This window comes from Magnetococcales bacterium (genome assembly GCA_015231755.1).
GTDB lineage: Bacteria > Pseudomonadota > Magnetococcia > Magnetococcales > Magnetaquicoccaceae > Magnetaquiglobus.
On the sequence record JADGAZ010000025.1, the window covers coordinates 1 to 57,671 of the forward strand.

Genomic DNA, 57,671 nt, shown 5'->3' on the forward strand with positions numbered 1-57,671 from the left:
TGCTCTTCGGTGATGCCAAGAAGATGCTGGACGAAGTGCTCAACCATTTGCGTGCCTCTGCTTAAGTGTTGCATACTCCCCCGCAAGGGGGAGTCCCGCCTTTCAGTCCCCCGGACTCTCTTTGGTTGCAACGCATTGAAAAAAAAGAGAGGGTCTGGGGGATTCCTCCCCCAGGGTTTTGCTTTTTTTATTTCTTTTTCAATTTCAATTACGATTGTCGAGATCCATGATGCGCGTTCCCAATCGGGAAAGGCGCTTTGAGGGATTCATTTGACGAGGAGAATCAAGGTGGATGAGCAGGTAGCGGACATGGTGTTGAAAGCCCTTGCGCGGGGTCTGGAGGCCGATCGACTGGCGGCCAGTGGTCAATTCGACGAGGCGTTGCGGATTCATCGGGAGGAGGCGATTCCGGTCTTCGAGCAGGCTGGCGATTGGCGCTCCAAGGCGGTCACCCAGGGCAAGATCGCGGACCTGCTGGCTTCCCAGGGGCAATTGGAGGAGGCGTTGTTGCTGCTGCGGGAGGAGGCGTTGCCGGCTTTCGACAGACTGGGTGATTTGCGGGATTGCGCCATCGTGTTTGACCGGATCGCGTTTATTCACGAAATCCGGGGGGAGTGGGCCGAGTCATTGGGAGTCCGTCAGGCAAAGGAGTTGCCGATTTATGAGGCGCTCAAGGATCAGGCCGCTTGTGAGGTGACTTTGCAGCAGATTGAGCAACTGCGCGTGGAGTTGGAACCTCATGCCGCGAAGGTGAAAAGCAAGAAGAAAAAGAAGAAATGAATGGTTTTGGTGGGTGATTGAAAAGAGTTAAGGTCGTGGGGCGCTGCCCCACACCCTGCCAGGGTGGTAACCACCCTGGACCCGTGATGATGGGGAATTGCTTGGGCTTGGAATTACATGCGGAGTTGATCCAATTCTTTTTGAATGCGTTCTTGCATGGCGGCGTGGGTGGGAACGGGCTTGACGTTCTCGTTGGCCCGTTTGCGCCATTGCCGCATGGCAAGCCATAAGGCCAGACCCCCGATTCCCAATCCGATGAACGGGGCGCTCCACAACAGAGTGTTCATGCCCTGTGTGGTGGGTTCCAGGTAGATGTAATCCCCGTAGCGTTGAAAGAAATAGTCCCGGATGGCCGTTTCCTGTTCTCCGGCGGCGACCTTGGCGCGGATCACGTTCAGCATGTCCTTGGCCAGATCGGAGTTGGACTCATAGACCGACTGGTTCTGACACACCGCGCAACGCAGATCCTTGGCGATGTGACGCACCATGGCTTCGGTGGGGTCTTCCCCCCGGAGTTCGGCCAGCGCCGGGCCGGGCATCGCCAGCAGCCAAGCCAGCAACAGCAAGGGAGGAAAATGTCTCATTTGACCTCTCCTTGCATCAGGGGCAGGGCGCGTTGTTCGAACCAGCCGGGAAACAAGGGACCGGTGTGCTTCATGCGGATGGTGCCCTTGGGGTCCACGAGATAGGATTCCGGCGCGCCGTACACCCCCCAGTCGATGGCGATTTTTTGTGTCGGATCCTGGGCGTGGGGATAACCCGGATTGCCGTGGCGGGCCAGGAACGTGCGGGCGGAATCCGGATTGTCGCGGAAGTCCACACCCAGCATCACGAAGTCGGAGCGATTTTTGGTTTGTTTCGCCAGTTCGATCAGATAGGGATGCTCGGCCACACAACTGACGCACCACGACCCCCAGAAATTGACCAGTACCCATTTGCCCCGATGGGCCGACAATTGGACCGGCTGATCCCCCTCCAGAGCCGGGGCGGTGAAGTCGTTCGCCGGGCGGTTGACCAGCGGGGAGGGGATCTCCCGGGGATCGTTTTTCAGTCCCAGGGCGAACAGGAGCAGAATGGCCATCACCGCCCCCAGCAAGACGATTTTCCACAGTCCATTCATGCCTTGTTCTCCTCGTGATCCGCTGGCCTTGCCGTGAATGGGATTTTATTGATCCGGAGTGCCGGTTGAGGCTCAATCCGCACGTCGTTGCAGCCGTCGTCCCTGCAACATGGCCCAGAAGACCCCCACCACCATGATCCCGGAACCGATCCAGATCCACGACACCAGGGGCGTGCGATAGATGCGGAACGCCCACACCCCATCCTTGACCCCATCCCCCAGCACCACATACAGATCCTCCCGCCAACTGCTGTGGATGGCCGCTTCGGTGGTGGGCTGGGAGTGTTCGCTGTAGACCCGTTTTTGTGGTCTGAGCATCAAGGTGGCCTCACCGGGGCGTTCGGCGCGGATGACCGCCTCGTCGGCTTGCCAGTTGCGGCGGGCGGTTTTGTCCATGGATTCCAGGGTCAGGCTCCATGAGCCGATGCGCATGGAATCTCCCTTGGCCAAGAACAGGTCCCGTTCCTCCTGAAAGAGTCCGGAGCCGACAAAGCCGGCCACCATCACCAGGGTGCCGAGGTGCACCAGCATGCCGCCGTAACGCCGTTTGTTGCGGGTGACGAGGCGCAGAAAGGCACCGGGAGCGGAGAGGGATTCCCGGCTCATGCGGGTTTTGATGTTGCGGAGCAGGTCTTTGAGATGGGTGGCCCCGACAAAAAGAATCAGCCCTGTGGCGATGGCGCCGGAAGGGTGGGTGACGCCGACCAACGGGGCGACCAGCATGCCGATGAGGCCGATGATCCCGGCGGGCAGGAACTCCTGACGCAGTTTGGCCAGCGATGCCCGTTGCCAAGGGATGAGGGGTCCCAGGCCCATCAGGGCGAGCATGCCGAGCATGATGGGGATGAACACCTTGTTGTAATAGGGGGCACCCACCGAGACCTTGGCGGTGGAAAGGGTTTCGACGGCCAGGGGATACAGGGTGCCCAGCAGCACGGTACAGGCTCCGGCCACCAGGAACAGGTTATTGATCAGGAATGAAAACTCTTTGGACCAGGGGCTTTCCAGTTTCGGGGTTTCCCGGAGTTGGTCGGATTTGGCGGTGAGCAGTCCGAAGGAGAACAGCAGCAGCGCGGACATGAACATCAGGATATAGACCCCCCGTCCCGGATCCGTGGCAAAGGCGTGGACCGAAGAGAGCACCCCGGAGCGCACCAGAAAGGTGCCCAGCAGGGAGAGGGCGAAGGTGGTGATGATCAAAAAGAGGTTCCAGGTTTTGAACATGCGGCGTCGTTCCTGGACCATGACCGAGTGCAGAAAGGCCAGACCGGTGAGCCAGGGCATGAAGGAGGCGTTTTCCACCGGATCCCAGGCCCAGTATCCCCCCCAGCCCAGTTCATAGTAGGCCCAATAGGCGCCGAAGACGATGCCGATGGTGAGCATGGCCCAGGAGAACAGGGTCCAGCGGCGGGTGGCCAGGATCCATTCGCTGTCGCCTTGTGAGGTGATCAGGGCGGCCATGGCGAAGGCATAGGGGATGGCGAAGCCCACATAGCCCATATAGAGGAACGGGGGATGGAATACCATGCCCGGATCTTGCAACAAGGGGTTGAGATCCCGGCCATCCGGGGGGGGTGAGAGCAGCCGTTCAAAGGGGCTGGACAAGAACACCACCAGCAGCAAAAACCCCAGCAGCAGTCCGCCATTGATGGAGAGCACCCAGGGCATGGAGACCGGATGGGTGTTCCAGTGTTTCCAGGCGGCGATGGCGACGAACAAAGAGAGCATCCAGGCCCACAGCAGCAGGGATCCTTCGTGTCCGCCCCACATGGCTGTGGCCAGATAGAACACCGGCAGCTTGAGTGAAGCGTGTTCGGCCACGTATTGCACCGAGAAGTCGTGTTTCAGAAAAGAGGCGATCAGCCCGGCGGAGGCCAGGGTGAGCAGGGCGCAGATCATGAAGGCGGCCTGTCGGGCCACCCGGATCCAGACCATCCGTTGCCAGCGCAGTCCGATCCATGGGGCGATCAGCATCAGCCCGGCCAGCATCAGGGCGATCAGGGTGGAAAAGTGGGCGATTTCGATCCACATGGTGTTTTCGGGGAGGCTCTTGGCAAGTCTGAAGTGAATGGATTATTTCAGGGATTTCATCAGCGATTCTTTGGATTTTGCGATGCCCTGCTCGCTCATTTCCACCGGCACATAGTCTTCGCTGTGTTTGGCGAGGATGGTATCGGCGCTGAAATCCTGTCCAGATTTCCAGGTGCCTTCCACCACCACGCCCTGACCTTCCCGGAACAGGTCGGGGACCATGCCATCGTAGCGCACCGGGATTTGGGCCTTGCCGTCGGTGACCAGGAAGCGGATCTTCAGGGTGCCGGCCTCCCGCACCAAGGATCCGGCTTGGACCATGCCGCCGACGCGAATTTTCTTGCCGTCGAGTTCCCGTTGTTTGGCGACCGCTTCGGCGGGGGTGTGGAAATAGACCAGGGCGCCGGTGAAGGATGAAAACACCAGAGCCGCCAGTGATCCCCCCACCACGAGTACGGTGAGAATGAGAAAAAGGCGTTTGTTGGCGAGGGGTTTCATGGGGTTCCGGAGTCGTGTTGATCGAGTTGTTTCTGGAGCCGTTTCCAGGACAGGTGCCAGTGCAGGGTGTAGCCGCCATAGACGGCCAGGGCCAGCAGATAGACGGCGGCGATGTAGGGGGTATAGTCATTCATCGGGGTGCATCCTTGCGGATTCCAGGGCGTCCAGATGGCGACGGGCTTCGATCTGGCGGGCTTTGACCGTCACCATGAACAGTCCCATGAGGATAAACGCGCCGGAGAGGATCAGCAATGGGGGAAGCAGCGGTCCGGAGATGTGAACTCCGGAATTGCCCGACGCGGCCATGGAGGGGGGTTGATGCAGGGTGCGCCACCACACCACGGAGTAGTGAATGATGGGCAGGTCCACGGCGCCGATGATGGCCAGGATGGCGGTGGCCCGGGCGCCCTTGATGGGATCGTCCAGGGAGTTGCGCAGCACCATCAACCCTTTGAACAGGATCAGCAGCACCAGCATGGAGGTGAGGCGTGCATCCCAGGCCCACCAAGTGCCCCACATGGGTTTGCCCCAGATGGAGCCGGAGGCCAGGGTGATGGCGGTGAAGGCCGCGCCCACGGAGGTGGCGGCCTCGGCGAGGATGTCGGCGGTTTCGGAGCGTTTCCAAAGATAAAGCACCGAGGCCACGGTGACGAACAGATAGCTCAACAGGGCCATTTTGGCGGAAGGCACATGGATGTACAAAATGCGCACCGCGCCGCCTTGTTGGAAATCCTCGGGGGCGCCGTAGACGAACCACAGCCCCACGGCCAGCATCGCAAGGGTGGCTATGCCCGTGAGGGTTTGAATTTTTTTAAGGATTTTCATGGTGTTGTCGGTTCACTCCTCCACCAGCCAGCCGAAGGCCCAGGGGGCCATGGCGAGATAGACCAAATCGAAAATGATCAACAGCTTGAGCCATGGGATCACCTCGCCATCCTGGAGCAGCACCCCCGCGATGGCCTGGACTCCGGCAATCAGCATCGGAGCGGTCAAGGGGAGCAGCAGCAGGGCCAGCAGGGTTTCCCGGGAGCGGGCGCCCCGGGTCATGGCGGCCAGAAGGGTTCCCAGACCGGTCAATCCCAGGGTGCCCAGGGTGAGGATGCCGAGGATCGCCGGCACATGGCCCCAGGCATCGACGTTGAACAGCACCAGGGTCAGGGGGAGTATCAGGAATTCCACCAGCAGGGTCAACAGGAGATTGCCGAGCCACTTGCCAAAAAAGATCACGCCACGGGGTACCGAGGCGAGCAGCAATCCCTCGAAGGCGCCATCCTCCTCTTCGGCCTGGAAGACCCGCCCCAGTCCCACCAGCGTGGTGAACAAGGTGGTGGCCCACAACAGACCCGGCAGCAGACGCAAGGCCTCTTTGCGGTCCGGTTCAAAGGCGGCCTGAAACACCACCAGCACCGAAATGGCGAAAAAGAGCATGGACGACAGGGTGGCGCGACGACGCAGGTCTCCGGCCACATCCTTCCAGGCGATGCGATAGACGGCCTTCAGCACGGGAGCGGCTCCGGAGCGGAGGCGTGAATGGGGGTGAGTACGCCCCGCGCCAGTTGATGGGGGCGATGGGGCAGGGCGGCCACCCGTTCCGGGTCGTGACTGGCCATCACCAGGGCGCCACCGTGGCGCAGGTAGTCCGTCAGGATGGCGTTGAGCCACTGGACCCCTTGGGTATCCAGGGCGGAGTAGGGTTCGTCGAGGAGCAGCAGCCGGGGATGGGCCAGGAGCATACGGGCCAGGGCCAGCCGTTTGCGCATGCCGGCGGAAAACCATTGCACAGGCTTGTCCGCGGCTTTGGCCAGACCCACGGTTTCGATGGCTTGGCGCAGCCGGGATTCCGGGAGGTTCAGGCCCCGCAGATCACGGAAGAACAAGAGATTTTCCACCGGGGTGAGATGGCCGTAGAGATGGGTCTGATGGCCCACGAACAGCAATTTGTCCCGGGCTTCGTTGCCGTATCGGGTCACATCCAGGCCATCCAGCAGATAACGCCCCTGACGGACGGTCAAGAGGGTGGCCAGCAACGCCAGCAGGGTGGATTTGCCGCAGCCGTTGGTCCCGTACAAGGCCACGCACTCTCCCTGCCGCACGTTCAGATCGATGCCCTGGAGCACCCGATGGCGACCGAAGCGGTGATGCACCCCCTCCAGTTGGATCACCAACGGAGTGGATCCAGGGTCGGAGGGGGGAGCGGGGAAGGAATCGGTGGAAGAGTGGGTCATGCCATTGGGGCTACTGGTTCGGTCCGAGGACCGTCCCCTTGGCGCCGGCCTTGGCGTTGGCCAGATTGGCGGCCTGCTGGGCCCGGGCCTGGGTGGGGAAGGGACCGAGACGGACCCGGAACACATTCTTTTTCCCGGCCTTTTGAGTGTTTTGATAGACGGGCATGCGTTTGCCGTCGAACATCAGGTTGGACAGCTTGTTGGCCAGGGCGGTGGCGTGTTCGGTATCGTTGAACGAGGCGACCTGGACCGAAAACCCGCTGGGCGGTGGGGTGGCGGGTTTCTGGAGTGGTTTGTCGTTGGTGTCGGCGGCATCCTCGGAGTCGTCGGCCTGATTTTTCTGGGCATTTTTGGCCTGTTGACGTTTCGGGGGCGAGCCGAGGGCGGAGTTGGGATCGTTGCTGTGGTCGGAGCGATCCTGATCCTGGGCCGAGGGCTGGGGGGGATGGGCGGGTTCGCGCTGGGGCGCCGGAGGCGCGGTGCGGGATCCGGAACCATCCGCCGCCATGCGGGGCATGGGGGGAGGAGCCGCATGGGAGTCGCCGGGGGTGTTCTTGGCCGGGGTCAGACCGCCGTCCCGGGAGAGGGGGCGGGACTCCAGACGGGCCGACTCCAGGGCGGAAGCCTCTTTGGGGTTCCAGGCTTCCTGGGGTTTGGAGGCATCCGGTTTGCCGCTGTTGTTGTCGGGAGCGGTCAGATCCTTGGCGTCGATTTCGACCTTGGATTCGGATTTGTTTTGGGCTCCTTCCGGATTGAAAATCGGGGCCGGAGCCACCTGGGTGAGCCAAGCGGATTTGTTGCTGTCTGCGGTGCGGTCCCCGACTTTGACCTTGGGGGTGGGTTGCGTCTCTTTTTCGGCGATGAGATCTCCGGGGGTGCGGACCATGTTGAAGACCACCACCATGAGGATCAGAACAAGAATGATGCCGCCGGTCACCAGAAACAGGAACTGTTCGCGATTGGGTGATGCTTTCATAAGAGCCTTATCGGATGTCGTGTTTGGTTCGTGTTTGAGAAGACGGTCCGCGACCGGTCTACGCGCCCTGCGGATTGAGTCCGGTTTATTTTGCAATAAATGAGCCATTCCAATCCTTGACGCCTCTCTTTTTGGAGCATCCGTTTCAATTATGGTAAGCCAAAGCCGGGGGTTCTTCAAGCGTTCGGGCCGGGATCGGCCTTATATCGGGGAAAAAAGAAAAACGGGGTGGGGGAAGGTTGGGCGATGCCTTCCATCACAGCGGCGTCATCGCCGTGTGGGAGGGGTCTGCGAGGCATGGATGTTTTTGGCCTTGCGACCCAAAAGGCTTCTTGGAACAGCAGGTTCCTTCAGGCGATGCCATGGAGTCCGGAAGGGGACTCAGGGCGAGAGATGTTCTTGTAAACATTCGATCAGTTCGGTGGAGATGCCGGTGATGGTGGGATCGTTTTCAAAGTGGTGGCGGGTGATGAACTGAAAGACCGTGTTGGTGTGGCCGGTCTTGGCCGCCAGGACGCAGCTGACCACCAACAAGGTGACGCCACGGGAGATGTGTTCGTATTTGGCGGTGGCCGGGTCGCCGAACAGAATCCGGGCAAAGGGCTTGATCAATTTTTCGTTGTGGCGGATCAACTCTCCGGCTTCCATCACATTGGGGATGTCCAGATGGCAGCAGACTTCGGTGAGGGTGATGATGCTCTGGGTCTTGAAAATCAACCGGGTGTCGTAGTGGTCGGCGATTTTGCGGTCATAGGCGTTGATCAAACGGTTGTCCAGCACAAAGCGCTCCATATCCTCCTGACGGATCAGGCAGGCTGTGGGCGGTTTTTCCAGCAGGCCCGGCTTGGGGGTCTGGGGCGGGGCGTTTTTTGGGGGGGGTGGCGCGATATTTCTGGCCTCGTCTCCCAGGGGAATGGGCTCGAAGGGCAGATCCGGCAGGGGAGGCAGGGTGTCACTCGCCTCGAATCCCGCATCCACATGACGGGTCGCCTTTTTGGCGTGATGGGCGAAGGGCTTGATCTGGTTGAGTTCCAGATCCGCCAGCTCGAACAGGGAGGTGACCCGGGCATACTCCCGTTGTTTGTGGGGCGGGCAGTGTTCCCGGGTCTGAAAGCCCAGGTGCTTGTTGATCTCCAGCCAGGCGTGCTGCAACACCGAACGGATTTGCAACTCCACCAAGAAACCCCGGAAACGACGGTATTCGATCAGCTCCAAGCGGTTGTCCAGTAGTCCCACCTGGAGGTTGGTGGAGGTGTAACCGAACCGGTTGGGATCGCTGGTTTGGGATTTGGGCTGTTCCGGAGAGGCGAACACATTGAACTCCCGCCGGATGATCTCCGAGATGACCTGCACCTCCTCCTCGAAATAGGTGATGATGCGAATGCCCGCGATATCCGGCACGTCGTTGAGGGTGGCATAGGGTTCTTTCGGACTCTGGAGCTTGTCGACCAGACTCTCCTTTTCCTTGATGCGACCGACAATCGAATGGATCTTCGGACCATCGGGCACGATGAACTCCTTGATCAGCGTCAGGGTCCGATCCAGGAAATCCTGATAGGTTTTCTTTTGCTGGTCGTATTGCAGGAGGATCTTGTCGATCAACACCGAGTCGAGTGGCTTCATCATGCTGCTCCAGGGAGTGGTTCCCAATCATTCATTTTTTGATTGTATCAGTCCAACCCCAGTGTTTTCAACTTCCGGTGCAGCGCGGAGCGCTCCATGCCGATCACCTCGGCGGTGCGGGAGATGTTGCCATTGTGGCGCGCCAGCTGGGTCTTGAGGAAAATCCGTTCAAAGGCCACCCGGGCGTCCCGAAGATTTTCGTTTTCCAACAGGGTATCCCAGGGGGTATTGGTGGGGGTGGCGCCGGGTTTTTGATGGATGAAGGCGGGCAGATCCTCCGGATCGATCACCGTGCCCGGGGCCATGATCAGCAGCCGTTCCACCAGATTTTTCAACTCCCGCACATTGCCGGGCCAGTGGTACTGGGCCAGACAGGCCATGGCCGCCGCGGAAAAAGAGCGCGGTTGTGGCAGAGCGGCCTGATTGATCTTGAGAAAATAGTCCACCAGAGGTTTCAGATCCTCCAGTCGTTCCCGCAAGGGCGGAATGGCGATGGGGATGACATTCAGCCGGTAGAACAGATCCAGCCGGAAGCGGCCCTGATCGATTTCGGTTTGCAGATCCTTGTTGGTGGCCGCGATCACCCGCACATCCACCTGGATCGAACGCCGTCCCCCCACCCGCTCGAAGCGGCGCTCCTGGAGGGCGCGCAGAATCTTGGCCTGGGTCTTGAGGGACATGTCGCCGATGGAGTCCAGAAACAAGGTACCTTTGTTGCTTTGTTCAAAGCGGCCCGCCTGGGTGATCTTTTGGCCGGTGGGACCGGTGGTTTCCAGGCCGAACAGTTCGATTTCGATGGACTCTTCCGGAATGGCCGCCGAATTGACCGCGATGAACGGTCCCGCCGCCCGGTTGGACAGGGCGTGCAGCCGTCGGGCCGCCACCTCCTTGCCGGTACCGTTATCGCCGGAGATCAACACCCAGCCTTCGGTGGGAGCCACCCGCAACAGTTTTTCTTCCAGGACGCGCATGGCCGGGGAGTCCCCGATCATCGGCGGCACCGAGTCCATTTGGGCCTTGAGTTCCCGGTTTTCCCGCGCCAGATCGTAGGTGCGGATCGCCCGGTCCAGCAGCAACAACACCCGATCCAAAGAGAGGGGTTTTTCCAGGAAGTCATACGCACCTTCCTTGGTGGCGGAGACGGCGGTTTCGATGGTGCCGTGTCCCGACATCATGATCACCGGAATTTCCGTTTCCCGTGCGCGGTTTTTTTCCTGATTTTTGATGCGTCGCAGGGTTTCGATGCCGTCGATGCCGGTCATCCAGATGTCGAGGAGAATGGCCGCCACCTCGTATTGTTCCAAAACAGCCAGCCCCTCTTCCCCGGAGGCGGCCTCGATGACCGCGTACTCCTCGTCTTCCAGGATGCCCCGCAGGCTGGTGCGGATCGCCTCTTCGTCGTCGATGATCAGAATGGTTGGGTTCATGGCAGTGGGATGTGCTCCTGATCCGCAGCGTGGGACAGAACCGGGGCCGGAGTCGCCACCCCTTGAATCGGCAGGCGGATTTCGATCAGCGCGCCATTCCATTGGGATTGGCGGATCCGGATGGTGCCACCGTGATCCTCGATGATTTTCTTGACGATGGCCATGCCCAATCCGACTCCCGTGGCCTTGGTGGTGAAGTAGGGTTCAAAAATGCGGTCCCGGTCGCCGGGGGGGATGCCGGAACCCGAGTCGGCGATCTGAATGCGCACCCAGTCGCCATTGTCCGTAACCTCGGTGGAAATGGCAAGAAAACTCGATTCGTTGCGTTCGCGAATGGCCGCCATGGCGTTGGAGACCAGATTGGTGAACACCTGTTTGATTTGTCCCCGGTCGTGGGAAAACAGGGGCAGATCCGGGGTGAACTCCGTGGTGACGGTGATTTTTTCCAATTCGGCCCGGTGCAGCAGCAACACCTCCCGAATGCCGGTGTGCAGGTCATTGGGGGTGAGTTCGGGTCTGGGCAGACGGGCAAAGGTGGAAAATTCGTTGACCAGTACCCGCAACTCCTCCACCTGATTGATGATGGCATTGGTGCCGTCGTCCAGCACCTGCCAATCCGGGCAGGTGTCGGTTTGATGTTTCATGTATTTGCGGCGCAGACGCTGGGCCCATAACTGGATCGGGGTGAGGGGGTTTTTGATTTCATGGGCGATGCGGCGGGCCACTTCGCTCCAGGCCCGGCTGCGTTGCGCCAAGAGAATGTCGGAGATGTCGTCGAAGGTGGCGATGAAGCCGTGACTGACCCCGGCGCCGTCATCCAGGGGGGTGACCCGGGCCATCAGGGTACGGGTACGGTCCGCGCCTTGGATTTGCATCTGGAACTGGGTGGCGTTTTCTTCGGAGCCGTTCGGATTGGTTTGGGAGGCCCGTCGGGAATTGCTTTGGGCCAGGGGGGTGAGCATGGATTCCGGGAGCAGGGCGCGGTAGTGGTGACCGATGGCCTGTTGACTGTCGATGCCCAGCAGCATGCCGGCGGCGGGGTTCATGAGGGTGATCTCCCCCCCCCGGTTGACGCTGATCACCCCGGCGGAGATGTGCTGCACGATGGCGGCCATGAAATGGCGTCGTTCTTCCAGCAAGGCGTTGGTGGCTTGGAGTTCGTCGTGGTTTTCCTGGAGCTTGCGGGTCATGGCGTTGAAGGCGGCCATGAGGGTGGCCAGTTCGTCGTTGCCGGTGACCGACAAGGTGACGGTCAGATCTCCGATGGCCACCTTGCGGGCACCGACGATCAATTCGGCGATGGGATCGGTCAGGTCGTCGGCCAGGCGGAATCCCGACCAGATGGCCGCCAGAATCAGCAGCAGGGCGATCAGAGCCAAAGTGACGGTATGGTTGGCCTTGAGCAGTCCGTGGGAGGCGCGCAGATTGCGGTAGTCCACGTAGACCGCTTCGGTGGTCTCCAACTGGCCAAGGATTTGACGGTCGATCCAATGGCCGGTGGAAAGCACATAATTGTCGTCCAGGGGGACAAAGGCCCGCACCCGGTCTCCGGCATCGCTGGTGACCACCAACGCCTTGGAGGCTCCTTCCATGAGGGCGTCCAGGTCGGGGAGGGGATCGAAGGGCAGTTCTCCGGCCCGGGCGATGCGGGTGCCGTCCGGACGCAGAATGGCCACCTCGTCCAGACCCCGGGCGGTGCGTTCCACCTCCAGGACCGCGGAGAGGGCCTCATCGTCATCCAGGGTCAAAGAGGAGGCCACGGCCCGGTTGCGCACGATGCCTTCGGCGTCGTGGCGCACATTGCGTTGGCTCTCCCGGTAGTAGGAGCGGGAGACATCCAGGGCCGTGTCCATGGCCCGGGAGATCCGGTCGGAAAACCAGGAGTCCACCCCCCGGTTGAGAAAGTTGACCGACAGGATGGCGATGATCAGGGTGGGCAGCAGGGAGAGGGCCACGAACATCAGGGCCATGCGGGTCCGGAGCATGGAGCCGGTGCGTCGTTGTCTGCGGTCGAGCCAGAGCCGGAAGATGTGGCGCAGCACCAGAAAGCCCAGCGCCAGCGCCAGAAACAGGTTGACGTAGAGCAGAATCAGGAACGCCACCCCATAGTCGCCACTGCCCACAGCGGCGGCGCCCCGCAATCCCTGGGCCGTCAAGAAGGTGATGGTGGCCACCACCACCAGCACCAGCACCAGATACCACAGACGAAACGGTTGAAAGAACGGTTTCATGGCAGTTCCGACAGATGGGTGAAATCCATGGATTGGTTCAGAGTCAGCCAGCGATCCAGGAGCCGGAACATGCGGGACATTCCTTCCTGGGTGATCGAGACCCGGGTTTGCAGTTGGTAATGGACGCCCGGAAGCGGTTTGAAGCGGGAGTGCAGCAGAATGAAGCGGGGATTGGCGAAAAAGCTCATGGCTTCGTCTTCGTCGCTGGTATAGTGAACCAGACTGCTGTTTTCCTCCCGCAGTTCGTAGCGTTCGGTGATCAGGCGCATACGGATGTGACGCTGGATCTCTTTGTCCAGGATGCGGACATTCGGCAGCCACTCATGCAGGCGCATCACGGTGAAACGATAGGTGGCCAACAGGGGGTCGCCCTGTTTGAGTTGCAGTTCGATTTTGTCCTGGAACGTCGGGTTCAAGGAGACCTGGGCGAAGAGCTTATCGCTTTGGAAGACCGGGCTGGCCTCTTGGATGACGGGTGTGTTCTCGGGGAGAGGATCCCTCCCGCACCCGGAAAGCAGGATCGCCAGCAGGGCGATCCAGGCTGTCACGGGGCGGGAGGGGATCAAAAAGGGCGGAGCCTGCTCACATGGAGAAGGCGACGGCGGCCTGGCGCACCCGGGGCACGGCGGTCGGGACATATTCCGCGAAAGAGGCATGTTCGGTGGACTCCACCAACTCCCAGGCATCGGTGCGGGCCAGGAGTTTGCGCAAAAGAAGGTTGTTCATGGCGTGGCCGGAGCGGACACCCTTGAAGTGGCCGAGAATCGGACGGCCCAGCAGATAGAGGTCTCCGATGGCGTCGATGATCTTGTGACGCACGAACTCTTTTTCGTAGCGCAAGCCCCCTTCGTTGAGGATTCGGAAGTCGCCGATGACGATGGCGTTATCCAGGGAGCCTCCCCGGGCCAGACCGTTGGCCCGCAGGGTTTCCAGATCCTTGAGGAATCCGAAGGTCCGGGCCCGGCTGATGTCCTTGATGAAGGTGGTTTCGGTGATGTCGATTTCCACGCCCTGCTCGGCGAGCAAAGGGTGATCGAAATCGATGTGGAAGCTCAAGCGGAACTGGTCGCAGGGGTGGAACGAGGCCCGTTTGTTTTCGTGGGAAACCGAAATGGATTTCTTGATGCGCAACCACTTTTTGGCGACCCGTTGTTCCACGATGCCGGCACACTGGATCAAAAAGACGAACGGAGCGGCGCTGCCATCCATGATCGGCACTTCCGGGCTGTCCAGGTCCACGTAGGCGTTGTCCACACCCAGGCCCGCGAACGCGGCCAGGAGGTGTTCCACGGTGGAGACTTTGGCCCCATCGGCGTTGGCGATGGTGGAGCACAGTTGGGTATCCACCACATTTTCCACCCGGGCCGGGATCAGCGCCCCCCCCAGGTCGATGCGGTGGAAGACGATGCCGGTGTTTTCCGGCGCCGGTCGCAAGGAGAGATAGACCTTGTTGCCTCCATGGAGGCCGATCCCGGTGCAACGGATGGTGTTCTTGAGTGTGCGTTGAAAAACCATGTCAGTAGGTTCCGTTAAATATGATCCATTGTTGGGACCCATTTTTTTCGGGCATTCATGGGAGATTTAGAGTTCTTGAGTCGCGCTGGTGTCAATTTGACGGCGGCTGAGAGGCTCTGGCAACTCCCAATGTTTCGGTTATGCTGGTTAAAGCAAGTATAGTGCCAACACACAAACATGAACGCTCAACTGTAATCAAAAATTTCAATATACCGGAGATTGCGACTCTGGAGAAGGAAAAAAGCAGCGGGCAGGGGCGGTGATGCCCAAAGTCAAGGGTGGTTTTTGCTGGAGGAGGGATAAAAAAAGGCGGTCTCTTTGGATGTCGAGAGACCGCCTTGAAAAATTCCGGTATCGGGATGTTGTCCACCGCGTTTGATGGCGAACGCCCTGGTGTTTGGGCTGTCGGGTGGTTGTCAGTCCATCTGGCGACGCAAGAAGGTGGGGATGTCGAAGGTGTCTTCGTTGTTGGATTGTTCGATGCCGCCGTTGTAGTCATCCATGTTTTTGCTGGCGCGGCGGAAGGGACGGACCACCGTGGATTTTTTGGGATCCGTGGTGTCGTTCAGACCGATGTCCTTGCCTGGGGGGGTGACGGCTTTGTAACCGGGACGGGGGGCGGGTTGTTTGTTGGTGGTTTGATTCTTGGGGGAGGAGAGGTTTTCCTTGGTGGGGAAGGCGACCTGTTCCGCGCCGCCGATGCCGGTAGCCACGACCGTGACCCGGACCGAATCCTCCATGGATTCGTCGAGGACGGCCCCGACCACGATGATGGCGTCGTCGTGGACCATGTCCTTGACCACCGTAACCGCCTCATCCACCTCCTGGAGGGCCAGATTGTAGCCGCCGGTGATGTTGATGAGCACGCCCCGGGCACCATGAATGGAGATTTCATCCAGCAACGGGCTGGAGATGGCCTGGGTGGCGGCATCCAGGGCGCGGGTATCGCCGGTGGCCTCTCCGGCGCCCATCAGGGCGTGACCCATTTCGTTCATGACCGTGCGCACGTCGGCGAAGTCCACGTTGACCAGACCGGTGATGGTGATCAGGTCGGTGATGCCCCGGACCGCCTGCAACAGCACGTCGTCGGCCTTGCGGAAGGCTTCGAGGATGGTGGTGTTCTTGCCGACGATGCTCAGGAGTTTCTGGTTGGGGATGGTGATGACCGTATCCACGTGATCCCGCAGTTGTTTAAGTCCCTCTTCGGCGTACTGGAGGCGACGGCGACCCTCGAAGCCGAAAGGCTTGGTGACCACGGCCACGGTCAGGATGCCCATCTCCTTGGCCAACTGGGCGATTACCGGAGCGGCGCCGGTTCCGGTGCCGCCGCCCATGCCGGCGGTGATGAAGACCATGTCCGCCCCTTCCAGGGACTCCTTGATGCTTTCGCGGCTCTCCTCGGCGGAGCGCATGCCCACTTCGGGCTTGGCGCCGGCCCCGAGTCCACGGGTGATGTTGACGCCGATCTGCAGACGGGTCGGCGCCAGATTACGGGCCAACGCCTGGGCATCGGTGTTGGCCACGATGAATTCCACCCCTTCGAGTTGGGCCTGAATCATGTTGTTGATGGCATTGCCACCGCCACCGCCGACGCCGATAACCTTGATGATCTGCAACGGTTCCGCTGTCGTCTCGAATTCAATGGCCATGAGAACCCCCTTCCAGGATAGTGACGCGCAAGTTCATTAAAAAATTTCTCCAAACCATTCTCGCATGCGTTGGAACACGTTTTTGATGGGGATTCCACCGGGTTCCGGCTGCATGCGACGACCAATTTCCCGTTCGTTGCGACTGGCCCACTGCACCAGACCCACGGCGGTGGCGAAGACCGGACTGGAAACCACATCCGTCAATCCCCCCACGCCTTGGGGGAATCCCCGTCGCACCGGTTTGTTGAACACCTCTTCGGCCAGTTCCACCATGCCATCGGTAATCGAGGAGCCTCCGGTAAGCACCACTCCGGCGGCGATATGCTCTTCAAAGCCCGAACGGGCGATCTCCCGGTTGACCAGGGTGAACAGTTCTTCGACACGGGGTTCGATGATTTCCGCCAGGATGTGGCGGGCCAGGGAGCGGGCCTTGCGGTCGCCGATGCTGGGCACTTCGATGGTTTCGTCGGTGTTGATCATGGCGGCCAGGGCGCAGCCGTATTTGCGTTTGAGCTGTTCGGCTTCCCGGGTGGGGGTGCGCAGGCCCACGGCGATGTCGTTGGTGAGGTGATCCCCGCCAATGGCCAGTACCGCCGTATGTTTGATGTGACCTTCCGAAAAGATGGCGATATCCGTGGTGCCGCCGCCGATATCCAGCAGACAGACGCCCAGTTCTTTTTCGTCTGCGGTCAGCACGGATTCCGAGGAGGCCAGTTGTTCCAGAATGATGTCACCCACGTCCAGGCCGCAGCGGTTGACACATTTGATGATGTTTTGCGCCGAGGCCACGGCTCCGGTGACGATGTGGACCCGGGCTTCCAGGCGTACCCCGTGCATGCCCAGGGGTTCCTTGATGCCGTCCTGGCCGTCGAGAATGTACTCCTGGGGAATGACATGCAGGATTTCTCTGTCCATGGGGATGCTTTGCGCCCGGGCTGCATCCAGCACCCGGCTCACGTCGCTTTGGGTCACCTCCCCGTCCCGGGTGGCCACCACGCCGTTGGAGTTCCCACTCTTGATGTGTCCCCCCGCGATTCCGGCGAAGACCATGTTGATTTCCACCCCGGCCATCATTTCCGCCTCTTCCACGGCCATGCGGATGCTTTCCACCGTGGAGTCGATGTCGATGACCACCCCTTTGCGGAGTCCTCGCGATGGGTGGGTGCCGATGCCGATGATGTCCAATCGTCCATCCGGTTGTGTATCCGCCACCACACAACAAATCTTGGTGGTGCCGATATCCAGACCGACGATCAGGTTTTGGTCCTGTTTGGGCATAATCAACCCGAAAATGTTTGTTGAACCGGGCCCCTGCGGGCATCCTCTGTTTGAAAAAACATGTTCAATCTACGTCATGCGCGATCATTTGCGTTTTTTCTTTGGATCTCGGTCTTCTAAGTGGCCGGCGGCTGACGTCGCGGGTCGAACTTTTCCGGCAGGGGCGGTTCCAGATGGGGCTCCGGTCGCACCGATATGCGATTGGCGATGCGCAACTCAACCTGACGAATGCGAAGATCCAATATCTTGTAACGTTTCTGTAACCTATGCAAGAGACTAAGTTCCTGTTCCGCTCGATTCGACAACAACAACTTGACACCCTTGCGGGTATACAGGATCCAGCCTCCGCCCGGTTGTCCCACCGCTTCGGAGATTTGATCCTTGATCCAGGCCTGTTTGTCCAGCAGATTCAAGATCCACACGACCTGGGCCGCCTGGTTGGGTCCGGGTGTCGGCGTGACCACGGGCAAAAGCAGCGGATCGGTTTTTTCATACGGCTTGATGGGCATGCCGTATTCGTCCAGTACCATCAACCGGTCATCTTTTCTTCCCAGCCCCACGGCGCTTTTTTCCGACAGCACCACCGTCAATGTCGAAGGAAAAAGACGTTTTACCCGCACCGAGTGGATCCAGGGAAGGGATAATAAACGAGAGCGTATATTTTCCGGGTCGATGGTCAGCAGATTGGTTCCCTTGGGGGTATCCATGATCTGCATCGCCACCTGGTTGGGAATATTCACCAACCCCCGGATATGAATGGTTTCCAGCGGAAACCAGTTGGTCCGCTTGATCGCCTCCCATCCCTGATGGCCCAGCAGGCCACCCACCATCAGGAGCAGAATCGTCAGAAGTCCGCGGGACATGTTTCCAACCCGGCGCTGACCAGAATCCGTTCCGCCAGATCATCGAAGGACCACCCGATGGCGCCCGCCGCCTTGGGTGCCAGACTGGTGGCGGTCATGCCGGGCAGGGTGTTGATTTCCAGCACCCAGGGGGTTTGTTCCGCGTCGATGATCATGTCCACCCGATACAGGCCGCGACATCCGGTCACCTGTCCGGCGGCCACTCCCGCCTCCGTGGCCCGTGCCATGGCCTGCTCCGACAGCCCTTCCGGTGGAATCAGATAGCGGGTCGTTCCCCCCGAGGCGTATTTGGCCTGATAGTCGTAAAAACCCGGTCCGGGGCGGATTTCGATCAAGGGCAGAGGGGTGTCGTCGAATACCGCCAGGGTCACTTCGGTGCCCCGGATTTCTTGTTCCACCAGCACCCGGACCTCATCCGTGCCGTCGGCCTGCGCCGCCAGCAGCAGTCCCGCCCGCAGGCTGTCCGAATCTTGCGCCCGGCTGATGCCCACGCTGGATCCGGTGCTCATGGGTTTGACGAAACACGGCAGGGGCAAGGTGAGTTGGGCCATGCCGGCTTCCGGGTTGTCCCCGGGAAAACGCAACTCCTCCCAGGGAGGGGTCGGAATGCCCGCGTCGCGAAACAGCCGTTTGCTCAACAGTTTGTTCATGCACAAAGCCGACGCGCCCACAAACGAACCGGTGTAAGGAATGCCCAAAATCTCCAGCATGCCCTGAATGGTGCCATCTTCCCCGCCGGCTCCGTGCAGGGCCAGCACCGCCACCGCCACCCGGTTTTCGAGGAGGGTGGCGGCCAACGCCCGCCCATCCGCCGGATCGATGGCTATCGGGTTCCAGCCCCGGCGCTCCAGGGCCGCCAACAGGGCCGCGCCGCTTTTCAAGCTCACTTCCCGTTCCGGCGAGGAGCCTCCCATCAGGACCGCCACCCGTTTTCCCGCAGCCAGGGCTTGTTTGAGCCGTTCGATCATGGTGATCCGTCACTCCCATCCCACCAGTTTGACTTCCGGTTCCAACAGGATGCCGGAGTGCTGTTCCACCTGCGTTTGCGTCTTGTGGATCAAGGCCCGCATGTCCGTTGCCCTGGCCCCGCCCAGATTGACGAAAAAATTGCAGTGTTTGGTCGAAACCTGGGCATTGCCCACCCGTGCGCCCCGCAATCCCGCCTGCTCAATCAGCGCCCAGGCCTTTTCACCCGTGGGCGGATTTTTGAACACACTGCCCGCGCTGGGTTTGTCCAGAGGCTGGGAGAGGCGTCGCCGCTGGTTGAAGGCCCGCATCCGCTCCCGCACCCGTTGGGGATCGTCCAACAAAAAAACAAAACGGGCGCTGGTGAAAATCCAGTCACCCGGACATTCGCACTGTCGATACCCCAGGCCCAACCCAACCGGATCCAACACCCGACGGCTACCGGAAGAGTCCAGCACCTCGGCTTCCAGCAGAAGATCCTTGATCTCCCCGCCATAGGCTCCGGCGTTCATGCGCAACGCCCCGCCTACGCTGCCCGGAATCCCGGCCAGAAATTCCGCGCCGGTCAATCCCAGACGTCGGGCGAAATGGGCCAGACTCTGTGTGGTCGCTCCCGCGTCGGCATGGATCACCCAGGGGGCGTCGGGGGAATGCTTCAAGGATTCGGTAACAGTATAAATCCGATTCAGTCCCCGGGTCAAATCCAGAACCGCACCGTCGAACCCTTTATCGGCAATCAGCAGATTGCTGCCCCCCCCCAGAGTCTGACGGGGCACCCCCACGGGCCAGCGGGCCAGCAGGTCGGACAGTTCGGCCACCGACGACGGGGTGATCAGCCAGCGGGCCGGACCCCCCATGCGCCAGGTGGTCCGTTCCGCCAAAGGCGCGTCTGCCACAACGGGGGTGGCCAGGGAAAGATGGGCAAAGGGATTCATGGCAGGTCAGGAGGCCGCGAAATCCCTGGCCCGATGGCTGATGCTGCCGGCTCCCAGAAATAGGGCCACATCTCCGGGTCTGAGCAGGGATTCCAGGGCTTCGCGCCAGTGTTCGCCACCGGGGAGCGGTTGGGTGTCGATGCCGCTGACTTCCCGGATTCCCTGCACCAGGGGGGCTTGACCGCCTCCCGCCAGGGGGCCCGGCAACGGAGTCTCTCCCGCCGGATAGATCTGATCCACCAGGGCAACGTCGGCGTCGGTGAAACAGCCGAGAAATTCCTGAAACAGATCCTGCACCCGGCTGTAACGGTGGGGCTGGAAGATGGCCACCAGCCGTCGGTCTCCGTAGGCCTCCCGGGCCGCCGCCAGGGTGGCGCGGATTTCCGAGGGGTGATGGGCGTAGTCGTCGATGATGGTGCGCTGGGGGGTGTCCAGCAGAATGTCGAAGCGGCGTCTCACCCCCCGGTAACGCTCCAGTCCGTTGAGGATCGACTCCCAGGGGATTTCCAACTCCCGGGCCACGGCGATGGCCGCCAGGGCGTTTTGCACATTGTGGCGACCCGGCACCGGAATGGCCGCCTCCCCCAGAACCGTGGGTTGTCCGCCGTCTTCGGGATTATGGAACACCACCTCGAACCGGGTCCGGCCCCGTTCCCAGCGGATGGCGCGGGCTTGCAGATCGGCGCCGCTTTCCAGGCCGTAGGTGACGACGCGTTTTTCTTCCAGGCGCAAGGCCAGTTCGGCCACCTGGGGGTGGTCGTGGCACAACACCGCCAGACCGTAGAAAGGAATCTTTTCCAGGAAATTAAAATAAGCCTGCCGTACCGCCTCGAAGTTTTTGTAAAACTCCATGTGCTCCGGGTCCATGTTGGTGACCACCGCGATGGTGGGAAAAAGCTTGAGAAAGGTCCCATCGCTTTCGTCCGCCTCGGTGACCAGAAAATCCCCCCCTCCGAGCCGGGCATTGCTGCCGAAGGCCTTGACCACCCCGCCGTTGACCACGGTGGGATCCATGCCGGCTTCACCCAGCAGGGTGGCGGTCATGGAGGTGGTGGTGGTTTTGCCATGGGTTCCGGCGATGGCGATGCCGTATTTCATGCGCATCAGTTCCGCGAGGATTTCGGCCCGGCGGGCCACGGGAATCCCCAGACGGCGGGCTTCCTGGATCTCCGGGTTGGCCAGGGTAATGGCGGAGGAGCGCACCACCACATGGGCGTCGCGCACGTGTTCCGGGGCGTGGCCCACGCGAATGGTGGCCCCCAGATCCTTGAGCCGTTGCACCGAGGCGTTCGCCGCCATGTCGGAGCCGGAAATCTGATAGCCCAGATTGAGCAACACTTCGGCAATGCCGCTCATGCCGATGCCGCCAATGCCCACGAAATGAAATTTGCGGATTTTATCATACATGGGAGTGGGTTCCTTGGGGCGCCAGAAGTTGCAGTATTGCGGTGATCATGTCGGCTGCGGCCCGGGGACGGGCCAGGGTCCGGGCCAAGTCCCCCGCCTGGATCAGGCCATCGGGATCCTGGAGACGGTCGGCCAGAAAGTTGGTCAACCAGGATACGTTAAACTCTTTTTGCTCCCGGGTCCAGGCTCCACCCGCCGCCGTGAGGGGACGGGCGTTGGCGGTTTGGTGGTCGTCGGCGGCGAAGGGGTAGGGAACCAGCAAAGCCGGGCGTCCGGTGGCGGCCAACTCCGCGATGGAAGAGGCTCCGGCCCGGGCGATCACCAGATGGGCCTCTTGATAGGCGCTGACCATGTTTTGAAAGAACGGCTCGGTTTGCGCCGGAATCCCCGCCTGGGCGTAACGGGTCCGCACGGTTTCCAGATCCTCCGGTCGGGCCTGCTGGCGTACCGTGATGCGCAGACCGGTCTGACGATGCAGCCGGATGATGGCCTCGGGCACCACTTCGGTAAAGACGTGGGCACCCTGGCTGCCGCCGAAAATCAGCAGCCGGAACGGCTCTCCGGGGGCCGGGGGTACCAGGGGGGGAAAGGGGTGGACAAAGGTGCCGCCCACCGGATTGCCGGTTTCCAGGGCGTGGCCGGGGGGAAAAAAGGTGGTGGCCTGGGCAAATCCGGTCAAAACCCGGTTGGCGAGGCGTCCCAACAGCCGATTGGTCAGACCCGGAATGGCGTTTTGTTCGTGGAGTACCGTGGGAACGCCCATCAAGCGGGCGGCGGTCACCGCCGGAGCCGAGGCGTATCCTCCCATGCCCAGGACCCCGTGGGGGGCGAACTCCCGCACCACCCGTCGGGCTGCCGCCACCGCCAGGGGCAGTCCCGCCAGGGTGCGGAGCCGGTCCAAAGGCCCGCTGCCTTTGAGACGACCGATTTCCAGCGTAATCAGCCGCTTGCCCCGGGCCGGAATCAACTGGCACTCCATGCCCCCCTGGGCGCCGACGAACAGGGTTTCTCCCCCTGCGGCTTCCCAGGCGTCGGCTACCGCCAGGGCGGGAAACAGATGTCCTCCGGTGCCACCCCCGGCGAGCAGCAACCGTTTGCCGGCGGGATTCATGAGGACTCCCGCGCGGTGGCGCCACCTCCTCCCCTGGCCGCGGCGGGGGGGACGGTGCGCGAAAAGGCCAGCAACAGCCCGATGGACGACAAGGTGATCACCATGGACGATCCCCCATAGCTGACCAGGGGCAGGGTCAAGCCCTTGGGGGGGAGCAGTCCCATCACCACCGCCATGTTGGCGATGGCCTGGGAGGCGACGAGCATGGTCAGACCCACGGTACTCAAGCGCACGAAGTGATCCTGGGTATGGCGGGCAATGAGCATGGCCCGCCATACCAGCAGCATGAACAGGCCGATGATGGTCAAGGTCCAGAACAGTCCCAGTTCCTCGCCGATGACCGCGAAGATGAAATCGGTATGGGATTCTGGTAGATAGAACTGTTTTTGCTGTCCTTCCCCCAGTCCGGCCCCCATGACTCCACCGCTGCCGAAGGACAGCAGGGATTGCACCAGTTGGAAGTCGCTGTTCAGGGGGTCGTCCCAGGGATCCAGGAAGGAGGTGACCCGTCGGAAGCGGTAGGGGGCCATGATCACCCCGGCTGCGGCCAGGGGAATGGCGGCTGCGGCCACGGCGGCGATCCAGGAGAGGGGCATGCCGGCGATGAAGATCACCGACATCACCACCACGCCACAGATCAGGGTGGCCCCGAAGTCCGGTTCGGCCATCAGCAGGGCCGCCCCCAGACCGAACAGTCCCAGCAACGGCAGCAACCCCTCTCGGAAGTAGCGTACCCGTTGGGGTTCCAGGGCGAGCAGATGGGAGATGTAGAGGGTCAGCACCACCTTGAACGGCTCCGAGGGCTGCAAGGTGAAGACCCGCAGATTGATCCAGCGTCGCGCCCCGCCGCCTTCCATGCCGATGCCGGGAATGAAGACCAGAAACAACAGAAAAATGATCACCCAGAAAGCGGTGCGGCTCAAGGTGCGGATGGTGGGAATGGGCAGGCGGCTCAATCCGGCCATGGCGATCAGGCCCGTGAGGGCGAAGATCGCGTTGCGCAGCGCGTAGTGGGTGGGATCGTCGTATTTGCGCAAGGCGATGGGGGATGAGGCGGAATAGACCATCACCAGCCCGATCAACAGCAGCGTGAAGGCGCTTCCGGCCAGCCACAGATCGATGGAACCCGTGCCCGGATTCTTGTCGTCGTCGATCCAGGGATTGCGGGTGGAGGAGGAGGGTTTAGAGCTCATGGACAGCCTCGCGGAATCGATCGCCGCGCTCCTCGAAGTTTTTGAACATGTCGAAGGAGGCGCAGGCCGGAGAGAGCAGCACGGATTGTCCGGGGGTCGCCAGCGTGCGGGCCAGACGCACCGCCTGGGTCAGGTCCGCCACCCGGTGAATCCGGGGACCGTTGTTTTGCAGGGCCTGGGCGATGTCGTTGGCGGACTCCCCCAGCAAGATGGCGTGGGTGACCACCTGGGCCGCCACCGGAGCCAAGTCGGAGAACGCCCCTTTTTTGTCCCGTCCCCCGGCGATCAGCACCACCCCGCCTCCCGACTCCCCGGGGGGCGCGAAGGAGCGCAGGGACATGAGGGTCGCCCCCACGTTGGTGCCCTTGGAGTCGTTGAAGTAGTCCACCCCGTCGAGATGACGCACCAGTTCCATGCGGTGGGGCAGGCCGGGAAAGGTGGTCAGCACCGCGATCACGGTGGCGATGGAAGCACCGGCTTCCAGGGCCGCCGCTGCTGCTGCCGCCGCGTTGGCCTGATTGTGGGCGCCCCGGATGCGGATTTGCTTCAGGGGCAGGATCGGTACGGGCGTGGAGAGACGGTGATCGATCAGTTGGCCGTCTTGGGTGTACAGGCCGCCGGGCATGGCCCGTTCGGTGGAAAACGGGATCACCGTCACCTGGCGTTGGGCGAGTTCCTCCCGGTCTGCGTCCAGCAACGGATCGTCGGCGTTGAGGATCACCCGATCACCGGGCCGGGAATTCGCGAATAGGCGTCGTTTGGCTTGGCGATAGCCTTCTAGGTCCGGGTAGCGGTCCAGGTGGTCCGGGGTGAGGTTGAGGTGGACCGCCACTTCCGCGTGGAAGGCGTCGATGCTCTCCAACTGAAACGACGACAGTTCCAGCACATAGGCGCGGATTTCAGGATGCCACAACTCCAGAGCCGGCATGCCCAGATTGCCGCCTGTCGCCGTGGCGATGCCCTGATGACGCAACATCTCTCCGATCAGGGTGGTGACCGTGGATTTGCCGTTGGAGCCGGTGATGCCGACAAAGTGGGCATGGGGGCTTTCCTGGCGGACGTGGCGGTGCAGCCACTCCACGTCGTTGAGAATCGGGATGCCCGCCGCCAGCAGCGGAGCCAGTTCCGGCAGCGCCCGGGGCACCCCCGGAGAGAGCAGTATGGTCCGGCAGGCGGCGAAGGCCTCGGTGGGCAGGGGATTGCCGCTGCGCATGACCATATGGGGCAGGTCGGCCAGGGGCCGGGTCGCTTCAGGACGGGCGTCCCAGACCAGGGTGGGCACGCCACGGGCGCTCAGAAAGCGGGCGGCGGCGCACCCGGAACGGCCCAGGCCGAGAATGCCGATGGGTGCCGGGGAAAGAGTCATCTTAGCGTATCTTGAGGGTTGAGAGTCCGATCAGGGCCAGGATGATGGAGACGATCCAGAACCGGACGATGATTTTGGGTTCCGCCCACCCTTTGAGTTCAAAGTGGTGATGGATCGGCGCCATGCGGAAAACCCGTTTGCCGATGAGCTTGAACGAGGCGACCTGGATGATCACCGAAAAAGTCTCCAGCACGAAGATGCCGCCGATGATGGCCAGCACGATCTCATGGCGGGTGGCCATGGCGATGGTGCCCAGGGCCGCCCCCAGGGACAAGGATCCCACATCCCCCATGAATACCTGGGCCGGATAGGTGTTGAACCACAAAAATCCCAACGCCGCCCCCACCATGGCGCCGCAGAAGATGGTCAGCTCCCCGGCTCCCGGCACATGGGGAATGCCCAGATAGTTGGCGAACTTGGCGTGTCCGGTGAGATAGGCGATGAACATGAAGCTGGCGGCGGTGAGCATGGTGGGTCCGATGGCCAGACCGTCCAGGCCGTCGGTGAGGTTGACGGCGTTGCTGGAACCCACGATCACCAGAATGGCGAAGGGCAGAAAAAACCACGCCAGATCGATGGTCACATCCTTGAGAATGGGTAGGGCCAGGGAGCCGAAAAGCGCGGGCTGGGTCAATTTCAGGTAGAGGGCCACGGTGACGGCGATGATGGACTGCAGCAGAAAACGCACCGAGGCCGGAGCCCCCCGGGTATGGCGTTTGGTCACCTTGGCGTAGTCGTCCCAAAAGCCGATGGCCCCGAATCCCAACGTGGTCAACAACACCATGTGGATGAACGGATTGGCCAGATTGGCCCACAGCACCGTCGATACCGTGATGGCCAGCAGCATCAGGGCGCCACCCATGGTGGGAGTGCCGCCTTTTTCCAGCAGATGGCGTTTGGGGCCGTCGGCGCGGATCGGTTGTCCGTGGGTCTGCAACCGCCCCAGGGCGCGGATCATCCACGGCCCCACCACAAACGACAGGATCAATGCGGTCAAAATGGCCCCAATGGTCCGGAACGTGATGTATTTGAAGAGGTTCAGGGCCGACCAGTGACCGCTTAAAGGGTAGAGCAGATTATACAGCATGGTTCATCAGATCCTTGACGATGCGTTCCATCCGCATGCCGCGGGATCCCTTGACCAGAATGGCGTCATCGGGGCGCAGCAAGGCGGAGAGGGTTGCCGACCATTCGGCCGGATCATGGAGGTGGTACGCGGTCACCTCGGGGGCGCCGAGGAGGGCGTTGTGGAGCGCGTTCATGGCGTCACCGGCGGTGATCACCACAGCGATGCGGTGTTGGGTGATGTCGGAAGCCAAGTGGGCATGCAGGGTCGGGCTTTGTTCCCCCAGTTCCAGCATATCCCCCAGAATCGCCACCCGGCGTGGGGCCGGGCGGGCGCCCAGGGCGGCCAGTGCGGCGGCCATGGAGCCGGGATTGGCGTTGTAGGTGTCGTCGATGACGGTCCAGCCCGCCGGGGCCTGTTGTGCCAGACCCCGCCCGGGCAACGGGGCGAAGTCGGACAGGGCCGCGCCGATGGCCTGGGGGGAGACGCCGGCGGCACGGGCCGCCCCAGCCGCCGCCAGGGCGTTGAGGATCATGTGGGGACCGCAGAGGCCCAGATCCACCGGGATGGTTTGTCCATCCGGCCAGGTGATGATGCCCCGTCGGGAGCCGGTCGGATTCCCGGTCGCCGGGGCATCCTCCCAGCGGATTTCCGCCTCCGGAGTGGGGCCGAACCGTTGCACCGGTCGGCTGCCCGCCCGATGTTTCAGGATGGCACGGTTGGGGTCTTGGGCCGGAATCAGACACAGGCCGTCCGCGGGCAGATGGGCCAGCAGTTCCCCCTTGGCCGTCGCCACCTCGTGGATGCCGGAAAAGGAGGCCATGTGGGCGGGTTGGACATTGGTCACCACGCCGATGACCGGTTGGGCCAGATCCGCCAGATGGGCGATCTCCCCGGGGGCGCTCATGCCCATCTCCACCACGGCGGCCCGGCACCCTTCCGGCATGGCCAGCAGGGTCAACGGCACCCCGATGTGGTTGTTGAGATTGCCCGAGGTGGCGTGTACCACCGGAATTTCCCGGCGCAGGCAAGCGGCGATCATCTCCTTGACCGTGGTTTTGCCCGAAGAGCCGGTGACCCCGATCACCACAGGGGCCACATGATGTCTCCAGGCATTGCCGGCTTTTCCCAGGGCGGTGAGCACATCGTCCACCAGCAACACCGGCACGGGGCACTCTCCTGGCGGTATCCGTTCCGCCAGAATCGCCGTCGCGCCGTTTGCGATGGCGGTGGGAATGTAATCGTGACCGTCGAAATGGGGGCCGGCCAGGGCCGCGAACAGCATGCCGGGTTGAATGTTGCGGCTGTCGGTGGAAATCCCCGCGATCACCGGATCGACGGCGGGGGAGTCCCCGACCGGGCGGGCCTGACAGGCGGCGCGAATGAAGGAAAGTTGCATGGTGTTATGGTGATCCCTGAAATCCCAGGCGGGCCAGATGGTCCCGCGCGGTTTGCGCGTCGTCGAACGGTATGATCCCGGTTGCGGTGATCTGACCGGTTTCGTGGCCCTTGCCGGCGATCAGCACCACGTCTCCGGGGCGCGCCATGGAGATTGCCGCTCCGATGGCCCGATCCCGGGCCGGAATGGTGTCGAAAGGACCACCGGCAGTCTCCAGACCCCGCAGGATCTCCTGGCGGATCGAGGCGGGATCCTCGGAGCGGGGATTGTCGTCGGTCACCACCGTGAACGAGGCCAGCCGTCCGGCGATCTCGCCCATGATGGGACGTTTGCCCGCGTCCCGCTCCCCGCCGCAGCCAAAGACCAGCAGGCGTCTGGCCTGGGGAGAGATTTCCGCCGCGGTGGTCAGCAGCCGCTCCAGGGCATCGGGAGTATGGGCGAAATCCACGATCACGGTAAAGGGTTGACCGTGGCGGATCGGTTCCAGCCGTCCCCGTACCGGTCGGAAGGCGGACAGACCGGCGGCGATGCCGGATTCTCGCACCCCCAGACTCCAGCACAAGGCGGCGGCGGTCAGGGCGTTGGCCACGTTGAACCGTCCTGAAGATTCCACAACCAGGTCGAGGGGGGCTTGAGGGGTGGTCATGTGGAAACAGGTTCGGGTCCATTCCAGCCGGATGTCTTTGGCCGTGAACCGGGCTTCTGGCGCCCCCTCCAGGGAAAAACCGCTCACCGGAATGCCGCGGTGTTCACACGCCTGGACCAGTTCGCGCCCCTTGGGGTCGTCCAGGTTGATGATCGCCGCCCCCGGATGGGGCGGGTCGAGAAACAAGGAGCGTTTGGCCTGCCAGTAGGCCTCCATGGTGCCGTGATAGTCCAGATGGTCCCGGCTCAAGTTGGTGAAGGCCACGGCGCTCCAGGGGATGCCGGCGGTGCGCTGCTGGGTCAGGGCGTGGGAGGAGACCTCCGCCACCACCGCCGCGCAACCGTGGGCGCGCATTTCGTGGAGGGTCTGCTGGAGCGTGACCGGATCCGGAGTGGTGAGGGTGGCGGGTCGTGTGCCGCCGCCATGGCGGCTGCCGGTGGTGCCGATCACGCCGGAGGCCATGCCGGAGGCCCCCAGGATCGCCTCCACCATGGCGGCCACCGTGGTCTTGCCGTTGGAACCGGTGATGCCGACGCATGGCAACCCGTCCGTCGGATGGTCGTAAAAGGCGGCGGCCAGGGCGGCCAGGGCGCGACGGGGTTGCGGATGGATCACACCGGTGGCGGGGATCTCCCGGGAGCCGTCGTGCAGAATGGCCACGGCGCCGGCAGCCAGCGCCGGGTCGATGAACTGCGCTCCCTGGGCCCGACTGCCCGACAGGGCCGCGAACAAGGCGCCGGGACCCACCAGGCGGGAGTCGGCGGTCACGGCGCTGATCTCCACATCCGCCCCCACGAGGCGCACCCCTTCCAGGCGGGTCTGGGCCAGCAGTCGGGAGAGCTTCATTCGAGGATCAGGCGGAGTTCGCCCCCCTCGTCGGTGGTGGCCTCTTTGACCAGTGGTCCCGAACCCTGAATCCGGGGCACCAGCCCTTTGGCGCGGGCTTTTTCCAGGGCGTCGGCCAAAGAGAGGTTCTTGTACGGGGACTCTTCGGCGTTGGCTTCTTCCTCTGCGGGGGGGGCCGGGGGTTTGGCTCCGGGGGCCGTGGGCGGCGGAATGGGTTTGGCCTCTTCCCGGGGGGGAGGCAGTTTGACATCCACCGGCGTGGAGGGCAGCACCGCCAGCAGGGGCAGAATCTCTTCGGCGATCTCCCGGAACACCGGGGCTGCGGCCAGACCCCCGTAATAAAGCTTGCTGTCCGGTTCGTCGATGCCCACGAAAATCACGATTTTGGGATCTTCCGCCGGGATGAAACCCACGAACGACGCAAAATAGCTGCCGCTCATGTAGCCTTGCCGTCCCGAGGCCTTGCGGGCGGTACCGGTTTTTCCGCCCACGGTGTAGCCGGTCACTTTGGCTTGGGCGGCGGTACCTTCGTTGGAGACCACGGTGGTGAGGATCCGGCGCATGGTGGCGGAGGTCTGTTCGGAGATGACCCGTTTGGGATCGGCGCGGGGAATGGAGACCTGTTGCTGATTGATCATGCGGCCCGCCACCAGATGGGGCGGACGCATCAGGCCGCCGTTGACCGCGGAGGTGGCGGCGGTGGTGATCTGGAGGGGCGTGGCCAACACCCCGTAACCGTAGGAGCGGTTGGCCTGACCCACATAACGGTAATGGGTGATGTCCGCCAGACTGCCTGGGGATTCGTTGGTCTGTTCCACCCCGGTGGGACGGGAGAAACCGAAATTGAGGATGTATTGCTCCAGGGTATCGGCTTTCATCATCAGACCGATCTTGGCGGCGCCGACATTGGAGCTTTTCTGGATGACCTGACTGACCGTCAAGGCCGACTGTCCCACGTGGAAATCCCGGATGGTGCGATCCCCGATGGTGAAACGGCCATTGTCGATGTTGATGACCGTGTTCTCCTTGACCAGTCCCAGATCCAAGGCGGCGCCGATGGTGAAGATCTTGAAGGTGGAGCCCGGTTCGTAGGCGTCGAGGATGGCCCGGTTGCGGCGTTGATCCGGTTGGCTTTCCAGCATGTTGTTGGGGTTGAAGGCGGGTTGATTGACCATGGCCAGGATGTCGCCGCTTTTCGGATCCATGATGACCACCGATCCCGCCTTGGCCTTGCTGCGGGTCACGCCCCGCAGCAAGGCGCGATAGGCGATGTACTGCACGGTGGCGTCGATGGTGAGCACGATGTCGGCACCGGGTTTGGCCTCGGTGATGTTGTGGACCATGGGCATCACCCGGCCCATGCGGTCCTGGGTGATGATGCGGGATCCGGATTGGCCATGGAGTTCTTTTTGAAACACTTTTTCCAGCCCTTCGGCCCCCAGTCCGTCGTAGCCGACGAAACCCAGGATGTGACCGGTGATCTCACCCATGGTGTAGAAGCGCTGCATGTCCGGGATGAAGAAAAGCGCCGGATTGTTCAGGTGTTGAATTTTATTGATGATTCCCGGATGCAGCTTGCGGGCGATGATCGGAAAGGAGCCGGATTTGGCCTTTTTGAGGCGGCGGCGCAGATAGTGGCGTTCCGTGCCCAGGATGGGGGCGAGCTGGTCTGCCAATTGTTGTCGATCCTGGACCTGATCGATATCCACCGACAAGGAGCGGACCGGCAGACTGACCGCCAGGGTATGGCCCCGGCGATCCAGGAAGCGGCCCCGTTGTCCCTGGGCGGTGATCTTTTTTTGATATTGGTTGAAGGCCCGGCGTTGGAGTTCGGCCCCTTGCAGCACGGAAAGATCGATGGCCCGGGAGGCCAGTATCGCGAAGGCCAGTACAAAAAAGCCCACCACGACATTCAGCCGCATGCCCACGTTGACGCTTTCCACCGGTCGGCTGCCGGGTCTGGGTTTGAGCCGTTCGGAGGTGGTGGAGGGCGGTGGGGAGAGGGAAATCTGGCTCCCGGGGGTCGTGCGGACCCGGCGTCCGGGGCGCGGAAACCGCCTCCCCAGATTGCGCGACAAGGAGATCAGTTGGGCCAGCCGGTTGATGTTGTTCTTGTTGCTCACTTTGGGGCCTCAAGCCATTGATCGGGTCGCATCGGATGCATGCCCAGATCCTTTTTGGCCCGGCGTTCGATGGTGTTGAGGTCGGTGCGGGCGACCCATTCCACCTGCAGAGCCTGTTCCTGGTCGAGCAGTACAATCCGTTTTTTGGCCTGCCGTTCCAGTTCCCGATGGGCTTCGAGCATCCACATGCGGGAAGCCACGGTGACAGCCGCCGTGATCACCAGCAGAATGGTCAGCAGGGTGTGAAGCAGCCAGGGTGACTTCATGGCATCTCGTCTCGCGTCGTGGTCGCCGGGGTGGAGGCGGGCAGGCGTTGGATGGTGCGCAGTTTGGCGCTTCGCGCCCGGGGATTGGCGGCGGTTTCCGCCTCTCCGGGGGTGAGGGGTTTGTTGTGCAGCAGCCGGAACTTCGGCACAAAGGGTTCGGGGAGTCGGGGCAGCAGCGCGGCCGGTCCGGTGGGGGTGGGGGGCGGCAGGGCGGCGGCCCGGAAAATCTGTTTGACGATGCGGTCTTCCAGGGAGTGAAACGCGATCACCGCCACCCGTCCTCCCGGCGCCAGGGCGGCCAGGGCGGCGTTGACACCGTTTTCCAACTCTTCGAGTTCCCGGTTGACCGCAATCCGCAGGGCCTGAAAAATCCGTGTGGCCGGATGGATGCGGCCTCCGGCGGGGAGTACCCGTTCCAGGAGCGCGGCCAACTGCCGGGTGGTGACAAACGGTTGGGTGACGCGCTGTTCCACGATGGCCCGTACCGCCCGACGGGCGTGGCGTTCCTCGCCGAAGCGGAAGAACAGATCGGTCATGGCCTCCGGGGTCATGCGGTTGATCAGATCCGCTGCGGTGGGGTGGTGGTTCGAGTGGTCCATGCGCATGTCCAACGGTCCATCCAGTCGAAAGGAGAAACCCCGTTGGGGGGTATCCAGTTGTCGGGAGGAGAGTCCCACGTCGAACAGACAGCCATCGACTGTTCCGGTCAGGTTCCGTTCTTCCAGGAGTCTGCCCAGTTGGCCAAAAGGTGTGTGCAGAATCGTCAACCGTCCCTGGGATGCGGCCACCAGGGAGGCTCCCCGTTGCACCGCTTCCGGATCCTGGTCCAAGGCGATCACCCGACCATCCGGGGCCGAGGCGGCCAGCAGGGCGCGGGTGTGGCCTCCGTCACCAAAGGTGGCGTCCACGTAAAGCCCTCCGGGACGCGGCGCGAGGGCGTCGAGGGTTTCTTGTGGCAAGACGCTGCAATGGCCCTCGTATCCGGCTGAGGCCGCGTGATGGGTGTCGTTGGCCCCCGTCAAGAAGAGAGGATCCTTGAGTTGGATGGTGAATGGAAGAGTCGTTGCCTTTGGGCGTTTCCGATCTGTTTGTATCGTTAACGCACCCAAGATTATAGGGTCCGAAGGGTCTGGGGTGTCAAGCCGGGCTTTAAGCCGAAGGCGGAAAAAAACTTCAATCTGGCATGGGACCGGAGTGGGTCTGTAAGCCGGGTTTTGTCCCCTGGCCCCTTGTCCCGGTGGGGTGGCGAGGAGGACGGCCATTCATCTGGGACGGGCGTTACCGACCGTCTCTAGCGACCGACCCGGGGGCTGGACGGGCCATCTTTAAACGCCCCCCTATGTGGTCTTGCTCCGGACGGGGCTTGCCGTGCCGCTCCCGTTACCGGGAAACGCGGTGCGCTCTTACCGCACCCTTTCACCCTTGCCTGGCGGGGATTCCCGACTGCGTGGAATCCGGCTGGCGGTTTGCTTTCTGTGGCGCTTTCCCTGGGGTCACCCCCGCCGGGGATTACCCGGCGTCCTGCCCTATGGAGCCCGGACTTTCCTCCAATCCCGAAGGATCAGCGGCCGTCCGACCCACTCCGGTGATGCTTGGCTGCTTTGAAACTGGTGGCGCACCATGCCTGGATCAGGGGCTGAAGTCAAGGAGGAGCCTGGACATGGCAGCAGGATCCTCCTTGACTGGTCGGTGGGTGGGTGACGGTCTGATCGAAATCAGTCGTAGAGCATGCGGAGCTTGTTGTCGGCGTTGCGCAGACGAATGGTCAGGGTATGGGTCAGGGCGGTCAGGATGTTGATGGCCAAACGTTTGTGGCGTTCGGCGAGTTGATGAAAATGCTCCCGCGTCAGCACATACAGCTCCACATCCTCCACGACCAGGGCCTCGTTGCTGCGGGGCTTGCCATCCAGAAAGGAGAGTCCCCCGAAGAAATCCCCCTGGCCGATCGTGGCGAGATGGTGCAAGCGGTTGTCGCTCAAATAGGACTGTACATTGACACAGCCTTTGCGCAGGAAATAAATCTCATCGCCTGCCTGCCCGTATTTGTAGATCAGTTCTCCGGCGGACATCGAGCGTTCCAGCAGACAGGATTCCAGATCTTTCAGCGTGTCTTCCGCGTGACTTTTGAAAAGTTCGATTTCACCCAGGCTCAGGGGGGCCTGGTCGTGGTTGTTTTGGGTATCCATATCGGCCAGGATGTCATTTTCGACCCATTCGATGGCCGACTCCAATCCTGGGAACAGGAGTGTGTTCTCACGGGTGGTGATGCCGGTCTGGTCGAGAAATTCCCGCAGATTGCGACCACTCGGCAAGGAGGTGCGGACATTGCTGAACAGCAAGGTTCCGTGGCGTTCCAGCATGCTTTCCTGGATCACATGCAGCGTGTGTGCGGCGGTGACATCCATGGAGGTCACCCGGCGGAAATCCAGAATGAGGTATTCGGCGGTTTTGAGATCGGATTCCAGGGCCGTATAGAATTGGTACGTGGTCCCGAAGAACAGGCTTCCCTGGAGTTCATAGACCACAGCCCGGTCGCCGACCTGATCCAGCAGCAGGGTCTGTTCTTCCGAACGAATGCGACGTGAGGGGAATTCGTGGATGGAGAAACGGTTGCGCACGACGGTTCCCCCCACCTGTTCCCGCACGAACAGAAGAATGGAGAGCAGTACACCCGTGGCCGAAGCGCCAATCAGACTGGTGGTCAAGGCCACCACCACCACGGCGGCCACCACGACGAAATCAAAGACCGTATCTTTGGATTTCAGGAACATCAACGGTTCCTTGTCGATCATCCTCAATCCGATCACGATGAGAATGCCCGCCAAAGAGGCCACGGGAATCCAGGATATGAAGGAGTTCAACAGCAATGCGGCCACCAGGGCGGCGATGCCTTCGATGATGCCGGAAACGCGGGTTTTGGCGCCGCTGACCAGATTCACCAGGGTGGAACCCATTTGACCGGCACCGCACACCCCACCCATGGCCGAAGAGGTCATGTTGGCCACACCTTGCGCCACCAGTTCCCGATTGGAGTCGTGACGACTGCGTGTCATTTGATCGAGTACGACACAGGTTTTGAGGGTGTCGATGCTCAACAAGGCGGCCAAGGTCAGGGCGCTGCCGAACAGCTTGGCCAATTCGCTCAGACGCATGTCGCCGATTTCGTTCCAGCGGTTCATGATGGAATCGATAAAACCTCCCCCCACCGAACCCAGAGAACCGATGACCAGTTTGTTGTTTTCCAAGGTCAGCATGGTGGGATCCAGCGTGGCCGAGATGAAATAGACCAGCAGTCCGGCCAGGATTCCCAGAATGGTTCCGGGAATCGCCTTGGTCAACCGGGGGCCGAAGGCCATCATCAGGGCCGTTGCGCCGCCAATGGCCAAGGCACGGTAATCCCAGGTGTTGGGAGTGATCACCGCTTTCCACCAGGGGGCGCCGCTGGTGACCCCGAGAAATTTGGGGATCTGACTGCCAATGATGGTCATGCCCACACCGGTCAGATAGCCGCTGACCACCGTGTAGGGAATGTATTTGATCAGATTGCCGATCTTGAGCATGCCGATCATGACCTGGAAGGCGCCGGTCAAGATCGACATGACTGTAATCATGAGTATCACGGTCAGGGGGGATGTCTGTTGTTGAACCAGACCCAGGGCAAAGGCGGACAACAAGGCTGCGGCAGGCGCGCAGGGGGCCGTGATCAGGCGATCCGTGCCTCCCAGCGTGGATGCGATGATCCCCAGGGCAAAGGTACCGATGATTCCGGCCAGGGCACCGAACGGTACGAATTCCGTGCCGATTACTCCAAAGATGGTGACACCAAAAGCCACTGCCGATGGCAATGCGACCATCATGGCCGTGATGCCTCCCCAAACATCTCCGGAGATCCGGAAATTTTTGAGTTTGGAAAGTGGAGAAGGGGCCATCGGAATGACGTTGTCAGGAATCTTGCAAACGTGTGCTTGAGTATTCATGGTATTAATGCTTCTTGTTGTCCACCTTTTGAGGTTGTTGCTCAATGCCCTTATGGTTTTAGGTGGATGCGGTTGGACCGATCCATCCAAGCGGGCATGCTTTACGGTTTATGCGGCTGTTCTTTGGGCCAAGGCCCGCTGGTTTGCCAAGGCGACTTGTTGCGGTGACATCCTGTGTTGTAACCGATTTCTTTCTTGAATCGCGATTTCATCCCCAAGACGGGCGGCCAGTTCAAGCCACATGTAGGCGGATACCAGGTCCTGGGCCACACCTTGACCATCCCGTAGCATGAAGGCCAGATTCATCTGGGCCTGGGGATCATCCTTCTGGGCCAAACGCTCGAAGGCCTTGAAAGCGCGGGACATGTCGTGTTGTTCGTAGGCTCTGACAGCATTTGTGAATTCCTCATCTTGTTGACTCAAAAAAAGATCGATAACTGATGTTTTTCTCATTGGTATTCTCCAGGATTGGGGTGGGTTGATCGGTTAATTGAAGGATTGATGGACCAAGCGGTATGGGCTGGCTTCGCGCATGATCGACAAAGCGAGCAGTGCGTCGCGGGCAGCGGTCAGATGTTTTTGGATCTCGAACAAGGAGCGGTAGACCATCCATCGTTTCATCATGGATAAAACCATGGGCGGCGTGATGTCGTTTTCCCATTGGGTCGGGTTCAGGATCTGACGCATGGAACGCAGATAGCGCGTCTCCATGGAGTCCACCAAGCCCGACAGGGTTGCAACCTGGGTCTGGACACCGGCGTTCCGGTCCTGGAGCGCGGCGAATCCTTCGGCGAGAGACTCGGAACTGGCATGGATCAGCAAGACCATGGCCTTGATGTCCGGGTCCGTGTTGACGCACATGAGAGAGGACTCGTGGATGGTATCGTCGATGCGACCCACCAGGGCGTCCAGGGCCAGCACGGCCCGGAGCCATTCGTGTCGTTCGAGGGGCGGGCAGCGACTCAGCAGATCCAGATTCCGGATCAAAGTCGCGGCCCGCTCCTCCTTGTGGAGCGTTCCCATGGGTTCCTCACCGCCGCTTTCCGGAGTCAACGCCAATCGGCCAACCAGCAGTTCGGCTGCTTGCATCAGCAGAGCGCACTGATCGGCAACCAGATTGTCGAACTCCGCTACCCCGGCGACAATCGATTGGACCATGGCGTGGATGTCTGGAAAAGTCGTCTTGTCCATGTGAACCTCCAGTTCATGCTTTGTAGTGCGTGTTGTTACTTCATCCGTTCCGTGTACAGATCCATCACGATGGCCAGCCGTTGGCTCACATCTTTGTTGTACGGCTTATTGAGAACGGTTTTTTCCTTCATTCGCCAGGTTTCGGATGTTGCGGCCAGGGCATTCACCAACTGCCAGCGGTAATCGAAGGTCTTGCCGGAAAGCGCCTTGACCGAATCGATCTGCGGTTGATTCAACAGACCGCTTTTGCTCAGTTCCGGGAATTTGACCGGATCCACGGTGATGCGTTCCATGCGGGCTTCCTGCACAAAGGTCAACTCGGACTTGTAGTCCGCATGGGGCAGAATTTTGTCCACATCATTTTTGAGCGCGCCAGAGGTTGCATAGGTTTTGCCGATCAGCGACTCCAGGGACTTGACATCCAGTTTTTTGGCGTGTCTTTCCAGCAGGGGCTGGGAGACCTGGAATTCAACCTTTTGGAACACGTTGATTGCAAAGACGTTTTGCACCAGGAAGAGCATGACGAAACTGGCCAGGGCCGAAACGATCGGCGTCTGGATCCAGGCCACCACGATGCGTCCCGTCACCTTCCAGCGAATGTTGCTGGCATTCTTGAGTAAGGCGATGCCGATCACGCCACCCACCACGGCCTGGGAACTGGAGACCGGCACCAGCGGAATGGTTGGCAGTCCCAGGGTGGCCAGGAAGAATTCCAGATCCTCGGAGGCGAAGAGAAACAGCACCAGCGAGGTGGCCAACACCACCACCACGGCTCCAACCGGGGTCAAGGGCGCGATGCTGTCGCCCACGGTCAGCATCACTTTCTTGCCGTAGGTGTAGATGCCCACGGAAATGGCGATGCCGCCGACGAGAAAGAGAATCTGCAAACCGGAGATGGGGCCCAGATCCTGGAACGGATTGGCGCCGATGAACACGCCCATGACATTGGCGATGTTGTTGGCGCCCAGGGAGTAGGATCCCAACACGCCGGCGATGATCAGGGCGTAACGGGTCATGGCGTCCAGGGAGATCAGGTGGATCTTTTGCTTGTTGAGCCACCAGGAGACGCCTTTGTACATGTAATAGCTGAAGAAGGCCGTCAACACCGGGCTGAGGAACCAAGTACCGATGATGGTCTTGAACACGCTGAAGTCCGTGGCCATGCCGGTGAAGAAGTTCCATCCGATGATGGCGCCAACGATGGCCTGGGTGGTGGAGACCGGCAAGCCCAGCACGGTCAGCCAAGCCACCACGGCGGCGGCGGCGAAGGCGGCCACGAAGGCCCCACCCAGGGCGTTGATGTCACCCAGTTTGGAGAGGGTATGGGCGGCGCCCGCGCCGCTGATGACCGCACCCAGAATCACGAAAATGGTGCAGATCAGGGCTGCCGTACTGAATTTGACCATTTTGGTGCCAACGGCGGTGCCAAACACGTTGGCCGCGTCGTTGGCGCCCAGCGACCAGCCCAGAAACAGGCCGCTGGACATGAAAAAGAGAACTGAAAGATCCATGGTGTCTTTGCTCCCGAGTGGGCTTTGGAAAAGGTGTTACGCAGCCCGTTTGATCGTATAGATGGCCAGGAGGTCGCACACATCTTCGGCCTCGTTGGCCAACTGGTCGATCTTGTCCACAAAGTTGCGCAGATGGGCCTTCTGGTCCAGTCCCAGATTGGTCTTGAAGATGGCGGTTTTCAGGGCGATTGAGATTTTGTCCGCCTCTTTCTCGTAGAGCATCACCTTGTGGGAGTGGTCGCGCACCGCGTTGATGTCACGGAAAAAGGCCCGCGTGGACATGACGCAGGATTCGACGCTCAACGCCACCTGCTCGCAGAGCAATTTCAGATCCTTGTGCAGTTCCGTGGGGTATTGGGGATTTTCGATGGAAAAATTGATCAGGTTATCTTCAAACAGGTTGATTACGGTATCCAGATCTTCCAGCAGGCTCAAGACATCGCCACGGAAGTCGGGAATCAGGGCCTGTTCGTAAAGCTCGGATTCGATGTGACGGCGCAGATCATCCCCGCGGGACTCCATCGTGCTGACTTCTTTGACCTTTTGTTGGAACGCAGATGCCGTGTTGCCGCCCGCCTCCAGAAAATAGGTGATGGCCGCCTTGAAATGGATGTTGCATTCCGACAGGACATCCAGAAATTCGTCGATTTTGTTTTCGAGAGCCTTGGTGCGACCGAACAGGGAGAAGTTGGCAGTACTCATAGTGGTTCCTTATCATTCGAGAGTCAGCAGGTGCGCCTTTGCAAGATTTTGCGAGGCATTCTTGAACTCTAACTCTCCATGATTCGTGCCATGGAATTTTTTTTAAATTTATTAAGTTAAATCAATAAAATGAGAAGGTTTTAACGTATTTTTTGCTGTACAAATAGGATGAAAAATTTTTTTCATGCCTTGTGGACATGTTTGTTTAATTTGTTGAAATATATCGATAAGAAAACAATGTAAAAACGTATTGATTGACAGGGGTGATGCGGGTGGCAAACCATTGGGGAAAGTCAGGGGGCTGAATCCCAAAAAAAAGCGCGCGCCCCGGGGAGGGGCACGCGCTTTTCAAGGTCAGGCTGGGTGAAGCGAGTGGAATCAGGAGATCTGCACCACGATGTCGTGGAGCACGTCACCGGCTTCGGCCATCTTGTCGGCGGTATTGGACAGATGGCGATAGAGTTCCCGGCGCTTGAAGACCTCCATCACATGGGCCAGCGCAGAGGATTCGGCGCGGGGTTCGTTGTTGTCCAGGGCGCGCAGTTGGGCATCCACCTTGAACAACTCGGCAATGGCGCGGCGATAGGCTTTTTCCGTGGAGCGTTCGGCTTTGTGAACGGCTTCGGCATCCTGGTCGGCCAGGGCCGGGGTGACTCCCAGTTTCTGGTATCCGCGTTTCAGGGCATCCACGCCTTCCCGCAGTAGTTGGGCCATCTCACGGGTGTTCTGGTCGGGGCGCAGGCCCAGACCTTCCATTTCCCGCACCGTGGTTTTGGCGTAGTTCAGGATCTGGTCGATGGTGCTGACGGCACGGTAGATGTCTTCCCGGTCCATCGGCGTGGCGAAGGCCTGATTGAGTACGCTCATGTTGCGGGCTTTGATCTCGTCGCCTTTCTTTTCGAGTTCACGGACCAAAAGACCTTTGTCCTCGGCGCCGGTATCCATGAAATCCACCAGGGCATCCATGGCCTGGGCGCACAGATCGCACTGTTCGTTGATCATGCCGTAGAAATCCGGCACCCGCGGGAAGACGTTGTTGAGGATTTTGGAAGCCAGCGAATTGGAACTGCCACTCATGGTTGGTTCTCCTTTTTCTTAAGTCATGCGGGCACATCCGGCCCGGATCGTGAAATGGTTTTTTGAACAACGCTCAAGTTGGTTGATGTGCGGGCTGGTTCAAATGGCGATGGCGCCGCCTGTGAGCAGTCTGACGAGATAATAGGTCAAAGCACCCACCACACCGGCACTGGGGATGGTGATGATCCAGGTGCTGACGATCTCTTTGGCTTTGGCCCAGCGGACCGCCTTGGGACGCTCGGAGGCGCCGATACCCATGATGGCGGAACTCACCACGTGGGTGGTGGAGACCGGCGCACCCATGAGGGAGGCGGAGAGGATCAGGGTGGCGGAGGTGAGTTGGGTATCCAGGGCGTGGAGCGGACGCACCTTGAAGATGCCGAAGCCCACGGTGCGCACGATACGCCAACCGCCGGAGAGAATGCCCAGGGTGATGACGAGGGCGCAGGAGTAGATGACCCAGTTGGGCACCACGAATTTGTCGATGAATCCACCCAGCACCAGAATCATGGTGATGATGCCCATGCTTTTCTGGGCGTCGTTGGCCCCGTGGGAGAAAGCGAGACCAGCGGCGGTGAGGAACTGGATCTTTCTCAATGGTTTGTTGACCGAAGGGGTGGCCTTGCGCAGCAATCCGCGCATGAAGCGGTGAATGAGAAAACCAACCCAGAAGCCAAGTACGGGTGAAACGAGCAGCGAGGCGAGAATCTTGACGAAGCCGGTGACTTTGCCATTCATCAGTTCGGAAAAGCCCCACAGCACGTTGTTCATGCCGGCGGAAACCACGACCGCGCCGATCAATCCACCCACCAAAGCGTGGGAGGAGGAGGATGGCAGGCCGAACCACCAAGTGAGCAGGTTCCAGAAGATGGCGCCGCAGATGCCGCACAAAATGATCGAAACCGAGACAAGCGGTGGCAGGTCGTTGACATTGATGAATTTGCCGATGGTGTTGGCCACGGCGGTACCGCCCAGGACCGGCCCGAGCAGTTCAAAGGTGGCCACAACGATGACCGATTGGATCGGAGTCATGGCCCGTGAGGCGATAATGGTGCCGATGATGTTTGAGGCGTCGTGGAAGCCGTTGGTGTAGTCAAAGATCAAGACAATGATCACCGCCGCCACAGCCAGTGTGTAAAGCGTATCCATATGTTCCTTATCCCTAGCGATGCAGAGTAGTGCGATAGCAGAGCAGGCCGTTTGACGGGTATTGGGAAATCCGGCTGGCACGAAGACGACAGAAATCATCCGATCCCATGGGCTGCGTCTGATTCCTTGATGCAAGCAAGGAGCAGGCGTTGCAGGATCGGTTGGGTTCGATCAATCTTGGTGAGAAGAGACACTTGAAGATCTGGTGACCGTTTTTTTGTTGGCTTCGGGCCGTGTGCAAGCAAAGCCTGAAACGTCAAGCTGTGACGGTCGATCTTCTTGGCTGTCTTTTCCGTTACGGGCGAGGGAACGGCGTGACCATCGTCTCAAAGAGTCCATTTCCGAACGTAGCGCGCGTATTTCCGAATGGATTCTTCTTGGGTGTGGCGAGGTGTTCCGATTCGTCCGAAGTGCCGTATTGCCGGGTTTGGCGTACCCATCACGAAGATCATAGCCCGACCGGAGCGGGTCTGGAAGTGGAATTCAGGCAGGGGTGAAAAATTTTTTTCAGGGGTCGAATGGGGGGGGAGATGTGACGTTATGTAACTTGTTTCCGGAATTGAATTTTTCCCTGTTTGAGCCGGTTTGGGGTCAGGGGGTGCGCGCCCGTCCCGAAAGCCGGTAGTTGAGGGTTTGGCGGCTGATTCCCAGCAATGTGGCCGCGATTCCCTGATTGTTGCCCGCTCGGCGCAACGCTTCGCGGATCAGATAGCCTTCCGCATCCTTCAGGGTGGGGAACCGTCCGGGGATCTCCAGGTGGGGGCCTTCTTCTTCCGGATCCTGGCCCGCTTCCGGGGTGGTTCGCTGAGTCTGGATGACCTCCTTGAAACTCTCCATGGAGAGGACCGGACCAAAACGGTGTCGTGCCACCGCGTTGAAAATCAGGGCGCGCAGTTCCCGCACGTTGCCTGGGAAATGATACACCGACAACAGGGTATACAGTTCCGCCGGCACCCTCAGACCGTGTTTGTCCATGGTGGAGGTGGCCTCTTGGAGAAAGAAGTCGATCAGCAGTGGCAGATCGTCGGCCCGTTTGCGCAAGGGGGGAATCTCCAGGGGGTGGCTGGAGAGCCGGAAGAACAGATCCTGCCGGAAGAGTCCCTTGGTCATGAGTTGTTGCAGGTTGCGGTTGGTGGCGGTGATGATGCGGGCACGGCTGATTTTGGGAATGTCCGAGCCCAGGGGATAGTAGGTGCCATCCTGCAACAGTCGGAGCAGTTTTACCTGGGAGGCGGCGGTCAGATCGCCGATTTCGTCGAGAAACAGGGTCCCCGAGGTGGCCTGGGTGATCAATCCCTCCCGATCCTTTTCCGCGCCGGTGAAGGCTCCCTTCATGTGGCCGAAGAGGGTATCGGAGAACATGGTGTCGTCGAGTCCGGCGACGTTGACGGTCACCATGCGACCGGAGCGTTGGCTTAAATGGTGGATGGCGCCGGCGATCATCTCCTTGCCTACCCCGGTTTCCCCGGTGATCAGGGCCGGTTCCGGGGATTCGGCGATGGCTTCGATGTATTGAAACACCGAGATCATCTTGCCGTGGCGGGTGAGAATCGACGCGAACGCTTCGGGATGTTTCAGTTTCTGGTTGAGCAGGCTGTGGCGCAACACTCCCACGTGACGGCGCAGCGTACAGACTTCCAGGGCGTGGCGCACCGAAGAGACCAGACGACTCTCTTCCACGGGTTTGATCAGATAGTCGAAGGCGCCTTCCTTCATGCAACCGATGGCGGTTTCCACATCCTGGGAGGCGGTCATCACCACCACCGGCAGCGCCGGATATTCCCGTACCAGGCGCATCAGCAGTTGCGTGCCGGGAAGATGCGGCATGATCAGGTCGAGGATCACCATGGCGGGAGGGGTCCGGGCGATGAACGCCATGGTCTCCCGGGGATCTTGCAAGGTGGCGACCGGTCCGATTCCATGGGCTTCCAGCAGATAACGGGTGGCGATCAGTTCGTCGGCTTCGTCATCCACAAACAGAACCAGAGGCTGGACGGAAAAGGTGGTCGTGTTCATGCGGGATTGGACCGGAGGGGGAATACCGGGAGCGTGACGGTGATGGTGGTCCCGTGGCCCGGTTGCGATGCGGTTTGGATGGTGCCGCCGTGACGACGCACGATATCCCAGACGATGGACAACCCCATGCCCAGTCCTCCTTGTTCCCCCTTGGTGGTAAAAAATGGGGTAAACATGTTGGCGATCTCCTGTTCCGTCATGCCAACGCCCTGGTCCATCACCTGGACAACCACCCATTGTCCGTCTTCTGATGGCGCGCCGTCAAGCGTGACTGGTGATTTCCGATCCTGCAGCGACTCCAGGGAGTTGAGCACTAGGTTGAGAAAGAGTTGTTCGAGTTGCAGGGGATTGCCATGCACATCCGGCAACTCTGGCGGCAGGTTGACCTCGAAGTGGTCGGTATGTTTTTTGATGGGGTGCTGCATGATGGAAACGATGTTGCGGATCGTCTTGTGGAGGTCGACCCGGCTGAAACGGGTGTCGGGGTCCGGTTTTGCCATATGTTTGAGATTGTTGACAATACCTGTAATGCGCCGGGAGTTGGACAGAATGCTTTCCATCAGACCGGGAAGCATCTCCAGGGCGTGATCCACGGGGACGCCCCCCAGGGAGAACTCTCCATGTTCCAGCCGGTATTGGCGCAACACCGCGGCCATGTCTGGCCAACCGCGTGTCAGGGCCACAATGTTGAACTGGATGGTGTTGTTGGGATTATTGATCTCGTGGGCCATGCCTGCCGCCAGCACCCCCAGGGAGGCCAACCGGGCATAACGGACCGCCTGTTCTTGTTGGGTGTGTTCTTCGGTGATGTCGGAGGTGAGAATCATCACTTCCGCGATGTCGCCTTCGGTGCGGATGGGCACGAAACGCACCTCCCGCCATTGGGTGTCGGAGAAAGGATACTGGAAGTGATCCATCTCCCCGGAGGTGTAAACCTTGTGCAGCGCCTGGAAATACCAGTCGCGCACTTCCGCGTGTTCATCCCCGAACAGATCTCCCAGCACCCGCACTTCGGGACGGTTGGCCAACAGCACCTTGCCGTGACGGTCCACGGTCAGGATCGTGTCCGGATATTGATTGAACACAATGCGCAGCTTGATGGCCGACTGTTTCAGCTCCGCGTACAGACGGTTCTTTTCGTTCAGATTGTGTTCCATGTGCAGCAGAAACATCACCAGGATGGTGGTGATGATCAGTCCCCCCGCCCCGATCAGCCAGGGTGTGTGGGGAAACTCCTCGCCGCTCAACAGGTGCTTCGACGGAATGGCGTTGATGATCCAGCGTTTGTTCGCCACCGGAACGGTTTCGCGCATGACGTAAGGCTGTCGAGCGAGCCAGTCTTTCCAGTTGGAGGCGTTCACCAGTTGTTCGGGTTTGGCTTCCAGACGGCTGTAGTAGGAGTCGAGAAACCGTTCCTGACCCTGTTCATCCGGTTCCAGAATCAGGATCTGCACGCCTCTGGGTTCCAGGAGCCGGATCGCCTGCTGCACCAGTTCTTCCAAGTCGAACACCCCCAGCAGCACGCCCCGTGTCTGGTGTTCGGAGAGGCCGTCGGGAGGGTGGCGCAGCGGCACGACCACCACGAATTCCTCGATCATCTCCCCGGATGGCTTGGGGTGGAACAGGGTGGTCACCGTGATTTCCTCCCGGTTCTGGGCGTGCTGGAACAACGGCATCAAGGACGTGTCGGTCTGGAAGTCATGTTCTTTCGGAAAGATGGAATGGGTGCGGTGGGCGCGCAGCGGTTGGGCGGCATGGACCCCGAACTGGGGAATCCAGATCAACTCCCGGATGCCGTGAACCTTGGAGAAAAAGGTGTGGGCCAGTTGGGTGAACTCCATCAGGGAGGCGTCCCGGGCGCGCAGCAGATCCCCCAGGATATCCACCACATGGATGGCTTCGTTCAGTTCCCGTTGCAAGGCGCCGACCCGATCCTTGGCCAGCCAGTGGAACTCCAGGCGGGAGTGGTTTGCCAGTTGGGTGTGCAGGGCGGTGAAGGCCAGCAAAGACAGAATCACACCCAGCACCGCGATGCCCAGGATCGTCCGGTGCATGGTGGCGGGTCCGATTGAATACATGTTTTTTTAGTCCATGGCCTGGGCTAGATAGGCGTGAATCAGATGATCCAGGATCAGATGGGCATCTTCCGCCGGGCCGTATTCCTTGAATCCGGTGGGCACATGAATGCCCTCGTCGGCCATGGGGTGCAAGGCTCCCCCGTCGAAAGCGGTGATGGCCACGGTATGGATGCCCACCGAACGGGCATAGGTGAAGGCCGCCAGCAGATTGGGGGAGTTGCCCGACGCCGAAATGCCCACCAGCACATCCCCGGGACGGCCCAATGCCCGCAGTTGCTTCACAAAGACATCCCGATAGCCGTGATCGTTGCTGATGGCGGTGAGAATCGCTTGGTTGTCCACCAGGCTGATGGCGCGAAACGGTTTGCCCATGTCCCGATGCAAGCCGATGGCCAGATCGTTGGCGAAATGGGTGGCGGTGGTCGCGCTGCCGCCGTTGCCGATGAAATAGATGGTGGCTTCGCGTTTGCGGGCATCCCGCAGGGTCTGGATGAACCGGGCGATCTGGCTGGTGTCGATCGCTTGCAGAATCCGGGTCAGATGGGCGAAATAGTCGCTGGCGAAACCGGCGGGATCCGGAATGGAATGGGGTTTGGATGGGTTCATGGACGAAGCTCTTTACCGTGCGCACAAGGATTCTTTAAGGAAACGATGGGTCTATCTTCGGTCATTTCATGTCCCGGATGCAATGCCCGTCAATCCGGAGGCCCCGGGATCCCCCTTGGCCGGGAACATTTCCATCTGGCGCAAGGTGGTGTGATCGATCACCCGGCCTCCATATTCCCGTGCAAACCCTTCGGCCTGCGGGAGTGTGCCAAAGGGAATCACCTCGGATTGGCCCATGCCCCCGGCCCGGCGGGAGTCGAGGACAAAATGGGCCTTTTCGGCTGCGATCCAGGTGCCGGGTTGAGGATTTTTCCAGTCCGCGCGCCCCATGTCGTGGACATAGAAAGCCCGGATACGGCGTGTCGCCCCTTCCAGTTGCAGATAGGCCAGGGCGTCGCGCACCGAAGAAAACCACAACGGCGCCGACTCTCCCGCCACATGGATCTGTCCTTTGGGGCCGGGATGTTCGGACAGGGCCATGCCGCAATAAAAACCGGTGGTGCCGGCTGCGGGTTCCAGCGGGGCGGGTGGGGGATCGTTCCGGGGATTGCCGCAGGCGCTCACCAGCAGCGTCAGCACCAGCAGCAGGGGCATCAATCGGCCCATGGGTCAGGTTCCTTCCTGCAAGGTCAGAGAGTTTTTTTAAAGTTCCCGGCGTCGGAAGATTCCGATGGCCGCCAACAGCGGGATGACCACCCAGGCCGTCAGAGCGCCCAACAGCACCGTCGGGGAGAAGGGCATCTGGCCGCTCAAGCCCGCCAGTCCGGAAAAGGTGCGGGTGTTTTCAAAGGCGGTGAGGTTGTACAGCCGGAAGATATCCGTGGGATTGCCCAGCAGTAGCCAGGGAAAGATCTGTTCGTGGATCTGTCCCTTGGTGGCCACCAGCATCCCCAGCAGTCCCATATCATACAGCACCACGAAAAACAGCCACAGGCCGATGGCCACTCCGGCGGCTCCCCCCCGTTCCCTGGCCAGGGCGCTGACCAGATGGGCCAGGGCGATGAAGACCGCGCCCAGCAGCACGGAACTGCCGATCAAGGCCCCGAAGGCCCGCCAGCTTTCCGGATCCGCCCCTTCTCCCTGAAGTCCCACCGCCAGCCCCGCCGCTCCGTATCCCACTACCGTGGCCACGGCCAACACCCCCACCTGTCCGACGAATTTTCCCAACACCACCTGGGAGCGGGTCACCGGATGGGCCAGCAACAGCAGCAGGGTGCCCCGTTCCATCTCGCCCACCAAGGCGTCGTGGGAGAGCATCAGGGCGATCAGCGGCACCAGGAAAATGGTCAGACTCGACAGACTGACCACGGTCACCGCCAGGGGATTGGCCCCCAGATTGCCGGTGGGGGCGCTTCCCAGAAAGGTCAGGGCAAAGGCCAGACCCGCCATCAGCAACGTGGCGCTGATCACCCAGCGGTTGCGCAACGCGTCCCGGGTCTCCTTGTCGGCGATGACCAGCAGGGGATTCATGGGGACTCCTCTTTTTTGTCGCCGGAACGCTCCCGGCCAAAATGGGCGTAGACATGATCCAAGGTGGGCAACAGGATCTCCACATCCTCGACTTCCAACCCTGCCGCCAGCAAACGGCGCAACAGGGACATCTTTTCATCCACCGGGATGGTCAGTTCCACTTCCGTAGCGGTGAGGCTTTGGGCGGTGACACCGCTCATGGCCCGGATCACCCCGTCCGGGTCCGGCGTCTTGACCTTGAAACGGGCCGGCAAGGCCGCCTGACGGCGCAATTCATCCAAGGTGCCCAAAGCCCTCACCCGGCCATGTTCCAGAATCATGGCCAGATCGGTGCGGGCTTCGAGTTCGGTCAGCACGTGGGAAGAGAGCAGTATGGTGACCCCCTCGGCGCGCAACTCCTGGATCACCCGGTAGAATTCTTGGCGCAACATGGGATCCAGACCCGTGGTGGGTTCGTCGAGCATCAGCAGTTTCGGGCGACCCAGCAGGGCCTGGGCCAGTCCGAGACGTTGACGCATCCCCTTGGAATAGCCCTTGACCCGTCTGCCTGCCGCCTCCGCCAGTCCCACCCGTTCCAGAAGGGCGGCCCGGCGGGCCGGATCCTCTCCTTTGAGCCGGGCGTAGTGGCGCAGGGTCTCTTCTCCGGTCAATTCGTCGTGAAAGGTGACGTTTTCCGGCAAGAAACCGATCTGACGGCGAAACGCCGGGGCCACCCGCGCCGGATCCTCTCCCAGTACCGTGATGCGTCCCGAGGTGGGACGGGTCAGACCCAGCAGCAGTTTCATCAAGGTGGTCTTGCCCGCCCCGTTGTGACCCAGCAGGGCCATGCACACCCCAGGCGGCACGGTAAACGATACTCCGTCCAGGGCGTGATGTCGGGCATAGGCCTTGACCACCTCCTCGACCACCAGCGCGGTTGGATTCATGGGTTCCTCTGGGGCGTTTCAAGGTCCGGGGGGAGGGTCACAGGGTCTGGGGGCGGGGCGATCAGGGGCCAACTGTCCACCACCCCGCCCGGATTGAGGGTTGGAAACCGTCCCTGGGCCAGCCTGAGAGTCTCCATCACCGGACTGGCCAGCAGCAACTTGGCCAGGGGATAGTTCCACACCACCCGATCCATCAAGGTGTTGGGACGGTAGGCCACATCCGCGATGCCGTCGCCGTTCAAGTCGAAGGCGGGATTGTCGCTCCAGTAGTTGCCCCGTTGATCCTTGGACCATTCGTAGTGGACCATGCCCGAATATTTCACCTGGGTGTGGTTGTTGACGAAGGCGTTGTCGTGGATGATGTTTTTTTCCGAGCCGCCGGTGAAGTGGATGCCGATGTCGCACCCTTCAAAGCGGTTGTGGTGCATGGTATTGAAAGACGACGTATAAATAAAAGAACATTTCTCCTTCGTGCCCCGCACCAGATTGTGATCCAGCACCGAGTGGTGGGAGGAGTGGAACATCAGGCCGTGATCCCGGTCGTTGAGGGAGATGTTGCGCTGGATCTTGAGGTGTTCGGAGTACATCAAGGCATAGCCCACCCCGTTGCCGATGGAAATGTTGTCGGTCACCTCGTTGTGGTTGGCGAACATGTAGTGGACCGCGAAGCGCAGTCGGGTGAAGCGGTTGCCCCGGATGATGTTGCCGTGGGCGGTATGGATATAGAGGCCATCCCGGCCCCCTTCGACCCGGTTGCCCTCGAAGAGCGAGCCGCTGGAGTTCCAGATGTTGATGCCGTTGCCCCGGTCGTTGATCCACAGGTCATCCCGGTTGGCGATGCGGTTGTGGCGCACCACCACCTTTTGCGCCCCCTGGATGGCCACCCCGTAGAGGTTGCCGAGGATGCGGTTGTCCTCGATCACCGCCCGGTCTCCCCCCTTGACCACCAGAACGCCTCCGTCCAGGTCGGTATCCACAGTGCCCGAGCCGGTCAGGGTCAGGCCGCGCACCATCACGTCGGGCGCGTTGATGGTCAAAGCGCTCCCTTTGCCTCCGCCATCCACCACGGCTTTTCCCTCCCCCCCCTCCAGCACCAGGGGACGGTCCACCGTGGCCGGACCATAGGAGCCGGGTTGCAACCGCAGGGTGTCGCCGGGAGTGGCGGCGGCGATGGCCTGACGCAACGCCTCCGGACCCGGTTCCACCACCACGTCCGCCGCAAGGCCGACGACAGGATGCAAAAGGCCGACGGCCAGGAAAATCCCGACCGTCGGCGCGCTCATCTCCCGTTTCAATAAGAAAGACATGGGGAGAGTCGGAACGGTCAGCCCTCCACCAGCATGCGACCTTGCATTTCCATGTGCAGGGCGTGGCAGAACCATTGGCAGTAGTAATACCACACGCCGACCCGGTCCGCCTTGAAGGTCACGGAGGCACTCGCCTGGGGACCGACCTCCATGCAGACGTTGTGACCGATCACGGTGATGCCATGGGTCAGATCCACCACCTCGTCCACATTGGAGACGATCAGGGTCACCTCATCGCCTTTCTTCACGGAGAATTCGGTCAGGCTGAAGGTCGGGGCGTGGCTGATGATGTAAACCCGTACCTTGTTGGTCTCTCCTTCGCGGACCACCTTGCTGTCCTTGCCCAACTCGATGCCATCCTTTTTGGCCTGGGCGTGCAGATCGGCGAACATGGGGTCTTTCGGGTTGTAGACTTCCACCGGATTGACCTTGGACTTGTGTACGATGATGGCGTCGTGGGGTTCGGCGAAGGTGGGGCCGTCGTGGACCAGTTTCATCTCGTCGCCGGAGATGTCGATCAATTGATCGTTTTCCGGCTTCAGGGGGCCGACGTTGAGGAAGCGGTCCTTGGAGAATTTGCACAGGGCCACCAGCCATTTGCCATCCGCTTCCTTGGTTTCGGCCATGGAGGCGTTGGTGTGGCCCACCTGATAGTGGACATCCAGCTTCTGGCGCACCGGATTGACCTTGGTATCGCCCTTGTATTGCTTGATGGCGTCTTCGATGTTCCACTTGACGATCTGGCTGTCCAGGAAGACCGAGGTGTAGGCGTTGCCCCGACCGTCGAAGGTGGTGTGCAGCGGTCCCAGACCCAGTTCCGGATTGGCGACGATGCACTCTTTTTCAGTGATCTTGCCGGCGAACAGGTCATCGAGCCTGGCCCACTCCACCACCGTGACCGTGGGGGAGAGCTTGCCATTGAGAATGATGTACTTGCCATCCGGGGTGGCGTTGCAGCCGTGGGGGCTGTTGGCTACCGGAATGTAGCGGGTGAAGGCGGATTTGGCGTCCTTGCGGCCATCCACCACCGGCACGCCGTTGATCACGGTGGCCTTGCCCGCCTTTACCGCCTCTTCGATGGCCTTGATGTTGAAAAATACCGCGTGATCCGCCGGAGAGGCGGTCATTTCGGCGGTGGTGAACCCTTCTTCCGAGTTGTAGCAGGTGGAGGCGACATATTTGCCCTGGTAGTCGGAGTCGTTGTTGTCCAGGTTGCCGCTCACCATCACCTGCCAAGCCACTTTCATGGTGTCGGCGTCCACGGCGGAGAAGATCCCGACATATTTCTTGGGATCTTTCATGGTGGTGGCGTCGTTGGGCAGGGGAATGCGCATTTCGCTGTTGCAAAAGACATAACCGGTCTTGGGATAACGTTGCAGACGCAGACCGTGGATGGCGTGGGCGTTGGGGATTTCCAACACCTTGTCGGTCTTCATGATGTCGCAACGGATGCGGGCGATGCGGGTGTTGGCCTTGTCGTTGATGAACAGATAACGCCCGTCGTAGGTGCCGTCGGTGTAGGACATGCGGGGATGATGGGTGTCTCCGTGGTCATAGGTGACCCTGCCCTGTTTTTGTAGGTACTCTTTGGTTTCCGGGGTGAGACCTTCCGAGAGGATTTTTTTGCTTTCGTTGGTCAGTCCCCAACCCGTGGCGCTCTCCCGGTTGAAAACCGGAATGCGCATCAGTTCGCGCATCGACGGCAGACCCAGAACCCGCACCTCGCCGGAGTGACCACCGCTCCAGAAACCATAATATTCATCCAGTTGACCCGGGGGAATGTCGGCTTTGGCCGCCGCGCTGGCGGTCGCGGGCAGGGTTGCGGCGGCGGCAGCCGCCAGGGCGCCTCCCCCCACCATGCCGGTTCGGCACGCCATGCCGGTCAAACTTCCGACCGTGGCCACCTTGATACCGGTTCCCAACAGATCACGTCGGGTCACTCCCTGCTTTTCGTTTTCCGCCATCGTTTTTCTCCCTTCTTAAAGGTCAATTAAAAATTGGGAACCGCGTTGTGTGATTTCACACAGTGGTAAGATAGCACCCTTGTCTGAAAAGAGGGCAATAAAATTCACCTGGAATTGATTTTGGTCAATTCCAGGTAAAATATTATTGTTCAGACAAAGCTTTCGGTCTCTTTGGCCGCGGCGGACTCCCGGCGTTCCCGACGGGTGCGGCGCATGATCAGAGTGGGACAGACTGCTTCGTTGACGTAATTCAGTTGGCAGTGCAGGCAATAGATGCATTCGTTGGGGTGGATTTCGCCATTGGGCTGGATCGCCTGGACCAGACATTCGTTGCCGCAGTTGGAGCACAGCTCTCCGCACTGCCGGCGTCTTTTGAGCCAAGCGAAGATGCGCATCCGGCCGGGAATGGCGATGGCCGCCCCCAGGGGACAGAGATAACGGCAGAAAAACCGTTCCACGAACAGTCCGGCCACCAGCAAGCCCACGGCCCACAGCACGTAAGGCCACTCCCGGTCCATGCGCAGCAGCACCACGGTCTTGAAGGGTTCGATTTCCGCCAGTCTTTCGGCGGTGGCCATGGAGGTGAGGGAAATGGCCAGCAGTCCCAAGAACAGCACATACTTGATGGCCCACAACCGTTCATGCCAGGCGAACGGCAGGCGGAACTGGGGCACCCCGAGTTGACGGGCCACCCAGTTGAGCAGTTCGGTCAAGGCGCCGAACGGACAGAGCCAGCCGCAAAAGGCTCCCCGTCCCCAAAAGAGCAGCGACAGGGCCGTGGCGCACCACAGCACGAAGATCAACGGTTCGATGAGGAAGAACTCCCAGCGGAAATGGCCCATCAGGGCGTGCAGGAAGGTCAACACGTTGACCACTGACAACTGGGCCTGGGCGTATCCCCCGATCCAGATCACCGAAAACAGCAAAAATCCCCGTCGCAGCCAGGAGACCAGCCGCGGATGGGTGACCAGCAGCTCCTGAAAGAAAAAGATCAGGGTCAGGATGACCAGAGAGACCGACAGCACCACCACATCCCCCATGCGATCCTGCCAGATCCGTTGCCACAGGGGAGGGGTGTCGTCGTCGGTGGCGGACTCCGGAGTCTGGGTGGTCGCCGCCGCCGACGGTGCCGGTGCCACGGGGGTCGGATGCTGCACGAAGCGTTCCGGCAGGGTGTAGGTGATGGAAAAACTGGTGAAGGTTTTTTCGATGGGTCCGGTGGGGCGGTGGGCCAGCAGTTCCAGAGACCAGGGACGGGTGGGATCGAAGGCGACCCCTTCCGGCATCTTGAACAGCCCCACCTCCGCGAATTCCGGCATGCCCGGAGCCAGATCCCGCATGCGCCGGTACTGGTAGTCGTGGAGCAAAATGCTGTTGCCATCCTGGTTGATCTTGAAGCGGTCGAAGATCCCACCCCGCACGAATCCTGATCCCCGGAACGAATACGAGCCGTTGGCCATGATCAGCAACGCCTGCTGACCCGGGGCGAGCCACTCCCGCAGATTGGCGAACTCCGCTTCTCCCAGGAGGTTTTTGCCGATATCCGCAGGGGTCGCCAGGGCCACATGCAGATCGATGAACAATTCGGCTGGTGGCATGATCTTGATGTAAGGCTCGCCGCTACCGGCGCCGATTTTGAGAAAGGCCGCGTCCACCTCGCCGTGGTTCAAGGTCATGCGGCGGATCGCCCCTTCCCCCAGGAGGGTGTTCCACTCCGTGGCCTTGAAGGGGGGATCAAGCAGCGTGGCCCGGACTATTGGCGCCTCGGCCTTGCCTCCCCGGGCGATGGCCCGGGCGGCCCGATGGATGCCGTCGTTGATGACGATGGCGGTGACCGTGGCCCCGCTGATGGCGTCGATGGCCTGTTTGGTTCCGGATTCCGCCTCCTTGAGGAGGTTGCGTCCCACGTAGCGGGTCACGAAGTCGAACAGTTTGTGTTCCGGAATGCCCACGAGCAGAATCGGTTCGGCGTGTTTGACCACCTTGCCCCCGGTGATCACGCCGTTTAAGTCGATCCCCCCCAGGATCTCGATGGGTTTGCCCGAATAGCCGATGTCGCTAGTGCGGAAAAGGTGTCCCACCGGTTGGTTGTTCTTGTAGGCCATGCCGATGGCCGGTGAGCCTTTCGGTTCGTCGAACCGGTCCGCGTCGGGAAACACCTCCCCCGGTTGCACCACCACATCGTAGGCACCGAACTCACGGGCCTGGAGCATGACCGGTTGTCCAAGCATCAGGATCCACCCCAGCGCCACCATCCAGCCGGACCATCTTCTGGGCCGGTTGCGCGGTTGGATTGATCGGTTCTGGCTCATGTCGGGGGACTCCGTGTTGTGGGTAGAGTTGGAAAGAAGAATCGTGTTACGGTTAAGGGATTCCTTTTCATTCTCGACTCATGAATGGTTCCCGAGTCAAGGCCCGCTGTGGGTGCATTTTTTTAATTTACACAGAAAACGGGATTGGTTAAATTGCCCAGAAGGCGGGTTGGTTGGTGGTGTCATGGGGAGAATGACCGATGCCCGCTTCCTTGGCGCGTGGCCAGGGAACGTCTCGTACTTGAAAACCATGAGGAGGAAAGGCAAATGAATAAAGGTCTGCGTGTTTTGGCTCTGGCGACTCTGCTGGGTGGCGCCGCCATGTTCTCCGCTGCTGATGCTTCGGCCTGGTGGGGCGGTCCCGGTTGGGGCAACAACGGTTGGAACAACAACAACTGGAACAACAACAACTGGAACGACTGGAACAATAACTGGGGCAACAATTGGCTTGGCAACGGCAATGGCAACGGCCGCGCCAATGGCAATTTCGGCTTCAACATGGGTGGTGACGTGGCCGGTTCCGGTAACGGCTATGGCAACAATAATTGGAACAATAACTGGAACAATACCAACGGCTGGAACAACGGCTGGAACAATGGCTGGAACAACGGCTGGTATCCCGGATACGGCTATGGCCCGGGTTGGGGTTATCCCGGATATGGTCCGGCCTGGGGTGGTGCGCCGGGTTGGGGTTACGCTCCCGCCGCTCCGGCTCCGGAAGCCAAAGCCGAAAAGGCCGACGAGAAGAAATAATCCGTCGCCAAAAGGGATGGAGCAGCGCCTCCATCCCTTTTGGACCTTTGTGTGCGGGTGAAATCGGGATGAGGTCTGCGAAGTTTGTTTCGGACCGGTATTTATTTCTTTTGTTTTATGATTTATATATTTTTCTGATCTCCTGTTTTTGGAGACTTCAAGCCGTCCCCGCCTTTTCGGCTCCCTTTTGTTTTCCCGCTTGACTGGCTTTCCACGGCGTTGAGGCGCTTTTCATCCCTTCTGGCGGCGGTTTGGGACGTATGAGTCACAAGGCGCGACCAGGGCTTTAATCTTTGGAGAAATATCAAGATGAGATCGGCGCGATGGCTTTTGAAGCAGGCGAGCCACGGGACGTGATCCTGTATTTGTGCGAAAAGCCCTCCCAGGCCCGGGACATCGCCCGCATGCTGGGTGCCAACGGCAAGCGGGATGGTTATCTGGAAGGGGGCGGCATCCAGGTGACTTGGTGTCTGGGCCATCTGCTGGAGATGATCCCCCCGGACGGATACGGCCCGGTCTGGAAGGCGTGGCGGTTGGAGACCTTGCCGATTCTGCCCGACGGTTGGCGGGTGGAGGTGCGGGACAAGGTGGGCAAGCAGTTTCGGGTGATTCAGGGATTGTTGAAAAAATGCGCGGAAGTGGTGATCGCCACCGACGCGGACCGGGAAGGGGAGACCATCGGACGGGAGGTGCTGGACCATTGCGGTTATCGGGGTCCGGTCTCCCGGTTGTGGCTGTCGGCTTTGGATGACGAGAGCATTCGCAAGGCGTTGGGCGCCCGTCTGCCCGGGGCCAAAACCGAGCCGTTGTACCGGGCCGGCCTGGGACGGGCCCGGGCGGACTGGCTGGTGGGGATGAATTTGACCCGGGCCTATACCATTTTGGGGCGACGGGGAGGCTACGAGGGGGTGTTGACCGTGGGTCGGGTGCAGACCCCCACCTTGAAACTGGTGGTGGATCGGGACCGGTTGATCGAACATTTCAAGCCGACGGATTTTTTTGAGGTCTGGATCGATTGCGCGGCTCCGGCGGGGCGGTTCCGGGCCAAGTGGGTGGTGCCGGAAGCGTGGGCCGACGAGGAGGGGCGTTGTCTGGAACGTGCCCGGGCCGAAGCGGTGGCCCAGGGGGTGGCCGGGGGGTCGGGCCGGATCGTCAAGGCCGAAACCAAACGGATGCGGGAGGCGCCCCCTTTGCCTTTGGATCTGTCCACCTTGCAGCAGGAGTCCTCCCGCCGTTGGGGCATGGGGGCGGCGCGTACCCTGGAAGTGGCCCAGGCGTTGTACGAAACCCACAAGGCCATCACCTACCCCCGCACCGATTGTCGGTATCTGCCGGAAAATCAGTTGTCCGAAGTCGGGGCCGTTTTTCAATCCATGGTCCGTTCCGACGCTTCCATGGCGACGCTGGTGGGTCAGGCGGATGGGACGTTGCGTTCCAAGGCGTGGGACGACGGCAAGATCACCGCCCATCATGCCATGATTCCTACCAAGGCGGGGACCGGAGTGGGGGGCATGTCCTTGGAGGAGTCCCGGCTTTATGATCTGGTGCGGCGTCACTATCTGGCGCAATTTTTTCCGGTGTACCAGTTTGATCGGACCGTGGTGGAGGTGGAGGCGGCAGGCGCGTTGTTTCGGGCGTCGGGCAATGTGGAGATCGCGCCGGGCTGGAAGGTGGTGCTGCGTCGGGAGGCCAAACCCGGTGAAGCCGAAGAGGAGCGTCTGCCCCAGGGATTGAAAAAAGGGGAGTCGGTCTTGGTGGAAGGGGGGCGGGTGGAGGAGAAACGCACCAAACCGCCCAACCGTCACACGGAAGGGACTTTGATTCAGGCCATGAAAAACGTGGGCCGCATGGTGGAGGATCCCCGTTTCAAGCAGACCCTGCGGGAGACCTCCGGAATCGGCACCGAGGCCACCCGGGCTGCGATCATCGAGAATCTGTTGCAACGCATGCTGTTGCGCAAGGAGGGCAAGAACCTGATCAGCGCCCCGGTGGCCCGGGTGCTGGTGGACGTGTTGCCCCGCAGCGTGACCAATCCCGCCACCACCGCCATTTGGGAGCAGGCTTTGGAGGAGATCGCCCAGAACATCCGCACCCTGGAAGAGTTTGAAAGCAAGGCGGTGATCTGGGTGAGTCGTCTGATCGAGGCGGTCAAAAGCGAAGGGGAGCGTCATCTCAACCGGTTCGCCGAACTGGTCCCTGCTGCGGTATCCGCCTCATCCCCTGCCGCCCCTTCCGGTTCCCCCGCCGCCGGGAACCCTTGTCCCGCCTGTCGCAAGGGACGGGTGACGACCCGTACCACCAAGGAGGGGCGCTCTTTTTTGGGGTGTGACCGTTTTCCCAGGTGTCGGTTTGTCGGGTCGGCGTGACGGGGGGCGGCGGACAGGGCTGGAGGGGGTTGGTTGTGGCGAAGGGGGGGGCGTTGAGGGATGGATAAGACTTTTTTAAAAGTGGAATAATTTTTGCTCACTTGTGTCTGGGCGGACCGTTTCTTTAATCCGAATAACTACACGCGAATAATGTTCAAATGGCTCCATGCAAAATTTGTTTGTGGGCAGCACCCATTATTTGGTAAGGTCTCGGGAATAAACGGCCGATAGCGAGCAGAATCTAATTGCGTTTTGTCAGGTCAGGGGATGAGCAAGATGATCAAACAGAGCTGGGAGTGTGCTTGGCGAACTGGAATGGCCGCATCCATGGCATTGACCTTGGGGGCTTTTGAAGCGGTCGCGGCTCCCCTGGACTCCGGGGCGTTGATGGATACGCTGCAAAAACCGGTGGAGGCGGCTCCCAAAGCCCCACCAGCCATCAATCTGGCACCGGAAAACGACAAAAAAGCGCCGAAACGCGATCAGGGTGTCAAAGTTCGGGTGGCCTCTTACAAAGTCAGCGGCAACGCGTCGATCCCCCAGGAGCAGCTTCTGCCCCTCCTCGACCCCTTCAAGGGGCGGGAGATGACCTTCGACGATCTCAATACCGCCGCCCTCCGGATTACCGATTATTATCGGGAATTGGGTTATTTCCTGGCCACGGCCTATCTGCCTCCCCAGGAACTCACCCCCAACGCCAAAGGCGAAGTCACCATCCAGATCGTG

49 protein-coding genes and 1 other RNA gene (1 of these 50 running past the window's edge) are annotated in these 57,671 nt (G+C 60.7%); 4 read left to right on the forward strand and 46 right to left on the reverse strand.

Annotated elements, in window-relative coordinates; translation table 11 throughout:
* The first annotated feature begins 288 nt into the window (after positions 1 to 288).
* On the forward strand, positions 289 to 780 hold the full coding sequence (locus HQL98_14345; GenBank protein MBF0273226.1) for a hypothetical protein: 492 nt from the start codon (positions 289 to 291) through the stop codon (positions 778 to 780).
* Between the two features lie 113 nt (positions 781 to 893).
* Here the strand turns inward: HQL98_14345 and HQL98_14350 are convergent, their stop codons facing one another.
* From HQL98_14350 to HQL98_14575, 46 genes are all read right to left on the reverse strand, one after another.
* Entirely contained in the window at positions 894 to 1,364 is a 471-nt protein-coding gene (locus HQL98_14350) for a cytochrome c-type biogenesis protein CcmH (GenBank protein ID MBF0273227.1), read from the reverse strand.
* Complete coding sequence (locus tag HQL98_14355; GenBank protein MBF0273228.1) at positions 1,361 to 1,900, reverse strand: DsbE family thiol:disulfide interchange protein; 540 nt, start codon at positions 1,898 to 1,900, stop codon at positions 1,361 to 1,363. Before HQL98_14355 ends, HQL98_14350 begins: the two co-directional genes overlap by 4 nt.
* A 72-nt stretch (positions 1,901 to 1,972) precedes the next feature.
* Positions 1,973 to 3,931 carry a heme lyase CcmF/NrfE family subunit gene (locus HQL98_14360; GenBank protein MBF0273229.1) on the reverse strand — a complete coding sequence of 653 codons (1,959 nt, stop codon included), beginning with the start codon at positions 3,929 to 3,931 and terminating at the stop codon, positions 1,973 to 1,975.
* 42 nt (positions 3,932 to 3,973) lie between these two features.
* On the reverse strand, positions 3,974 to 4,429 hold the full coding sequence (ccmE, locus tag HQL98_14365; GenBank protein ID MBF0273230.1) for a cytochrome c maturation protein CcmE: 456 nt from the start codon (positions 4,427 to 4,429) through the stop codon (positions 3,974 to 3,976).
* A complete protein-coding gene (locus HQL98_14370) occupies positions 4,426 to 4,563 on the reverse strand; it encodes a hypothetical protein (GenBank protein MBF0273231.1) in 138 nt (45 codons plus the stop codon). The genes ccmE and HQL98_14370 overlap by 4 nt, the downstream gene beginning before the upstream one ends.
* Positions 4,556 to 5,254 carry a cytochrome c biogenesis protein CcsA gene (gene ccsA / locus HQL98_14375; protein MBF0273232.1) on the reverse strand — a complete coding sequence of 233 codons (699 nt, stop codon included), beginning with the start codon at positions 5,252 to 5,254 and terminating at the stop codon, positions 4,556 to 4,558. The genes HQL98_14370 and ccsA overlap by 8 nt, the downstream gene beginning before the upstream one ends.
* 12 nt (positions 5,255 to 5,266) lie before the next feature.
* Complete coding sequence (locus HQL98_14380; protein ID MBF0273233.1) at positions 5,267 to 5,932, reverse strand: heme exporter protein CcmB; 666 nt, start codon at positions 5,930 to 5,932, stop codon at positions 5,267 to 5,269.
* On the reverse strand, positions 5,926 to 6,654 hold the full coding sequence (ccmA, locus tag HQL98_14385; protein ID MBF0273234.1) for a heme ABC exporter ATP-binding protein CcmA: 729 nt from the start codon (positions 6,652 to 6,654) through the stop codon (positions 5,926 to 5,928). Before ccmA ends, HQL98_14380 begins: the two co-directional genes overlap by 7 nt.
* A 10-nt stretch (positions 6,655 to 6,664) precedes the next feature.
* On the reverse strand, positions 6,665 to 7,630 hold the full coding sequence (locus tag HQL98_14390; protein ID MBF0273235.1) for an SPOR domain-containing protein: 966 nt from the start codon (positions 7,628 to 7,630) through the stop codon (positions 6,665 to 6,667).
* Positions 7,631 to 8,011: 381 nt separating this feature from the next.
* Positions 8,012 to 9,256 carry a hypothetical protein gene (locus HQL98_14395; protein ID MBF0273236.1) on the reverse strand — a complete coding sequence of 415 codons (1,245 nt, stop codon included), beginning with the start codon at positions 9,254 to 9,256 and terminating at the stop codon, positions 8,012 to 8,014.
* Between the two features lie 44 nt (positions 9,257 to 9,300).
* Positions 9,301 to 10,680, reverse strand: coding sequence for a sigma-54-dependent Fis family transcriptional regulator (locus HQL98_14400; protein MBF0273237.1), 1,380 nt, complete (start codon positions 10,678 to 10,680; stop codon positions 9,301 to 9,303).
* Positions 10,677 to 12,911: a PAS domain-containing protein gene (locus HQL98_14405; protein MBF0273238.1), complete on the reverse strand. Its 2,235-nt coding sequence runs from the start codon at positions 12,909 to 12,911 to the stop codon at positions 10,677 to 10,679. Before HQL98_14405 ends, HQL98_14400 begins: the two co-directional genes overlap by 4 nt.
* Entirely contained in the window at positions 12,908 to 13,477 is a 570-nt protein-coding gene (locus HQL98_14410; GenBank protein ID MBF0273239.1) for a DUF4390 domain-containing protein, read from the reverse strand. The genes HQL98_14405 and HQL98_14410 overlap by 4 nt, the downstream gene beginning before the upstream one ends.
* Positions 13,478 to 13,493: 16 nt before the next feature.
* Positions 13,494 to 14,426: a UDP-3-O-acyl-N-acetylglucosamine deacetylase gene (locus HQL98_14415; protein ID MBF0273240.1), complete on the reverse strand. Its 933-nt coding sequence runs from the start codon at positions 14,424 to 14,426 to the stop codon at positions 13,494 to 13,496.
* 416 nt (positions 14,427 to 14,842) lie between these two features.
* Positions 14,843 to 16,075 (reverse strand): cell division protein FtsZ, encoded by a 1,233-nt coding sequence (gene ftsZ / locus HQL98_14420; GenBank protein ID MBF0273241.1) that lies wholly within the window; start codon positions 16,073 to 16,075, stop codon positions 14,843 to 14,845.
* Between the two features lie 36 nt (positions 16,076 to 16,111).
* The gene (ftsA, locus tag HQL98_14425) at positions 16,112 to 17,353 is read right to left on the reverse strand and encodes a cell division protein FtsA (protein ID MBF0273242.1); all 1,242 of its coding nucleotides are present in this window, start codon (positions 17,351 to 17,353) and stop codon (positions 16,112 to 16,114) included.
* Between the two features lie 116 nt (positions 17,354 to 17,469).
* A complete protein-coding gene (locus HQL98_14430) occupies positions 17,470 to 18,216 on the reverse strand; it encodes an FtsQ-type POTRA domain-containing protein (protein MBF0273243.1) in 747 nt (248 codons plus the stop codon).
* On the reverse strand, positions 18,198 to 19,184 hold the full coding sequence (locus HQL98_14435; protein ID MBF0273244.1) for a D-alanine--D-alanine ligase: 987 nt from the start codon (positions 19,182 to 19,184) through the stop codon (positions 18,198 to 18,200). The genes HQL98_14430 and HQL98_14435 overlap by 19 nt, the downstream gene beginning before the upstream one ends.
* Before the next feature lie 9 nt (positions 19,185 to 19,193).
* The gene (gene murB / locus HQL98_14440) at positions 19,194 to 20,117 is read right to left on the reverse strand and encodes a UDP-N-acetylmuramate dehydrogenase (GenBank protein ID MBF0273245.1); all 924 of its coding nucleotides are present in this window, start codon (positions 20,115 to 20,117) and stop codon (positions 19,194 to 19,196) included.
* A gap of 6 nt (positions 20,118 to 20,123) precedes the next feature.
* Complete coding sequence (locus tag HQL98_14445) at positions 20,124 to 21,524, reverse strand: UDP-N-acetylmuramate--L-alanine ligase (protein MBF0273246.1); 1,401 nt, start codon at positions 21,522 to 21,524, stop codon at positions 20,124 to 20,126.
* Positions 21,517 to 22,635: an undecaprenyldiphospho-muramoylpentapeptide beta-N-acetylglucosaminyltransferase gene (gene murG, locus HQL98_14450; protein ID MBF0273247.1), complete on the reverse strand. Its 1,119-nt coding sequence runs from the start codon at positions 22,633 to 22,635 to the stop codon at positions 21,517 to 21,519. Before murG ends, HQL98_14445 begins: the two co-directional genes overlap by 8 nt.
* On the reverse strand, positions 22,632 to 23,828 hold the full coding sequence (gene ftsW, locus HQL98_14455) for a putative lipid II flippase FtsW (protein ID MBF0273248.1): 1,197 nt from the start codon (positions 23,826 to 23,828) through the stop codon (positions 22,632 to 22,634). The genes murG and ftsW overlap by 4 nt, the downstream gene beginning before the upstream one ends.
* Positions 23,818 to 25,194: a UDP-N-acetylmuramoyl-L-alanine--D-glutamate ligase gene (gene murD, locus HQL98_14460; protein MBF0273249.1), complete on the reverse strand. Its 1,377-nt coding sequence runs from the start codon at positions 25,192 to 25,194 to the stop codon at positions 23,818 to 23,820. The genes ftsW and murD overlap by 11 nt, the downstream gene beginning before the upstream one ends.
* A gap of 1 nt (position 25,195) precedes the next feature.
* On the reverse strand, positions 25,196 to 26,281 hold the full coding sequence (locus HQL98_14465; GenBank protein ID MBF0273250.1) for a phospho-N-acetylmuramoyl-pentapeptide-transferase: 1,086 nt from the start codon (positions 26,279 to 26,281) through the stop codon (positions 25,196 to 25,198).
* A complete protein-coding gene (locus tag HQL98_14470; GenBank protein ID MBF0273251.1) occupies positions 26,271 to 27,659 on the reverse strand; it encodes a UDP-N-acetylmuramoyl-tripeptide--D-alanyl-D-alanine ligase in 1,389 nt (462 codons plus the stop codon). The genes HQL98_14465 and HQL98_14470 overlap by 11 nt, the downstream gene beginning before the upstream one ends.
* Positions 27,660 to 27,663: 4 nt before the next feature.
* On the reverse strand, positions 27,664 to 29,151 hold the full coding sequence (locus HQL98_14475; GenBank protein ID MBF0273252.1) for a UDP-N-acetylmuramoyl-L-alanyl-D-glutamate--2,6-diaminopimelate ligase: 1,488 nt from the start codon (positions 29,149 to 29,151) through the stop codon (positions 27,664 to 27,666).
* Complete coding sequence (locus HQL98_14480; protein ID MBF0273253.1) at positions 29,148 to 31,274, reverse strand: penicillin-binding protein 2; 2,127 nt, start codon at positions 31,272 to 31,274, stop codon at positions 29,148 to 29,150. Before HQL98_14480 ends, HQL98_14475 begins: the two co-directional genes overlap by 4 nt.
* Positions 31,271 to 31,540 carry a cell division protein FtsL gene (locus HQL98_14485; GenBank protein MBF0273254.1) on the reverse strand — a complete coding sequence of 90 codons (270 nt, stop codon included), beginning with the start codon at positions 31,538 to 31,540 and terminating at the stop codon, positions 31,271 to 31,273. Before HQL98_14485 ends, HQL98_14480 begins: the two co-directional genes overlap by 4 nt.
* The gene (rsmH, locus tag HQL98_14490) at positions 31,537 to 32,562 is read right to left on the reverse strand and encodes a 16S rRNA (cytosine(1402)-N(4))-methyltransferase RsmH (protein ID MBF0273255.1); all 1,026 of its coding nucleotides are present in this window, start codon (positions 32,560 to 32,562) and stop codon (positions 31,537 to 31,539) included. The genes HQL98_14485 and rsmH overlap by 4 nt, the downstream gene beginning before the upstream one ends.
* 165 nt (positions 32,563 to 32,727) lie before the next feature.
* Positions 32,728 to 33,124, reverse strand: an RNA gene (gene rnpB, locus HQL98_14495) — RNase P RNA component class A.
* A 131-nt stretch (positions 33,125 to 33,255) separates the two neighbouring features.
* The gene (locus tag HQL98_14500) at positions 33,256 to 35,469 is read right to left on the reverse strand and encodes an SLC26A/SulP transporter family protein (GenBank protein ID MBF0273256.1); all 2,214 of its coding nucleotides are present in this window, start codon (positions 35,467 to 35,469) and stop codon (positions 33,256 to 33,258) included.
* 156 nt (positions 35,470 to 35,625) lie between these two features.
* Positions 35,626 to 35,970: a sel1 repeat family protein gene (locus tag HQL98_14505; protein MBF0273257.1), complete on the reverse strand. Its 345-nt coding sequence runs from the start codon at positions 35,968 to 35,970 to the stop codon at positions 35,626 to 35,628.
* A gap of 33 nt (positions 35,971 to 36,003) precedes the next feature.
* On the reverse strand, positions 36,004 to 36,708 hold the full coding sequence (locus HQL98_14510) for a hypothetical protein (protein ID MBF0273258.1): 705 nt from the start codon (positions 36,706 to 36,708) through the stop codon (positions 36,004 to 36,006).
* A gap of 35 nt (positions 36,709 to 36,743) precedes the next feature.
* Positions 36,744 to 38,219, reverse strand: coding sequence for an anion permease (locus tag HQL98_14515; GenBank protein ID MBF0273259.1), 1,476 nt, complete (start codon positions 38,217 to 38,219; stop codon positions 36,744 to 36,746).
* A 36-nt stretch (positions 38,220 to 38,255) separates the two neighbouring features.
* A complete protein-coding gene (locus tag HQL98_14520; protein ID MBF0273260.1) occupies positions 38,256 to 38,921 on the reverse strand; it encodes a DUF47 family protein in 666 nt (221 codons plus the stop codon).
* Between the two features lie 378 nt (positions 38,922 to 39,299).
* Positions 39,300 to 39,998, reverse strand: coding sequence for a DUF47 family protein (locus tag HQL98_14525; protein ID MBF0273261.1), 699 nt, complete (start codon positions 39,996 to 39,998; stop codon positions 39,300 to 39,302).
* Between the two features lie 99 nt (positions 39,999 to 40,097).
* Entirely contained in the window at positions 40,098 to 41,147 is a 1,050-nt protein-coding gene (locus HQL98_14530) for an inorganic phosphate transporter (GenBank protein ID MBF0273262.1), read from the reverse strand.
* Between the two features lie 591 nt (positions 41,148 to 41,738).
* Positions 41,739 to 43,163, reverse strand: a complete 1,425-nt coding sequence (locus HQL98_14535; GenBank protein ID MBF0273263.1) for a sigma-54-dependent Fis family transcriptional regulator — start codon at positions 43,161 to 43,163, stop codon at positions 41,739 to 41,741.
* The gene (locus tag HQL98_14540) at positions 43,160 to 45,241 is read right to left on the reverse strand and encodes a hypothetical protein (protein MBF0273264.1); all 2,082 of its coding nucleotides are present in this window, start codon (positions 45,239 to 45,241) and stop codon (positions 43,160 to 43,162) included. The genes HQL98_14535 and HQL98_14540 overlap by 4 nt, the downstream gene beginning before the upstream one ends.
* A 6-nt stretch (positions 45,242 to 45,247) precedes the next feature.
* Positions 45,248 to 45,847: an SIS domain-containing protein gene (locus HQL98_14545; GenBank protein MBF0273265.1), complete on the reverse strand. Its 600-nt coding sequence runs from the start codon at positions 45,845 to 45,847 to the stop codon at positions 45,248 to 45,250.
* Between the two features lie 66 nt (positions 45,848 to 45,913).
* Positions 45,914 to 46,453, reverse strand: coding sequence for a nitrous oxide reductase accessory protein NosL (locus HQL98_14550; GenBank protein MBF0273266.1), 540 nt, complete (start codon positions 46,451 to 46,453; stop codon positions 45,914 to 45,916).
* A 36-nt stretch (positions 46,454 to 46,489) separates the two neighbouring features.
* Positions 46,490 to 47,317, reverse strand: a complete 828-nt coding sequence (locus HQL98_14555) for an ABC transporter permease (GenBank protein MBF0273267.1) — start codon at positions 47,315 to 47,317, stop codon at positions 46,490 to 46,492.
* A complete protein-coding gene (locus HQL98_14560) occupies positions 47,314 to 48,243 on the reverse strand; it encodes an ABC transporter ATP-binding protein (GenBank protein ID MBF0273268.1) in 930 nt (309 codons plus the stop codon). The genes HQL98_14555 and HQL98_14560 overlap by 4 nt, the downstream gene beginning before the upstream one ends.
* Positions 48,240 to 49,550 (reverse strand): nitrous oxide reductase family maturation protein NosD, encoded by a 1,311-nt coding sequence (locus HQL98_14565; protein MBF0273269.1) that lies wholly within the window; start codon positions 49,548 to 49,550, stop codon positions 48,240 to 48,242. The genes HQL98_14560 and HQL98_14565 overlap by 4 nt, the downstream gene beginning before the upstream one ends.
* A 17-nt stretch (positions 49,551 to 49,567) precedes the next feature.
* On the reverse strand, positions 49,568 to 51,514 hold the full coding sequence (gene nosZ, locus HQL98_14570; GenBank protein ID MBF0273270.1) for a TAT-dependent nitrous-oxide reductase: 1,947 nt from the start codon (positions 51,512 to 51,514) through the stop codon (positions 49,568 to 49,570).
* A gap of 149 nt (positions 51,515 to 51,663) precedes the next feature.
* Positions 51,664 to 53,826, reverse strand: coding sequence for a regulatory protein NosR (locus HQL98_14575; GenBank protein MBF0273271.1), 2,163 nt, complete (start codon positions 53,824 to 53,826; stop codon positions 51,664 to 51,666).
* Between the two features lie 267 nt (positions 53,827 to 54,093).
* Between HQL98_14575 and HQL98_14580 the strand changes: the two genes are divergently transcribed.
* The 3 genes from HQL98_14580 to HQL98_14590 form a co-directional block, all read left to right on the forward strand.
* A complete protein-coding gene (locus HQL98_14580) occupies positions 54,094 to 54,579 on the forward strand; it encodes a hypothetical protein (GenBank protein ID MBF0273272.1) in 486 nt (161 codons plus the stop codon).
* A 353-nt stretch (positions 54,580 to 54,932) separates the two neighbouring features.
* On the forward strand, positions 54,933 to 56,945 hold the full coding sequence (locus HQL98_14585; GenBank protein MBF0273273.1) for a DNA topoisomerase III: 2,013 nt from the start codon (positions 54,933 to 54,935) through the stop codon (positions 56,943 to 56,945).
* A gap of 327 nt (positions 56,946 to 57,272) precedes the next feature.
* On the forward strand, positions 57,273 to 57,671 hold the start of the coding sequence (locus HQL98_14590; GenBank protein ID MBF0273274.1) for a ShlB/FhaC/HecB family hemolysin secretion/activation protein. It continues 1,245 nt past the right edge of the window; 399 of the gene's 1,644 nt are visible here — the first part of the coding sequence; its start codon is at positions 57,273 to 57,275; the stop codon falls past the right edge of the window.

Excerpts from the sequence above, each read along its gene's own strand:
- ccsA (MBF0273232.1), bottom strand. The coding sequence starts at position 5,254 with ATGAAAATCCTTAAAAAAATTCAAACCCTCACGGGCATAGCCACCCTT.
- HQL98_14390 (MBF0273235.1), bottom strand. The coding sequence starts at position 7,630 with ATGAAAGCATCACCCAATCGCGAACAGTTCCTGTTTCTGGTGACCGGC.
- HQL98_14530 (MBF0273262.1), bottom strand. The coding sequence starts at position 41,147 with ATGGATACGCTTTACACACTGGCTGTGGCGGCGGTGATCATTGTCTTG.
- HQL98_14550 (MBF0273266.1), bottom strand. The coding sequence starts at position 46,453 with ATGGGCCGATTGATGCCCCTGCTGCTGGTGCTGACGCTGCTGGTGAGC.
- HQL98_14445 (MBF0273246.1), bottom strand. The coding sequence starts at position 21,524 with ATGTATGATAAAATCCGCAAATTTCATTTCGTGGGCATTGGCGGCATC.
- HQL98_14515 (MBF0273259.1), bottom strand. The coding sequence starts at position 38,219 with ATGGATCTTTCAGTTCTCTTTTTCATGTCCAGCGGCCTGTTTCTGGGC.
- HQL98_14405 (MBF0273238.1), bottom strand. The coding sequence starts at position 12,911 with ATGAAACCGTTCTTTCAACCGTTTCGTCTGTGGTATCTGGTGCTGGTG.
- HQL98_14575 (MBF0273271.1), bottom strand. The coding sequence starts at position 53,826 with ATGAGCCAGAACCGATCAATCCAACCGCGCAACCGGCCCAGAAGATGG.
- HQL98_14350 (MBF0273227.1), bottom strand. The coding sequence starts at position 1,364 with ATGAGACATTTTCCTCCCTTGCTGTTGCTGGCTTGGCTGCTGGCGATG.
- HQL98_14475 (MBF0273252.1), bottom strand. The coding sequence starts at position 29,151 with ATGAAGCTCTCCCGACTGCTGGCCCAGACCCGCCTGGAAGGGGTGCGC.
- HQL98_14470 (MBF0273251.1), bottom strand. The coding sequence starts at position 27,659 with ATGCAACTTTCCTTCATTCGCGCCGCCTGTCAGGCCCGCCCGGTCGGG.
- HQL98_14545 (MBF0273265.1), bottom strand. The coding sequence starts at position 45,847 with ATGAACCCATCCAAACCCCATTCCATTCCGGATCCCGCCGGTTTCGCC.
- HQL98_14485 (MBF0273254.1), bottom strand. The coding sequence starts at position 31,540 with ATGAAGTCACCCTGGCTGCTTCACACCCTGCTGACCATTCTGCTGGTG.
- murD (MBF0273249.1), bottom strand. The coding sequence starts at position 25,194 with ATGACTCTTTCCCCGGCACCCATCGGCATTCTCGGCCTGGGCCGTTCC.
- HQL98_14520 (MBF0273260.1), bottom strand. The coding sequence starts at position 38,921 with ATGAGTACTGCCAACTTCTCCCTGTTCGGTCGCACCAAGGCTCTCGAA.
- HQL98_14430 (MBF0273243.1), bottom strand. The coding sequence starts at position 18,216 with ATGTCCCGCGGACTTCTGACGATTCTGCTCCTGATGGTGGGTGGCCTG.
- HQL98_14505 (MBF0273257.1), bottom strand. The coding sequence starts at position 35,970 with ATGAGAAAAACATCAGTTATCGATCTTTTTTTGAGTCAACAAGATGAG.
- HQL98_14560 (MBF0273268.1), bottom strand. The coding sequence starts at position 48,243 with ATGAATCCAACCGCGCTGGTGGTCGAGGAGGTGGTCAAGGCCTATGCC.
- HQL98_14360 (MBF0273229.1), bottom strand. The coding sequence starts at position 3,931 with ATGTGGATCGAAATCGCCCACTTTTCCACCCTGATCGCCCTGATGCTG.
- HQL98_14540 (MBF0273264.1), bottom strand. The coding sequence starts at position 45,241 with ATGTATTCAATCGGACCCGCCACCATGCACCGGACGATCCTGGGCATC.
- HQL98_14415 (MBF0273240.1), bottom strand. The coding sequence starts at position 14,426 with ATGGTTTTTCAACGCACACTCAAGAACACCATCCGTTGCACCGGGATC.
- murG (MBF0273247.1), bottom strand. The coding sequence starts at position 22,635 with ATGAATCCCGCCGGCAAACGGTTGCTGCTCGCCGGGGGTGGCACCGGA.
- HQL98_14500 (MBF0273256.1), bottom strand. The coding sequence starts at position 35,469 with ATGGCCCCTTCTCCACTTTCCAAACTCAAAAATTTCCGGATCTCCGGA.
- HQL98_14535 (MBF0273263.1), bottom strand. The coding sequence starts at position 43,163 with ATGAACACGACCACCTTTTCCGTCCAGCCTCTGGTTCTGTTTGTGGAT.
- HQL98_14370 (MBF0273231.1), bottom strand. The coding sequence starts at position 4,563 with ATGAATGACTATACCCCCTACATCGCCGCCGTCTATCTGCTGGCCCTG.
- HQL98_14510 (MBF0273258.1), bottom strand. The coding sequence starts at position 36,708 with ATGGACAAGACGACTTTTCCAGACATCCACGCCATGGTCCAATCGATT.
- murB (MBF0273245.1), bottom strand. The coding sequence starts at position 20,117 with ATGAATCCCTTTGCCCATCTTTCCCTGGCCACCCCCGTTGTGGCAGAC.
- ccmE (MBF0273230.1), bottom strand. The coding sequence starts at position 4,429 with ATGAAACCCCTCGCCAACAAACGCCTTTTTCTCATTCTCACCGTACTC.
- nosZ (MBF0273270.1), bottom strand. The coding sequence starts at position 51,514 with ATGGCGGAAAACGAAAAGCAGGGAGTGACCCGACGTGATCTGTTGGGA.
- HQL98_14355 (MBF0273228.1), bottom strand. The coding sequence starts at position 1,900 with ATGAATGGACTGTGGAAAATCGTCTTGCTGGGGGCGGTGATGGCCATT.
- HQL98_14465 (MBF0273250.1), bottom strand. The coding sequence starts at position 26,281 with ATGCTGTATAATCTGCTCTACCCTTTAAGCGGTCACTGGTCGGCCCTG.
- HQL98_14525 (MBF0273261.1), bottom strand. The coding sequence starts at position 39,998 with ATGAGTGGCAGTTCCAATTCGCTGGCTTCCAAAATCCTCAACAACGTC.
- HQL98_14400 (MBF0273237.1), bottom strand. The coding sequence starts at position 10,680 with ATGAACCCAACCATTCTGATCATCGACGACGAAGAGGCGATCCGCACC.
- ccmA (MBF0273234.1), bottom strand. The coding sequence starts at position 6,654 with ATGACCCACTCTTCCACCGATTCCTTCCCCGCTCCCCCCTCCGACCCT.
- ftsW (MBF0273248.1), bottom strand. The coding sequence starts at position 23,828 with ATGAGCTCTAAACCCTCCTCCTCCACCCGCAATCCCTGGATCGACGAC.
- ftsA (MBF0273242.1), bottom strand. The coding sequence starts at position 17,353 with ATGCCCAAACAGGACCAAAACCTGATCGTCGGTCTGGATATCGGCACC.
- ftsZ (MBF0273241.1), bottom strand. The coding sequence starts at position 16,075 with ATGGCCATTGAATTCGAGACGACAGCGGAACCGTTGCAGATCATCAAG.
- HQL98_14555 (MBF0273267.1), bottom strand. The coding sequence starts at position 47,317 with ATGAATCCCCTGCTGGTCATCGCCGACAAGGAGACCCGGGACGCGTTG.
- HQL98_14565 (MBF0273269.1), bottom strand. The coding sequence starts at position 49,550 with ATGTCTTTCTTATTGAAACGGGAGATGAGCGCGCCGACGGTCGGGATT.
- HQL98_14435 (MBF0273244.1), bottom strand. The coding sequence starts at position 19,184 with ATGATCGAACGGCTCAAACAAGCCCTGGCTGCGGGAAAACGGGTGGCG.
- HQL98_14395 (MBF0273236.1), bottom strand. The coding sequence starts at position 9,256 with ATGATGAAGCCACTCGACTCGGTGTTGATCGACAAGATCCTCCTGCAA.
- HQL98_14580 (MBF0273272.1), top strand. The coding sequence starts at position 54,094 with ATGAATAAAGGTCTGCGTGTTTTGGCTCTGGCGACTCTGCTGGGTGGC.